Source organism: Arcicella sp. BE140 (assembly GCF_031456255.1).
Lineage (GTDB): Bacteria > Bacteroidota > Bacteroidia > Cytophagales > Spirosomataceae > Arcicella > Arcicella aquatica.
This window is the reverse complement of record NZ_JAVDUE010000006.1, coordinates 115,344-173,014: the sequence shown is the minus strand read 5'-3', so window position 1 is coordinate 173,014 and position 57,671 is coordinate 115,344. Positions and strand designations below refer to the sequence as shown.

Below are 57,671 nucleotides of genomic sequence, written 5' to 3'. Positions count from 1 at the left end.
CTAAAGAGACTTCGTCTCGGCTATTAATAATACCATCACCGTTTTGATCTTTGTATTTAATATCGCCTGGCTTTACTTGTCCATATGTTTGTGTTGGAGAGTTTGCTATATCGTTTTGATCTTGGAAAAATCCCAAACTTTGTAAGCCCCACGTAGCATCAAGCGGTTTTCCTTGACGGTTTTGGTAAGCATCTTCGTATAATTCAGCTCTTTTAGTAGCAGTAGTTTGGTAGTATGTACCATTCACGCCCAAAGTCCAATTTACTTCACCATATCTTTTATTCAAACTAGCACCGAAGTCAAAGCCAACACGTTTGTCTTCATTATAATTTACATAAGGAATAAATGAAGATACTGGAAAGCCAGTCGTGAAATAACTTGGGAATAAAACAGATGCTTGAATGATATTTCCCGAGATGGTATTAACAAAGAATGTTCCGTTTAATGTTAATAATCTTTTGAAAAACGAACCTTCGAATCCTACACTAAGTTCTTCTCTTTTAGGAAACTTCATGTTAGGGTTATCACCTCTTCTTGATTCAGTAGCTTGAATACCCGTACCATCTTTCCAACCATACCACGAACCAGCACCAGTGTAAACACCTTGATATAAATAGTAATTTGGAATATCAAGATCTGTATGTAAAATACTAGCAGAAGCTGTCAACTTCAAATCGTCTACGATATCTGAATTTTTAAGAAACTCTTCTTGACTTAATCTCCAGCCTAAAGTAAGTGACGGAGAAAATGCTTGACGATTACTTGGAGGAAGTTTTGCAGAATGAATATAAGCAGCACTAAAATCCATGTAGTATTTATGCTTGTAATTATAGCTTGCTAAAAAACCTAAATTCGCATTACTTGTCTTGTGGTAAATCGCAGATTCTGATTGTTGAAACCCATTAGCTAATAAAATAGCTGATAAATTATGGTCTTCGTTAAAAGTTCTATCATAATTTAACTGTCCTGAAAATGCAATCGTTTGACGATATCTATTTCCTGATACATTCTGAGTTCCAGATTTTGCATCTTGGCCATACACTGTAAGACTACTAATTAAGTCGGTTCCGCTATACTTATTCCAAGTAGGAGCATATGTAGCATAAGAATAATTATAAGCCAACGTATATTCAGTAGCATAATCAACAGCAAAACTAGATTTGAAACTCAAGCCTTTCAGCACATTTCTAAGGTCTGCTTTAATCCCTGTATTAAACTGAAATTGACGATTAGCAAATTGATTACTACCTCCAGAATAAATGGTAGCGATTGGATTCGTTTGGTCTAATTGAGTACCTCCAAGTAAATATTGTCCATCGATAATATTATTACTGTTTTTAATTAACACCTGTGAAGCTGCATCTTCTTGTTCAATCATACTAAGGGGAATAAGTGGTGCAAAACGATTTGGACGAACCGTTGTTGCACTACTCCAAAAGTTCGCATTGACACCACGACCAGTATAAAAAATAGCAGTAGCATCAGCATTCAGACTTATAAACTCATTCAAGTTTACATCGATATTTCCACGGAAATTAAGACGGTCTGAATTATTGTTGGTTTTTGCTTCTCCAAAGTTCAACAGTGAACCAGATGTTGCAAATCCTAAATTTGTATAGTATTTAACTCTTTCATTTCCACCTGAAATTTCGGCAGTGGCGTCATAACTACCATAACTACTTTTGAGGTACTCTGATGAGTAAAAATCTATATTCGGATAACGATATTTATTGATTCCTGAGGCATAGTTGTAAATATCAGATTCAGAATACAAATTCGTTAATCCATCATTTCTACGTGCTTCATTATATAAAGTCATATATTCCGCTGAACCTAAGTAACGTGGAAAAGCTTTAGGAACATTTACACCACTATTAATTCTGAGGTCAAATCTACTTTGACCTGCTACGCCTCTTTTTGTAATTACATTCACTACACCTTTAGCACCACGGCTACCGTATAGTGCAACAGCGTTAGCTCCTTTCAAAAATACGATTTGCTCTATCTCAGTCGGCATTACGTTCCCTGTCTCACGAGGAACCCCATCAATCATGAACAGATAACTTCCCATTCCCCAATTACTGTTTCCATTAAACCCTGGAACTAAAGATTCCATTCCATCTAGTGGGTAAGTGAAGTAATTCTTCTTAAGAAGCTCCTTTACATTCACAGAAGATACACCACCCAGCAAATCTTGTTTATCAACATTACGGAAAGGAAGACCTACTTGTTCTTGGTTGTCATCGGGTGCGATAACGATTTCACTGATTTGTTGATTAGCAGTGATGTATTTGGTTTTGAAACCTTTCGCAGCAATTGATAATACCTCATTTTTAGGAATTTCAATACTAAAAGTACCCAAAGCATCTGTGGTAACAGCTTTCCCGATTTCTTCGGAGCTACTTACAATAGCGCCAATAACGGGCTGTTTATTCGAGCCAACAACGGTGGCTTTAATTTTAATCGTCGAGGAATTCTGCGCCATTATCGTAGCTTTTGAAAAAGCCAGTAATGCACATAAAACCATAATTATTTTTATAAACTTCATTTCTTGTTCGTTTATCTATTGATTATCTCATTATATGATTTACCAGCCAGGATTTTGAGCAAATTCTAGATACAAATTCACGTCATTAACTTTTAATGGCAACCAATTATGCTTATCTGTGAACTTGCGCTCTAATATGACAGACTCTCTGATGTTCAACACTCTATTGTCTTTAGGGTCTTTCGCTGGATCCAATGTAGCTGCTCTATCAAATTCAATTGATTTTTTAAGCGTATAAGGATTTTTAGCAATCATCAACCAACGACGGAGGTCATTGAAGCGATGACCTTCAAAAGAAAGTTCTACAGCACGTTCACGTCTTAATTCTTCCATATACACATCCAGAGAACCTAAGAATTTGGCATCTACATGACCTACTCCTGCTCTATCTCTAATGACGTTGATAGCATCTACAGAAGTTTTAGAATAACTTCCTGCTTTACCCATAGCCGAGCCATAGCCCTGTGCAGCAGCTTCAGCGTACATCAGATAAATATCTGCCAAACGCATATATGGCAAGTGAATGTTAAGACTTTTATCATAACCATAGCCTTGGTCATACTTATTGGCTGTTCTTGGAACAAACTTAAAGAGTAAATATCCTGTGCGACTACCTGTTGAAATATCACGATAAGAACCTCCAGTATGTAAATTGGCATAACGGTTGTTCACTTCAGCAGCATTTGGAATACTCCCTGCTACCATTCTCACACCATCGAAAATAATATCATTGTAAAAACGTGGGTCTCTTCCTTTCCAAGGATATTCAGGATTATAACCAGACTCTGTGTCAGCTTTTGTAATATCCTTAATAGGCAATCCATTAGCCATTCCGTAGTTGTCAACATAATTGGCTGTTGGCAAAAATTTCACATCACCTTCACTGATAATCTGCGGGCTATATTGTTTACTCGTTCCCCAGTTTGAATTATTCGCACCATAGTATGGCCCTCTGAAAATAGCTTCAGTTCCACCCGGCATTTGCCAGTTCTGACCAGTCGTATAGAAGTTAGTATAATATTGTGCGAAAGGAAGTAAGCGGTAAGGAGCTTCTCCACTCTCACATAAATTAAGTAGTTCAGCAAATGCATCTGCTGCCTTTTTGCAATATTCAGCATTATAAGTAGTACCGCCGCCTGAGACCGAATTCATCAATGGACTACCAGCCCAAAGATAATTTTTCCCCAAATAGCCAAGTGCCATAATCTTGTTGATACGCAATGTGTTTTTACCCAATGTCCTCTTACCTGCCGTTGTGTTGTCCCAGTTAGTTGGTAATAAGTTGGCCGCTGCTCTGAAATCCGCAGCTGCTTTATCGGCACATTCGCTGTATTTAAGACGAGGTAAGGTTAGCTTCTGATCTCCAGGTAATACTTTGTCAATATATGGAAGTCCTCCAAAATACTGCATAAACATAAAGTGATACCAACCTCTAAAAAACAATAGCTGACCTTTAATTAAGTCTTTTTCTTCTTGTGTGGCATCAGTCAGTTTGTCTATATTTTCCAGACCTAAATTAGCCTTGCGGATACCATACCATCCAAGCCCCCAGAGTGATTTTGCAAAGCGGTCATCGTTGGTTGAATTACTGTTACGGTCCATCCATCCAGCTTGCCAGCCGTCAAAATTGCGTTGCCAGCCCCAAAAATCACCATTATCTATTTTTACACCAAAGTGAAAGTTTTGAGCTGTAGATTGGATTTCATCCTCTCCCCAGTTAAAAGAGTTGGTCCAGTAACCATTAGAAAAGTCTGGAATAGTATGATAGAGTTCTTCGGTAAATCCTTGAAAATTCACAAAGTTTTTAAAAGCATCTTTTTCAGACACAAGAGATTGAGGATCACGATCCAAAAAATCTGAGCATGAAGTAACTCCAAAAGTCATAGAACAAACTACAGCTACACACAAAAGTTTTATTCTCTTTTTCATGTTTTTATTAATTAATTAGAAAGTAATGTTTAAACCTAAATTATATCTCTTTACTGTTGGATAAGCTCCTTGTGAAGCCCAACCAGTTCCAGCAAAATTAGACTCCCTATCATCTGGCATTTTGCTCCAAGCAATAAGGTTATTACCATTTAGGTAGATTCGCAGACTACTAAGTCCTAATTTTCTACTAAGCTCAGGATTTACAGTGTATGCTATTTCAGCATTTTTTAATCTTACATAAGAGCCATCGTACATATACTGTGTGCCTCTATAGTCTCCGAAAGGTGTTGTTAACCAACGTGGAATAGGCGTTCCGCTAGTATTTGTTGGTGACCAGTATGCACCTTCTTGATAAACTGTATGGCTTTGTGAACTTAAACTTGTGAAAACCACTTGACGAGTAGCATTATTCACCGCATAGAACTGTACAAAAGCTGAAAATCCTTTCCAATCAAAGCCTAAAGTAGCGTTGTAGGTATTTTGTGGCCAGCCAGTATGTCCATAAGGAATTCTATCTTGCGTGTCAATAACTCCGTCTCCATTATAATCAACCAAGTAGTAGTTACCCAATAATTTTTGGTTGTCGTTTACATTGTGCATCGCACTTCCATACAACTGATCCCAACTATTATACATGCCTTTGCTTACGAATGAATAAGCTTGATCAATCTGCATACCTTCTGGTTTCTGATAATCTGGCAGTAATTCTGGCGTAGCACGTTCAATAATTTTGTTTTGCGTATGAGTCATGTTAAGGTCTGCCCACAAACGGAACTTCCCTACATTTTTATTAAAATGAAGTTCTAATTCATAACCGCTTGCTTTAACAGCACCTAAGTTTGCCACTGGCGGAGATGCCCCAAAATAACTTGGTACGTCTGATCTTCCTGATAATAAAATTTTACTTCTATTATCCTGAAAGAAGTCAGCCTTACCTTTCACAAAACCTCTGAAAAGTTCAAAGTCTAAACCCACATTGAATTTCTCTGATTGTTCCCACTGTACGGTTGGGTTACCAACTGTTGATTGAGAATACCAAGTATATGGGCTTTGTTCAGCTCCTTCACCACTTACACCCAATCTTGATGTTCCGCCGTAAGTCCATTGCTCAAGATACGGCCATCTTACCCCTAGGTTATCAAACCCTGTTTGTCCGTAAGACATACGTAATTTCATAGAATTGATAAATTTCACCGAATTCATGAATTTTTCGTTCGATATTACCCAGTTAGCACCCCCAGAAGAGAAAAAGGCAAAACGATAGTCTTTTGCAAATTGTTCAGAACCATTATAAGCACCATTGTACTCTACTGTGTATTTATTGTTGAATGTATAAGTAGTTCTAAACACCCAGTCTTCTCTATAAGAAGGAATTGTACTACCGCTAGCATACACGTTTCGGTTTGTTAAACCCATCAAAGTCACATTATGTAACCCTGCAAACGTTTTGTTGTAATTAAGCTGTAACTGGTAAAACAAACGACGCTGGCTAGCTCCGATAGTCCCCGCTGCTGGAGCCCACTTGATACCCTCTTGAAAGTCAAAACCTGTAATACCATCAACAGCCGATTGGTAAGTTTCAATACCAGTTTCAGGATTTACCCATTTACGTTGAGTACCATTATAAAGGTCATTAATACCACGATCTGATTCAACAAAAGTATTATCTAACGAGACAGTACCCGAAGCTCTCAAGCCCTTCACTAACATATCCAAATCTTGATCTAACGTAAAATCTGTCGTGATGCGGGCAGTAGTTTGATATTGTAAACCCCCAATTGCAAGACTTAATGCAGAGTTTTCTGCTTTAGCTTGGTTTGGATAGTAAAAGCCCCATGAACCATCAGAATATTGTGGTAAGAATAAATCTGGAGCAGCATTATACGCATCTATCCATGGGCCATACTGACTTCCTGTGAAACCCCATGGGCTTTTTCTAACGCCATAAGAACCCGAAAGGTTGGTTTTAAAAAGCGTAGTAGGCGTTAATTGAAAATCTAAATTACTACGAACATTCAGCCTATTGAAGCCAAAGCCTTGCTTGTACCCTCTTTTATTATCATAGATTTTAAATAAATCGGCTTCTTGTAAAAAATCTGCACTGGTAAAATATTTCACAAGATTTGTACCCCCGCTGATGTTCAAATTAGCATTATTAGATATCGCATAAGGTTTAAATAATGCTTCTTCCCAGTTAACATTTGGATAACGTTCTGCTTCCGCTAAATTTGCTGGATTACGATACTTATTAATAATTTGTTGAGGTAAGTAATCTCTCCACCCTTCTGGTCTTGTCGCAAGTTCATACTCAATTGCTTCATTTCTAATTCTTAAAGCATCATATGAATCATACTTTTCCGGTAATTTAGACGGAGCTTTTACAATGGTATTTACGACAGCTCTGATTGATGCTTTTCCCATTTTACCTCGTTTGGTAGTAATTAAAATTACACCATTGGCACCTCTAGAACCGAAAACGGCAGTCGCTGAAGCATCCTTAAGTACAGTAACTGTTTCAACAGAACTGATATCAACGCTGTTCATAGGACGCTCTACACCATCCACTAAAATGAGTGGGTCTGAGTTATTCCAAGAGCTACGACCACGAATGATAATCTGAGGATCTTCTGCACCTGGAAGACCAGTACTTGCATTCGTGATTAAGCCTGGTACATTTCCTGTTAACGCTGCACCAATACTTGAAACACCACCTGCACGCTCTAATTCTTTATTCGTTGTTTGGGTAACTGAAGCTACAACACCTTCTTTCTTTTGTTTTCCATAACCCACAACTACTACCTCATCTAATGCAGATTGAAATTCCTCTAACACTACATTAATACTTGTTTGGTTACCTACTAAAACCTCCTGTGTTTTATAGCCAACTGAGCTGAAAACCAAAGTTGTCTTTGGTGTGGCAGCAATGGAAAAAGTTCCATCTTTACTCGCGCTAACCCCACGGGTAGTACCCTTAACACTAACGGTTGCTCCAGGTATTCCTTCTCCTGAAGCGGACTTAATAGTCCCTTTTACTGTTTGAGCTTTTAATGAAAAGCTCGAAAAACCAATTAAAAGCGATATGCACCATACAACTAAGTACAGCTTTTTTCGCGTAATTGGAATAGATAAGTCAAATTGCTTCATACGACGATAAATATGATTCATTTAATAAATAATATAATATTTTCGTACAAAGTAAGAGAGTAGTATAAGAATACAGTAGCATAAATCTTTAAATATCTATACCAAATGTTCAGCATCGTAAGAAAGTGTTAATTTCACACGATAATTTTCTAAATAGTATACGTAGCAATAAGCTTTTGTCAAAAATATTTGGAAATTGTACCTCTAAAAGAAAAAATTTAAAAGAATTGAGAACTGTCTGGATAAACTAAAATTCATTATTTTAGGTGTTTTAGAGATAAAAATCGTGTGTTTTTAGTAGCCTAGAGGTCTCTTAAAGCTAATAATTGGCAACTTTTTAAACACTTTTTGATGTAAAAGTATTACTTAACAAAATCGCTACAAATTAATACTTTTGTGCTATAGTTTTGTAGAATAAATCCTCAAAATACTTTTAGTTGAACTAATGATTATTTTAAAGATGATATTTAATTTATAAAAAAATCATCTTCAGCATTAGCACCAAGTAATTAAAATCAACAGGTCATTAAAATATGTATTATACTCGTGATATTTTAGTACTATCTCGATTTCCTCTCTATAAACTTTTCATAATTTCTGCATTTTGATGACAGGCTTTACATAATAAAAGCCACCCAAAATATGAGTGGCTTTATGACAAAATAAAAACAGATACTATTTTTTACAAACTATTTTGAACCGAGTAATTCTTTTCTTTTGATGGCAATGCGTACTTTATCTACAATACTCTGAGCATTCAATCCGTATTTTTCCATCAATTGAGCAGGCGTTCCACTTTCACCAAAAGAATTATCTACACCAATCATTTCAATAGGTGCTATGTGGTTTCGGCTGAGTAATTGACACACCGCATCGCCTAATCCACCATTCAATTGATGCTCTTCGGCAGTGACAGCACACCCTGTTTTCTTTACAGAATTCAAAATTGCTTCTTCGTCCAATGGTTTAATCGTATGTATATTGATGATTTCTGCATCGATGCCTTCTTTCGCCAATATTTCTCCAGCCTGTATGGCTTCCCATACTAAATGGCCAGTAGCAAAAATGCTTACATCTTTCCCTTCATTCACCATCCAAGCCTTGCCTATTTCAAATTTTTGGTCGGGGTCTGTAAATACTGGAACGACGGGTCTGCCGAAACGAAGATAAACAGGACCTTCGTAGTCAGCGATTGCGATTGTTGCTGCTTTTGTTTGATTATAATCACATGGATTGATTACCGTCATCCCTGGCATAGCTCTCATCATAGCAATATCTTCCAAAATCTGGTGTGTTGCACCATCCTCTCCTAATGTTAATCCAGCGTGTGACACACAAATTTTCACATTACTGCCTGAGTAAGCAACGCTCTGTCTGATTTGATCATATACTCTTCCCGAACCAAAATTGGCAAAAGTAGTAGCATAAGGAATATAGCCTGCAATAGCCATCCCTGCCGATACGCCAATCATATTTGCTTCTGCAATACCACATTGAACAAATCTTTCAGGATTATCTTTAATGAATGCATCTAATTTTAAGGATGCCACTAAATCTGCGCAAAGTGCGACAACTTTTGGATTTGATTTGCCCAATTCTGCCATACCTGCTCCAAATCCAGAACGAGTATCTTTTTTTTCTGTGAAACTGTATTCTTTCATCTCTAAAATTATTTATTAGTAATCACCAATTGTTTCCTCTAACTGTAATAATGCTGTGTTCAACTGTTCATCATTAGGAGCAGCACCATGCCATTTATGCGTACCCATCATGTAGTCAACGCCATATCCCATTTCTGATTTCATTAGAATCATAATTGGCTTTCCTTGTCCTTTCAATTGTTTGGCTTGGGCTAATGCATCTAATGTTAATTGCATATCGTTCCCATTTTCTAACGTAATCGTGGCCCATCCGAAAGCTTCATATTTTGCTTTCAAATCTTTATTGCTCATTACTTTCTCTGTTGGCCCATCTATTTGCTGTTTATTCCAGTCAATGATAGCAATCAGGTTGTCGAGTTGATAATGTGCTGCAAACTGCGCTGCTTCCCATACTTGTCCTTCTTGCTGTTCGCCATCCCCCATCAATACATATATATTACGGTCATCTCCTCTCAGTCTCTTGGCTTTTGCTGCTCCAGCCGCTACTGACAAACCTTGTCCTAGTGAGCCAGAAGCAATACGAATACCCGGTAAATGTTCATGTGTAGCTGGGTGTCCTTGTAAACGAGAGTTTATTTTTCTGAAAGTAGCCAATTCTGCGGGAGCGAAATATCCACGGTGAGCCAAGACAGAATAGAATAATGGAGAAATATGTCCGTTAGATAAAAAGAATAAGTCTTCATTTTGTCCCGCACGAGAAAACTTCAAGTATCCGTCTGCTCCTTTTTCTTCATTAATTGTCATTTCATGAAAATAAAGTGCTACGACCAAATCAGTACATCCTAATGAACCACCAGGGTGCCCCGATTGACAAGCATGTACCATCCGTACAATATCACGGCGCACTTGCGAAGCTGTATTTTGTAATTGTTTTAATTCCATTTTATTTGTTATTACGTTTTCTTTTAGTCTTAGAAAAAACAGGTATTGTATATAACGGACTGGTATAAACGTGTGTGTTCATTTTATCATGCTGATGTTCAATACTGAAAGAATTCATATTTAAATTTTCTTTGCTGAAGTCTTAATTCTAATTACAGTAAGAGACATTGCCGGAGCAGCATAGTCAAAAACTTTATTTACAGTAACTGTTGAATACACAGGTGCAATGTTCTGTGGATGCTCTAACGTATTTTCGGCATTGGCATTTCCAGACAGCACAATTTGCGCTGCGCTACTCATATAGTTTTTGAATGTTGAAAGATTTACTTTCATACTTTTTGCTACATTGCTATTGTTGACGAATTTTAAAATAATATCACCCGTTTTGCTATCTTTTACACATGAAGCTGCAAGAGTAGTATCTTTAACATTTTGAGCAATAACATTATCATAATAATAATCTCCCTGATTGGTAGTAAACATCTTCTGAACATGATAATTGGGAGTAAGGCTGATTTTTGAGTTATCAAAAAATATCATATCTGTATTCCATTGAGTATGATTTTTCTTCGCCAACAAAGGAGCATACGATGCCATTCTTACGATATCCCCATTGCGTTCTAGCCCAGTCATATAAGCAGCTTCCGCAATAGCATTATACAATTTATTTCCCCATGAGGCATATTCACCTAAATAAACGCCAGATTTTTTTCTGTCATAAGTATCATAGCGATTCATATTTGAAAGAAACCACTTTGGGTCTTTATAATAATGTTCATCAATCATCGGAACATTGCTATTACTAGCAACTTGCCATCCCTTATCAAAATCTTCTCCGTCAGAAAATGGTCCAGAAGTACCAATAACAGTAATTTCTGGATGCTTCGCTCTTACAGCATCATAAATCATTTTAAAGCGAGCCTCAAATTCTGGCGTAATTTTATCTTCATTCCCTATTCCTACAAATTCAAGATTAAATGGTAGTGGATGACCAGCCGCCGCACGCTTTGCTCCCCACGTAGATGTTGCAGGGCCATTTGCCCATTCTATTAAATCTAGCACTTCTTGAATATACTCCTGCATTTCATCCATTGGCAAGGCTTTTTGTCCTGTCCCACCAATACGCCAAGTACCTCCTGAGTTCTGACAACTAACTGCTGCGGGCAATACAGGAAGTGGTTTTGCACCTATGTCTTCGCAAAACTGAAAATATTCATAATATCCCAAACCTGCCGTTTGATGATATCCCCAGATATTTTTTTGTTCTACACGTTGTTCTATTGGACCTACCGTATTTTTCCAACGATACATATTTCCTAGTCCATCGCCATGAGCAAGACACCCCCCTGGAAAACGAATGAAAGATGGTTTCATATCTGCCAATAATTGAGCTAAGTCTGCTCGTAGCCCATTCTGACGATTCAGGAAAGTCTTCTCAGGAAAAAGTGATACAACATCTAAGGCTATTTTTCCTTTTGTAGTAGCCAAAATAACTAATGAAGTACTGTCGTTACTCGCTGAAGCAGTAAGCGTAGCAGTATATTTATTCCAATCTTTAGTGTTAATATTTATTTTACTTTCGGCAACTACTTTCCCTTTTGGCGTTTGCAGACTAATTGTAATAGCAATGGGGTTTGATGAAAGCTGACGTGCAAACATTGAAAAAGAATATTTTTCACCTTGTTTTATTACGATATTTTCAAACCCATGATTTTTTACGCCAACACCTGCTTCTCCAACATGCTCAATATTCAATACCGCATAATGTGGATTGTTGGAATGCACAGGAGTACTGGTTTCAACATTAAGTGAGCCATACGAATACCCCGGAGTAGTGTATTCCCAGAAAGAAAGTGAGTGCCAATCTGTTCGGTCAGTTGGGCTGTATTCAAACGAGCGATTTTGTATCAATTCGGCATATAATCCTCCATCAGCAGCGTAGTTGATATCTTCAAAAAATAATCCGAATAAATAAGGACTGATTTTTTTTCCCGTTTCTGTCTTCTTTGTTTGTGATTGACCAAAACTAATTATTGCAGGAAAAATCAAGAAATACAACAAACATACTCGCATATATTTATACTTTTTACTTTGAGATATTTTCCTATTTTTTCCCATTTTTAACTGAAAGTTTATAATAACCAAAACAATATAAATCTATAACACACTAGAACAGTGTACGCAAAAAAATATTTTTAAAAATATGCCCTAATCACAAATGATTGTCGGGCTTTACTAGCAACTTCTTTTAAATGATATTTTAATAATAGTAAAAGCTTAATTTATAGTAAATAAATTTATAAACAAACAATATAACTAAAACAAGATAAGTATATAACACAGTAGAACACATAGCGCAAAAAAATATTTTCTACCAAAAAACAAAAATTAAACACATTTGAATTGTGTTAATTATACACAATTTCTATTACATATAACTAATATTAGCAAAGTTATCAATAAAATATAACTTGAACAACTTAAACTTTAATAAATTCAAGAAAAAATATAAGTAGGCCGTATCATTACTGTAAATGTCATATCTATATGTCTGATTATTAAGTAGTTCTTCCTAATAAATGAATTCTATCTATTGCTTTGACGTTCTCAAAAATATCAAAGTATATGCGATGGTCAGAATGTATTGATAGAAGACTATATTTTTGATTAAGGAGAAGACAGTTCTGAGAGAAGACAAGACGAGACGTGGTCTGACAAAAGCAAATCAAGCTATCGAAGAATCGATGATTTTGTTTCGCTTGATAAAGTTTTAATTGATTAATTAAAATTATACTTTTGTTCATAAGACAAATCCCTCTACTAAACTAGTGACTTGTTTAAGCAAAGGGATTTGTTATTTTGTTAGTTCCTTTATCAAAAAGGACTTATCATATAATTAACAGTACAAATCAAGGCTAATTTTTTAGCCTTGATTATTTGGAAGAGTATTCACGCATAAAACTAAGAAGAATCTCAAATTTTCTGACATTTCTCTTGGCTTGTAAAGGAAGTGGGTAGTATCTTTACTTTAATTTATAATCAGTCTAAATAAAGCGTCTGTAAAAATAGATAAAATGAAGAAAGTACAAGAATATGTCATAAGATTATTGCAAGTAGAAGTACTAATATCTAAATGCAAAGTTATGGTTACGCATAAAACGTATATTACATTGCGTTCATACTTGCAAAACTTGCCCCTCACTTTATCAACCTGAAATTACCCAATTAATTAAGACCAATATTTAGCATACACTAAACCTTTTGCTTTTCAAAAAATCTAAAGATTTAGTCAACAATTTAGTATCAATTATAACTACTTTAATTCAACATTATTCATTATGAAAAAATTATTTATTGTGGCAATAACTTTATTGACGTTTGCTGCAAAAGCTCAACAAAACACATTGTTAGAGCAATCGTTTTGGAGAAGTAAACCAACAGTGAGTACAGTAAAAGCAGAGGTGGAAAAAGGGAATAATCCTGCTCAACTCAATGGAGCAAGTTTTGACCCCGTGGTAATGGCTATTAATGCAAAAGTGCCCAATGAAACAATTCTATATCTTCTGTCTCAGCCTGGTAACGATATTACAAAGATAACGCATGATAGCCGTACCTATTTACACTGGGCAGCTTCTACTGGTAATGTGGAAATTATGGAGTATTTAATAGGGAAAGGTGCAAAAGCTGATATTGAAGATAGCCATGGAGCAACGCCTCTTAATTTTGCAGCTTCTGCTGGTCAGACGAATACACAAATTTTTGACTTATGTTTGAAAGCAGGTGCTAATTTAAAGAAAGATTTAACCAACGAGGGAGCGAATGCTTTATTATTAGTGGTTGCCAATGATAAAGACTTTACATTGACGAACTATTTCATCTCAAAAGGGCTAGATTTAAAAAGCACTGACGCTAATGGAAATAATGCTTTCAGTTATGCAGCCAGAAGTGGTAATATAGAAATCTTAAAGGCTCTTTTACAAAAAGGAGTCCCTGCTACAGATAATGCCATGATTATGGCGGCACAAGGTACACGTCAAGGCGCTAATACAATAGAGACATTTCAGTACTTAGAAAGCTTGAAGCTAAAACCAACAGCAACGAATAAAAATGGGGAAAATGCATTGCATTTTATTGTTAGAAAACCGAAGCAACACGATATTATTCAATATTTTTTGAGCAAAGGAACCGACGTTAACCAAGCAGATAGCGAAGGGAATACTGCATTTATGACTGCCGCACTTGGTAGCCGTGATACTACAGTATTAGCGTTGTTACTTCCAAAAGTAAAAAACATCAACCAAGGTAATCAAAAAGGTGTTACAGCATTGGCAATGGCTGTGCGTAGTAACTCTCCTGACGTAGTTCGTTATCTGATTAACCAAGGGGCTTCTATACAGGTTGCAGATAAGAATGGCGACAATTTGGCAGCTTACCTTATTTTATCATATAGTAGTGGCGAAGGAAGAGGTCCGAATGGCCCTAAACCAGAAGATTTTGAAACAAAACTAAAGCTATTACAAGCAAAGGGATTGAACGTATTAGCACCACAAAAAAATGGAAATACGCTTTATCACTTGGCCGTAGCTAAAAGCGACTTATCCCTTTTGAAACGTCTTCAACCTTTGGGTATTGATATCAACGCTAAAAATAGCGAAGGAATTACAGCGTTACATAAAGCGGCGATGATTGCCAAAGATGATAATATCCTAAAATATTTGGTGTCAATTGGAGCAGCAAAGGATGCTCAGACTAATTTTAAAGAAACAGCTTTTGACTTAGCGAGTGAAAATGAAACACTTTCTAAAGCTAAAATTTCCATTAATTTTCTTAAATAAACTATGCAATTATTTCGTAAAGCAACCTTACTCCTTGTGCTAATGTTTTTTGTTTCATTAGCAACATCGGCACAAAATACAGGTACCAGCAAGTACAAATGTATGATTCAGATGACAAACTATATGGGTGAAGGAGCCTATTTAGTTGTTTCGCTTGTAGATGCGAAAGATAATTATCAAAAAACATTGTATGTACTTGGTTCTGACAAAAAATGGTATCGAAATTTAAAAGAATGGCATAAAGCTTTTGCTAAAAAACCAACTAATATTAGTGCCATTACTGGAGCATCAGTAACGGGAGGTGATAGAAGTGTTGTGGTTTTAGAATTGGACAATGCCACTATTAATTCAAACTATAAATTGCGCTTCGAAACAGCGGTAGAAGATAAGCCTTATTATGTAAAAGACTTAGAAATCCCACTGACAACCGAAAGCCTTTCTGCTAAAAGCGAAGGTACTGGATATATCCGTTACGTACGCTTTAGCGCTAACCAATAGTAGATATTTATGATAATTTCTCTTTGGAGATACAGCCACTTAGTATTGGCTGTATCTTCTTTTCTATTTTTAACCTTAGCTGCTGTGACGGGTCTTATTTTGGCCTTTGAACCCGTAGTCAATCCTACTAATACCTATCGGGTTAATGATTTTTCACAGATTACGCTTGCTCAGACACTTCCAATTCTTAAAACAAACTATCCAGACCTTATTGAACTAACGGTCGAACCGAATAATGTAGTGAGCATAAATGGTAGCGATGCGGATGGCAAAAATATCCATGCTTATGTAAATCCATTAACGGGTAAACTGTTGGGTGATTACCGAGAAAAGAATGCTTTTTTTCAATGGACAACTACCTTACACCGCTCACTTTTTTTGCATGAAACGGGTCGTTTAATAATGGGTTTTACCGCATTTATCCTATTATTAATTACGCTTTCGGGGCTGATGTTATTAATTCAAAGGCAACGTGGTATCAAGCGAATATTTACGCGTATTATTCGCGAAGACTTTGCTCAATATTACCACGTAGTACTAAGCAGGTGGGCCATTATACCAATTATTATCATTGCTTTTACAGGCGCACATTTATCGCTGAACAGATTTGGGAGCAAAGAGGCTCCTAAAGTAAATCTTGATGTAAACATTGATGACATCAAAACACAACCAGTACAAAAGCCAGCAGATTTTACTTTATTTAAAAATATCAAGCTTTCAGCAGTAAAAAGTATTGAGTTTCCTTTTTCGGAAGATGTAGAAGAGTATTATGTCATCAAACTTAAAGACAGAGAACTCGCTGTCAATCAAATTACGGGGGATGTCCTCAGTCAAGTAGTATACCCTACCTCACAGCAACTTGCCGACTTAAGTTTATCCATACATACTGGTAATATCAATATTGTTTGGGCAATTATTTTAGCCTTGGCGTCTGCTAATATTCTCTTTTTTATTTATTCTGGATTTCGTATTACTTGGAAGCGAAGAGCAACTTCTATTAAAAATAAATATTCAGCCAAAGAAAGTAATTTTATCATCTTGGTTGGTTCTGAAAATGGTAGCACTTTCCGCTTTGCTCAAGCTATTTATAATGAACTGGATAGTCAAGGGAAAACAGTTTTTATGGGAAATATGAATCATTATGCTCTTTTCCCAAAAGCTGAACAACTACTTGTCATTACCTCTACCTACGGGCTAGGAGAAGCGCCGAGTAATGCTCTAAAATTCAAATCGTTGCTCGAACAATACCCTCAGAATCAGTCAGTACAATTTTCAGTAGTAGGTTTTGGTTCGCATGCTTATCCAGATTTTTGTAAGTTTGCTTTCGAAGTAAACCATTGGTTATTGCATCAGCAGTGGGCTAAGCCATTGGTTGATGTGCATACTATCAATGACAAATCAGAACAGGAGTTTAGTATTTGGGCTGAGGCTTGGTCACAACAAGCAGGTATTCCTCTTTCGCCTAAAATGGTAAAAGCAGAGCCAGCATCGCTAGAAGCTTTTGAAGTGATGGACACTACTTCTGAGAAGTCTGTTGATGACACATTTTTAATTCGTTTTGAAGCTAAAAGAAAATTGCGTGCCAAATCTGGCGACTTATTGGCAATATATCCTGCAAATGATCATCGGGAAAGACTTTATTCTGTTGGTATTTGTGAAAAGCAGATACAGCTAAGTGTGAGACTTCATCCTGAAGGACTAGGTTCTGGCTTTTTGCATAGACTAAAGGCGGGAGAAACTATTCAAGCACGTGTTATCCAAAATAAGCATTTCCATTTTCCTAAAAATGCAACTAGTGTAGTGATGATTTGTAATGGAACAGGTATTGCTCCTTTCTTAGGAATGATTAGCCAGAATAAGCGAAAGGTTCCTTGTTATCTTTACGGAGGTTTTAGACAGCAAATTTCTTTAGAAAAATATGCTCCTATTTTAGAGTCATCTTTAGAAAATAAAGGTCTCATCCAGTTTCATACGGCTTTCTCACGAGAAACGGCACTTAATAAACAATACATTGGCGAGTTGATTGCTAGAGATAGGGATTTCATCGCCCAAACATTGGCTTCAAAAGGAGTAATAATGTTGTGTGGGTCATTATCTATGCAAAAAGGTGTTATTGAAATTATTGATGAAATCTGTCAATCACAACTTGGTAATGATGTTAGCTTTTATCAGTCTAGAAGCCAGATACTGATGGACTGTTATTAAATAACTGGAAAGGAAATATGAAAAAAATATTGATATGTCTTCTTTTGTTAAGTTTTGGTAGCACAGCACAAGTGTTGCGAAAAAGGACGGTAAAATTGATGGGAGGTCGATTTGATATTACAATAGTGGCTAAAGATTCGTTATCGGCTGAGGAAAATATAGATGCCGTCATCGCTGAAATAACTCGGATAGAGAATCTTATTTCCGACTGGAAAAGCGATACTCAGATTTCGGAAGTAAACAGAAATGCAGGGATTGCAGCCGTAAAAGTTGACCCAGAAGTATTTCGATTGACAGAAAGAGCCATCCATTTTTCTGAAATAACCAATGGCGCTTTTGATATTAGCTTTGCAGCGATGGATAGAATCTGGAAGTTTGATGGCTCAATGACTCAAATGCCAACTCCTGAGGCCATTAAGAAATCTGTTGAAAAAGTTGGATACCGTAATATTATATTAGACTCCCAGAACTCTACTATTTTCCTAAAGCTAAAAGGCATGAAAATTGGCTTTGGAGCTTTGGGAGAAGGATATGCTGCCGACCGTTGTAGAGATATGATGCTAGCCAAAGGCATTAAGGCTGGTATAGTAAACGGCTCAGGCGATATGAGTACTTGGGGGAAGCAACCCAATGGAAAACCTTGGGGCGTAGGTATAACCAATCCAATTCATAAAGACACGATATTTGCTGTTATACCGCTCTACAAAAGTGCTGTGGTAACTTCTGGAAGTTATGAAAAATATGTTATTTTCAACGGCAAGCGATATGCTCATATTATCAATCCAGTGACGGGGTATCCAGCTACTGGATTATGCAGTGTAACCGTTTTGGGACCTAGTGCCGAAATGGCCAACGGTTTTAGTACATCTGTAATGGTGTTGGGTAAAGACCTTGGGCTTGCTCTTTTAAAAAAATATCCTGCCTATAAAGCGATACTTATCACAGATGAAGGCAAAATACACTCTACTACTAATATTGATATCAATAAGTATAAATTAGAATAGGTATGGATACTAAAGTAGTGAGTGAAACTTGTTAAAATAATCCACTGAATAAGCTTGTAAATAGCTTATTCAGTGGATTATTTATTGTTACCTAGCCAAAATAATCATTCCTAATCCTAAGAGATAAAAAAGTAACATTATATTGAGTAAAACATTCGTGCTTTTACTAGCATTTTTGAATTCCTTCCAAACATAAATCCCCCAAATAGCTGCAACAATAGTTGCTCCTTGACCAAGTCCATACGAAATAGCAGGTCCAGCTTTTCCACTAGCAATAATATTGAATGCCATACCTAAACACCAAATCGTTCCGCCCAAGACCCCAAAACTATGATTTTTGAAACTCCCTTGCCAATATGCCTTATAATTGAGTGAATCGCCCACAAACGGACGATAAATCAATATAGTGTTGAAGATAAAATTGCTTAATAATATTCCAATGGCAAAAAAGAAAATAGCCGTATAGGGACTCAATTTACCAACTTCTGGTACTTCAAAATCTGGAAACATGGCATTGGCTACGTATTTATAAAACAAGCCCATCAACAAACCACTTATTACAGACAGTGCCAATCCCTTCGTTGAAACCTTAGCACTTTCCGAAGAATTACGATACACTTTTGCATTCAGCAAAATTGCCAACGTGATAAGCCCTACTCCTATCGCCAAAAGAATTCCATTGCCTAGTGGATGGTCTAAATAATTAACAATTACCCCAATGACTAATGCTAAACCTATACCTACAGGAAACGCTACAGACATCCCTGCAATGTCCATCGCAGCGGTTAGTAAGATATTCGCAGCATTGAAAATAATGCCACCAATAATGGCAGAACCAATATTTTCATTAGAAGCTTGTTGGAAATCCCTCAAGAAATCCCTTCCTTTTTCACCATGACTACCAAGGGTAATTGCCAAAATAAAAGATGTTAGTAGAATCCCTAATACGTAATCCCAATAAAAAAGCTCGAAACGCCAGTTGTTTGCCGTGAGTTTTTGAGTATTGGCCCAAGACCCCCAGCAGAGCATCGTAATTAGACAGAAGAATACAGCCGTGGAGTAATTTTCAATGATAAACATGTCTTCTAATATTGAGTGGTTTATTGTTTGGGTTTGATAGGCTGACCAAATCTAAATACATTTTCATTAGCTGTACTATTGGGTTGGTCGCTATAAATTAAAATATCTGTTATTCTACAATCGTGTTCAGCAGAAGGGTTCAATAATTTTAAGGATACCGTATGTTTTCCTTTTGGGAGCTTGTACTTCCATGTCAATTCGTGTCTTCTGGTAGTAAATGAAGTGGGTAACTTTGCTGTTTCGAACAGTTTGCCGTCTATATATACTTCCATCTCAAAAACATAATTACTGGTTGATGCCCATTTTGCTGTTTCGCCTTTTACAACAAAGCCTGTTCCTTCAAAATCAAAGGAATATTCATCTTTCAAAGATTTGTACACATACTTTCTATCGATAGGATAAGTGTTGTCAAAACTTTTTTCAAAAGGTACTGCTACTGGTATTTGTATTGGAATCGTTACAGATTCTTTGAGAACCTTCCCTCCATTACGTTCTATATTTAAAAGAGCATGTTTGTAACCAACTTCATAAACCTTGTTCAAAGACGTAGAAGTATATTTAAAGTCGATGTCTTCCGCTTCTTTCAAGCCCATTTTCCAATAAGCTGGAATGGCATCATAGCCCAAGATTGTTCCTAAAATTCCTCCTGCCGAAGATGGGTTACAATCAGCGTCTTGACCACAACGGGTAGTGATTTCCATCGTTTTAGTAAAATCACCATTGCCATACAATAGTCCTACTACTACATAGGCTGAATTAATGGTAGCATCAATATTAAAAGGGGCAAAAACGCCATCTGGACAACCTACATCTTGCGACCATTTATTTTGAATTTCATACCAAGTTCTTTTCCAGTCGTTCGGATACATTTTATGCCATTTAATCACATCCGCAATGCATTTATAATAATTGCTTTCTTTAGGAACAGTTTTTAACGCTTCCTGAACCACATAACGAACATCTTTTGAGACAAAAGCCAAAGCGTAACAAGCACCTAAATAAACCCCACCATAATAGCCATCGCCATAATTCATGATGTGCCCGATTTTATCAGAAATCTTAGAGGCAGTATTGGGCATGGCAGGAGACATCAAGCCTGCGAAATCACATTCGATTTGATAGTCTATACAATCAGCATGTGGGTTATTTTCCCAATAGCCTGATTGTGGGGGCATGATTCCGTTCAAAATGTTACTTCGCCCTACTTGATTAGCGTGCCAAAGAGCGTAGCCCGCATTGGCATAAGCTTTGGCATGAGAATTTACTGGAGCATCGAGTCCTTCTTTTTCAAAAACTTCTACAAAGGTTAAATCCATGTATAAATCATCGTAGAGTCCGGGATTTTCTAACATCATTTTTTTGAGATAACCATCATACCAAGGCACAGGTTGATATTCGTTGATGATAGTCCCATTGTATTTGAATTCCATCGGTCCTCCGAAGGTTACGCCAATGGTCTGTCCAGCCCAACCACCCTTTATTTTATTTTTAAGGTCTTTCTGAGAGATGGTAATTGTTTTTGCCGTCTGAGCAATGCTACAGCATGCGGTTGAAAGTAAAGCAATTAATAATAGTATTTTTTTCATGTGTATCAATCTAGTTTTCAATAGTTTTACGTTTAAAGTAGTCATGGAAAAACTCACAACAATTATTAAATCACCATTCACTAACTCACAGCTAATTCCTTGCGATATGGAATAGAAGATTGTGCTCCCATCTTTTTTACCGAGGCTGCTGCTGCTTTGCAAGCAAATTGTACTGCTTCCTTCAACGACATTTTTTCAAATAATCCTACAGCCAAAGCACCATTAAAACAATCTCCGGCGGCAGTGGTGTCAACAGCTTCTACTTTTACTGAATCTACCATTCCCTCAAACTCATCAGATAAAATATAAGCTCCTTTTGAGCCACGGGTAATCACTACATGCTTCACCCCTTTTTCTCTGAGAATATTAGCGGCTTTTCGCAGTCCGTCTTCATTGACCACAGATATTCCTGTAAGGATTTCTGCCTCCGTTTCGTTAGGGGTGATTACTGTTAAATATTTTAAAATGTCTTCTTTGAGCGGAGTGGCTGGAGCAGGGTTTAGGATAATCGTCGCTTCAGTTTGATGCAATTTATTAACCACGTATTCCACCGTTTCGAGGGGTGTTTCTAATTGCATCAATATTAAATCATCCTTGTCAAATATGGCACTGGCTTTATCTATATTGGCGGGTGATAGAAAAGCATTTGCCCCAGGAGCAACCGTAATACAATTTTCTCCTTGTATATCTACATTAATTAAAGCAACCCCCGAAGGTTGTTCTGCATCAGTAAACACAAAATCTGTTTGAATACCTTCTTTTTCAAATTGCTGTAAAGCCATTTTACCAAAAACATCATTGCCAACTTTACAGATAAAAACCGTCGGACAGCCTAACCTAGCAGACGTAACGGCTTGATTTGCTCCTTTCCCTCCCGGGTTCATCAAAAATTTTCCACCCATGACCGTTTCACCGGGCAAGGGTAATTTTGGTGCTTTTATCACCATATCTGTATTTGAACTACCTATTATAATAATCTTACGCATTTGTATTCTTTTTTTTATACAAAAATACCTTTTATTAATTCAATTAAAAGTAGAATTTTTATCATTTTTAGTCATAGCTAAAATTAATATTCTTAATCTTTATTTGTATTTTTAGCGATTTAAATGGAATAATAATTCTATAATATAAATATGGCTAAATCTGAACTCTTACTTTTACATAAATTAATACAATCCTTATCAAAAGCAGAAAAGAGGTATTTCAGGTTAACGACGCAAATGCAAGAAGGGCCTAAAACTTTTATGCAACTTTATGATATTCTGGATAGTTGTTCAAATTTTGAGGAAGAAGCAACTCAAAGAGTAGCAAATGAACTCACATCAAAATCTATAGAACCCGCAAGAAAGTATTTGTATGCCAATATTTTAAAAAGTCTGAGATTATTTGAAGAAGAAAATTCGCTTGAAAGTCAACTTTTAAACATGATTCAGGAATGTAAAATCCTATTCAACAAGGGACATATTGATTTGTATAATAAGCGATTAGCCAAAGCCATTCAACTTTCAGCTAAACATGATAAACATCTTTTTTACTTACTACTCAGTAAATTAGAACTACAAAACTTGGTAAGTCTACAGTTTTCTGACATTAGTGAAACAGCGCTTATACGTAAGCAGGAACAATTCAAAGCCTTGTTAAAACAAGAAAATATCCATCACGAGCAAGCCATGCTTTATGAAATACTTTGGTTTAGGTATCTCAAAAATGGGATGGTCAGAAGTTCGGCGGATATTGAAAAGCTCAATGATTTACTGTTAGAAGAAAGTCAGATTTTACAGCAAGCAAGACAAAAAACATTTGAGTCAAAACGGTTGCACTTACAATTTCAGTCCACTTACTTTTTAGCAGTAGGCAATTCAAAAGGGAGTATCGCTATTTTTTATGAGTTGATAGATTTATTTGAGCAACATCAAACACTTTGGATAGACAACCCAATGTATTACATCTATTGCATTGAAGGTATTTTAACCGATTTAAGAGCCATGGAAAAATGGGAAGAGATGGCTTTTTTTATAGCGAAACTCCAAAACATTCCAGCCCTCAATGAAAGTTCCAGATACTATTTACAAGTACTTATTTTTTCATATCAAGTTAACCTTCATAACGATTTAGAACAAACCCATCAAGGACTAGCATGGGTAAACAATCAGCTAAGCGAAATTCAAAAAAGCATAGCACAAGTACCCGTCAAGCTTCAAATCAAAGCTTACTATGCTTTGGCTAGGCTTTACTATTTTACAAAAGATTATACCATAGCACTGCAATATGTCAACGAGATTCTAGCTGCTTTTCAAGAAGACCTCGGCACATCATTGTATGCTGAAATTAGGATATTGAATTTATTGATTCATCATCGTTTAGGTAATTTTGATTACTTAAGTTATGATTTGCTATCGCTAGAAAGAAAATTGAAAATCGAAAAGAAATACCATGCCCTTGAAAAAGTAATCATTCAAGTGTTCAGAAACGTATTTACATTAAATAATCGTTCTCAAAAACTATGGAATACGTTTAATGACCTTTCAAAAATGCCCTATCATCAACCCATTATCAAAAATCTGAAATTAGATAAATGGGTATATAGTCGATTGTTTGAGAAGCATAGAAACGAATAAATTATCCTCAATTAAGCATTATATCTCTCTTTCAACAAATTCATCATATATACATTTATTTCCCATTGGTTAGCTACAGGCATTTGTGTATAAGGCAGTGCGGGCATATAAGTAGCAGGGCCAAATTCGGTAGTGATAGTAAGCTGTGTTCCTTGTTGTCGATGCATTGCTACGACTTTGTCCCACCAAGCCAGATGTATATCTAAGGTTTCTTTCCATTCTGGGGCTCTTGGGTCGTTAACTTGTGGTCCTTCAGGGTGGCCTACTCTGCTATGAATGTGATTGGCATGGTCTATCGCTAGGGTTACAGCTTCTTGCTGATCATCCAATAATGACTCGTGGACGTTACACCAATGAGAAATATCTAAACAAATCCGCAAAGCTGGGAGTTGAGTTAGATATTCCTGCGTAATATGGGCTGCAAAAAGACTTTTACCTCGATGAGTTTCATGAATAATTGTAACCCCTGTTTCCTCAGAAATCCTACTGGCTAGTTCAAATAACTGTTTATTTTGTTCAAAAGTAAAGTAGTCTTTTCCAGTTTGACAGTTAATGAAAATAGGTTTAGCCGAAATAAGGTTTCTCAAATACTTTTCATAATTATGAGCATGTTCACCTAAATCTTTTTCATGAGATTGCCAATATTGACCGATAAGCTCAAGGTCAAAATCATGTAAGGCAGCCAGTATTTCAGCTTTTTCTTTTTCATCAAAAGGTAAAGCCATTTCTACACCGTCGTATCCTGCTCTCTTTACGTTGTGACAAAAAGTTTCAAAAGGAAGTACATTGCCCCAATGAGGAGCATAAAATTTAATATTCATGAATGATGGTTTACACGTTACTGCCATGCTAAATTAATTCAAAGCCCCTAATTCATCAGAAACATAATAACTCAAGAAACAAAAATCGTTTTATGTTATCTTCTTCTAGTTTAGTTTTTACCATTCTAATCTTTGTTTATCTTTTAATAGAACAGCTTTTAGTTTATTGTAGGATAACTGTTGAGGAGACGTTTTATCATTGATAGCAAGAACAGCTGCTGTTGCAGCTGATTGACCCAAAATCATAAAAACAGGCTCCATCCTGATTGAACCATAAGCAATATGACTACTTGATAAACAAACAGGCACTAATAGGTTGTTGCATTCTTGTTCTTTTGGTAAGATAGCACCATAAGCAATAGAGTAAGGCTTGTCGGGATGCACGCCTATATCACCTTCGTTTTGAACAAAGCCATCTTTTGTTACATAGCGTTGGGCATTATGAGCATCCAAAGCATAGGAACCCATTCCGATTGGCTTAGGCACTTGGGTTTTTCCTAAGGCATCTGCTTCTTTCATCACAAATTCGCCAATCATCCTTCTTGCCTCACGTATATAGAGCTGATGAGGCCAATTGCCATTATCTTTAAATTCATCCTTGGGTAAACCCCATTCTTGCATGCTATTCCGTACATCAATAGGGACACTTTCATCATTTTGCAAAAAATACATTAAGCCTTTTTGGTATAATTCATGTTCCTTAATTATTTGTTTGCGTCGCTCGTAAGTTGCTTCTGGATAATCATAATTTTTGCCGATGTAATCAGTACTAAAAGGTCCATGATTATTAGTATCCGTTTTGCGATTGGGAATCAGGTCAAATTTATCAAAGGTTTCACGCCAACCTGTAGCAAATACTCTTGCCAATAATTCATATCGTGCTGGGTTGTACCCCTCTGGTTTTGCAAAAGGTATTCTATTGGCTGGATTACTGCTCAAACACATCCTGAAACAATAAGCCTGAATCTTATTGTCACCAGAACCATATTCTGCTATTGGTTCAGAAGAAATTTCTGATAAAAGCCCACTATTTGGGTCATTTGCGATTTTATAGGGACTAATCTTTGTTTTAAAATGATGACCGTGCTGAAAAACCTCTGGTTGAACGCCATTCCATTTTTCACCGTAAACACTGTTGGCTTCGCGACCAATATGATACTTTACTCCTGCCAATGCCATCAGGTCGCCTTCATAAGTAGCATCAATAAACATTTTTGCCTGATAAACCTTTCCGCTTAGGGTTCGAAAAGATCGAATACCTCCAGATGTCTTTACTATACTTGTTGGTGAACGATTTAACCATTCATTCCGATAAACAACCAATTTGTTTTCTTTTACTAAATCTTCAAATATTTTCTCGGCTGCATGTGGCTCAAATATCCACATGGTTCGGTTAGCACCATCAATGGCGGGTGTTCCTTGCCCCTTATTGCCATATTCTTCTTTCTTTTGCCATTTCCAAGCACTATTATCCTGATAATGTTGATATAATCGTTGGTAAAATTCACGTGCTAAACCAGCTATTACTTCTTTGTTGCCTGTGTCGGTAAATCCTAAACCTCCAGACGACAAACCTCCTAAATGTATATCAGGCGACACAACGATAACCGATTTACCCATTTTCTTTACCTGTACCGCAGCAATTATGGCAGCAGAAGTGCCTCCATAAATAATTACATCGGCTTGTCTGATGCTGGGAGCTCCAGCAATAAGCGTCTTCGGAATAGACATGAGAAGAACCAATGATACAACAAAAAATATGTTTTTTTTCATAGCTTGAATCTGCTTAACATTTATTTTAATAATGTTGGTTTAGAGTAAATAAAGAAGATATGCTTTATTAAAAAGACTAAAAGATGGCAATGTATATTGAAGTTTGTATAAGTACATTCTTCAATAAAAGCCTTATAATAAAAACACACTATCTCTGAAATATTCAAAAATAGCGTATTATATTATATGGAATAATTACGATTAATGAAATCTTCTGTTTCAAGTTAGCTTGAAATAGCAGAAGAACTATCTGCTCTTGGGGTTGTTCCTTCTTGAAAACTTGATTTAATTATACTTTTATTTCCAAGCCCTTATTGTATTCCGTAGCCCAAAGTTTATTCACATCTTTATCGTTTAGAATATGGACTAGGCAACCTTCAACTACTTGCTTATTCTTTAATAAATTGTGACCATTCAGCAGCAAACAAGGAGAGCAGATAATACCGTTGGAGATTAAAGCCTCTAATAAAAGAGCAATGCAAAAAAAATTTATATTTTTGAAAAACGAGCTATAGGATTCCGTCTTTCTTTGGAAAATTTTGCTACATACCCACCACCCATAGAGGGATATGCAATCTATGCTATTTCGACGATTAGAATTGATTAAAATTAAAAAAGCAGTAAACTATATCCGTTTACTGCTTTAAAAACTAACTGTTATTTTTCGTAATTATTATTTGAATAGAAGGTTTTTTACATTTAATGCTTTACTATTGCCCGTTGGGAATTTCACAAACACATCGTGTTGTCCTGAAACCCCTTTTATTTTCTGGCTAATATATTTAAAGCTGTTGACACCCGTTGGAGAAAAAGGGATAGTCGCTATCAATTTTCCCGTTTTTAAATCATCCAACCAAATCTCTATTTTACCCGTCACACTTGCTGAAATCTGTACTTGTACTTCCTTGCTTTTTTTATCTCCTAATTCTACGCCAGATAGCATAAACCATCCCCCCAAGTTTGAATTATTCGTAACGACATCTTCTGTACCAACCTTTACTTTTTCAACGCCATAGTAATTACTATAACCCACCGCAGGAAGTTCAGTAAAACCATCTTTACACACAAAGAAATCAAAGTCAGCAGGTTTTTTTTCTGTAAATAACCCTACGCTCGTACCTACCCATGAATTATAATTTGGTTGGGTTTTATCAAGATTTCTCAAATTGATACTCTCACCTACCTGTTTCCAATCTTTGCCATCTCCACTACAATATCCCGTCAGATTGTGTAGATTTCGTACAACTTTAAGCCATACGATATTACCAAAGGTGTTTGGAATAGACTGTGTTTTCTTTTCAAAACTAAAAATGATTTTTTTACCATTTTCGAAACCACTATACAAACGCACTGTCACTTTTTGATTACCACTACTCAGATAAAGTCCTGCTTTGGTTAGAGAATCAGTCGCATTAAAATCTACTTTTGTAACGGCTGAATAATAGTGGTCTGTTTCCTTTTGAACAATACTAGTTCTGCTACTATCTGAAACAAGGCGTAACCAACCTTTTCTACTAGTAAGTGAATATTTATCTGCATATTTCTTGCTCAAAAAGTGCCAATCTAACGCAAGGGTTTCTTTCTCAAAATAATCAGTCGCAACACTTCGCCAATTGATTTCACCTTTGGGAAGATTAGGACTTTCGATAGGTAATGTAGTAGGAGCCATTCCCCAAGGGCGGTCTCCTTCCCAAATCACAGGGAAAAGCGATGTTTGACGACCCGTACCTGACCAATCATCACCATCATACTTTTCATAACTTTGTCCAATTGTCCACCAGCTTCCATCGGCCAATTGAATAGGTGCTGAAATATGGTTAGGACGACGGAACCCTACTTTTGGGTCGGTAATAGGTTTAAAAAACTCTCCTAATCGTTCCCATTTGGTTGAGTCACCTGTCAAAGCCGTACCCCTCATTACATATTGCCCTCCTGATACATCCCCTGCAGGGAAGTAATAATAATAGCCATTACGCTTACACATAACAGGACCTTCTGCCCAACTATATTGTAGTTTTGCATTTACCCAGTCCATATCAATCACTGATGATGTCAGTTGACCATCTTTGCCTAATTCTTGCAAACGATTGGTTTTTTGTCCGTTCTTGATAACCATGTAAGGTTTGCCATCATCATCTACAAAAATGGCATTGTCATATCCTAATGGTCCTGTTTTCGGATTTGACTTTACCTGTACTGGCGTAGACCAAGGTCCTGCCGGAGAATCTGCCTTGCTAAACCATTGTCCATTAGAAGAGAAATATATCCAATATGAGCCATAAAAATACGTAATAGCACCCTGCCAAATTCCTGCAGACGGATTATCTGAGACAAAGCTACCTATCGTTGGTGGTACTACACGGCTAATAACTTTCCAATGCACCATATCTTTTGAATGATAAATTGGTAAGTAAGGAGTAAAATGGAAACTTGAGCCACAATGATAAAAATCATCCCCTACTTTTAGCATCGTTGGGTCTGGATGGTCGCCAGGTAAAACAGGATTTACGTATGTTTTTACTTCGTTGAAAAAATCTTGTGCAATTACAGATACTGAGCTAGTAAAGCATAATAAGCCTATTAATAAGATGTACTGATTTATTTTATATTTCATACAAAGTTTTCTTTAGTGAATAATCAAGAGGATATTAATTAAAATTGATTCAAAAAGCTATTTAATCGTCAATGTACCTTTATCAGGAAGGTAGCCAATGGTAGGGTCAACTCTGAACCAATCAATACCTATATACCCTCCCAGTAATTGAGTAGCATGGTTATTTATTTCCCGTCAATAACGTAAGGTTGAACCTCATTTTTAAAGTATTTCCTAAATGTGTAAACCTTTTGTTATCAGTACTATATCCAAAATTAGCTAATCCTGTTCCAAAATCTGGCTGGGTCATTAGGTAAATGGCAGATATTTTTAATTGAATAGAATCAATCGTTATTCCATTGTTAACCATCATTAATAGGTATCACCAACACGTATAATGTCAATATCTGGGAAGTATGATGCAATTAGGGGATTGGTATAGGTGTCATCACCATTATCCCCTTGCATTTTTTTGCAAAACTTCCACTTGCTAATACTATACAGAATATAGCTAACAAATAGATTTTATATTTTTCATCTTCTCATTTAGGATAACACTTGCCAACCTTATCGGTTTACCTATTTTACTTACCCTTTGTACTGATCACTGAGTAAAAAGCAGGCTTAGGTTGATAGTTACGGTCAAACAATAATGGATAGTTTGTTCTACCACGTACAGGCCATCCATTCAGCCAACTTTGTCCATCATGTACTCCCCAAAAAGTTACTCTCGAAATCTTGTCTTTATGCTTCAAAAACAGGTTAAAAAGAGCTTCGTAATCCATCGCTAATTGAGTTTGAAGGCTGTCGGGCAATCCATTGGCATAAGGATTCAATGATGGAGAATTTTGCATGCGTTGGTTCACGTCAGCTCCTTGAAAATCACGTTTTAATACCTCAATGTCCAGTTCTGTAAAAGCTACTTTGATGCCCAATGCAGCATATTGCACAATACTTTCTTCAATCTGTTTCAGCGGGATTTTGCCCAAATGCCAATGCCCTTGTATCCCTACACCATCAATTTTTACACCTGCCGCTTGAATTTTTTTAATCAACGCAATACATCCTGCTCTTTTAGCAGGTTGTTCGTTATTATAATCGTTGTAGTAAAGTTCTGACTTTGGTGAGGCAAGCTGTGCTAGTCTAAAAGCTTCAGTAACAAAGTTTTCGCCCAATTTATTCAAAAAAATAGACCTGCGCATTGTTCCATCTTCGTTGAGTGCTTCATTGACAACATCCCATGTTTTTACTTTTCCATCATATCTTTTGGCAACTGTTGTAATATGATTTTCAAAGAAAGTTTTCACAGAATCAGCATCTTTTATCTGGCGAACAAAATTTGGCAGTTGACTATGCCAAATTAACGCATGTGCATTCACTTCAAGATTCAAGTTTTTGCAGTAGGTTATTAACTTATCGGCAGGTTCAAAGTTGTATACATCCCATTTTGGATGAATAATCTGAGCCTTCATAATATTTTCAGGTGTAGCCGTATTAAACTGTTGAGCAATTAAACTTGTCGCCTGAGGGTCTTTATCGTCTATTTGATAAATACTTAAGGCTGTGCCAATCACAAAATCTTTTTTAAATACCTTTTTCAATGAAGGGATTTCTTTCACAGATTTCGTATGCTTTATCGGAGGTTTTGCCGATACCTCTACCATGCCACATAGTAAAAGTGCTAATAATGTTTTTTTATTTATCATTGGATAATTTTAGTTTTTTATATTTTATTGAACTATCTAGTAATCAAACAAATAATACATATTTTGCTATTTATAAGCAGTAATCGTTTGTATAGTTCCATCTGGATTATAATGCAATTCTGTCACTTTTACATTTCGTAAATGCGTTTTTCCAGAAAGCTGAATATCATGATAAAACAAGTACCATTTTCCTTTGACCTCAACAATTGAGTGGTGGCTTGTCCAACCGTCAACAGGATTTAATATTATACCTTTGTAAGTAAAAGGGCCATAAGGAGTATCGCCAACGGCATAACAAAGGTTATGGGTATCCCCTGTTGAATACGAGAAGTAATATTTGCCTTTATATTTGTGCATCCATGAAGCTTCAAAGAAGCGTTTGTCATTATTATCTTCTAAGAACAATTTGCCATTCTCATCCAAAATTTTGATTTCTTTTACTTCACCGTCAAATTGTTTCATATCTGCGGTTAGCTTTGCTATTCTTGGCAAACGAGCCACTTCGCCTTTCTTTGGATTATCTGTTACTCCTAAGTACGTATTTTTGTCATAACGCTGTAGTTGACCACCCCAAATACCCCCAAAATACATATAAAAACTACCGTCATTATCTTTAAAAACGCAAGGATCTATGCTGTAACTACCTTTGATGGGTTCTTTTTCTGCCTTAAATGGGCCTACCGGACTTTTACTAGTTGCTACGCCCATTCGGAATATATCTTTTTTATCTTTCACGGGAAAATACAAATAATACGTACCGTTTTTGAAGGCTGCATCAGGTGCCCAAAGCTGACGACCCGCCCAAGGAATATCTTTAATAGACAATCCCACACCATTATCTGTCACTTTCCCTCCAATTTTATCCATCGATAAAATGTGAAAGTCTTTCATATCAAAATGCCCTCCTTCATCGTCTTGAGCAACGCCAGATTCAATGTCATGTGAAGGATAAACATAGATTTTTCCATTGAAAACATGCGCAGAAGGGTCTGCCGTATAGATTTCCTTTATTAATGGCTGTGAAATCGGTTGTTTTTTTGATTCTTGTGCTACTACTGATAATGTGATCATTGTCATTGAAACAATCATCAAAAAAATAGACTTGTTTTTCATTGCTTAAAATTAGTTTTGGTCATTTCTGCGACCTACTTGTTTAATATTTACTACAAAAATTGATTATCATCATAAACAAATACATCCCGCTATATGAAGATTAATAGTTTTGCATGATGCCTAAATCATAGGGAATTATTCCATAGTCAGCATAATTGCCATTTACTACGCCCTGAAATATTACTTGACAATGATTTATATCTTCTATTTCACACATTTCATCTATCCCCGAACGCAAAATTTCTCCATGCGATACTTGGTCTGTCCAATGCTCATTCGTTTCAATTAAATTAGCGTAATCAGCCCACTTTTCATTAAGTTTTGTCCAAGTGCCATCAAGACTTGATGCTTGCCATATTTCAAAGTAGCGTCTTATATCTTCTACCATCATATAGTATTTGCCATCCGCTTTATTTTTATATACATGGGGTGCTTCAAAAGTATCTGTAGCAACTACCACTGGCTCAGACCATTTATAGGGAAAATCAGCAACAAGCGTACTCCGTTTTTTAATCGTAAAAGAGCCATCCTGAGCTGAATAAAAACAATGTATTTTTGTGCCATCTGAGATACACCAAAAATCAATTCCATCGGTAAAACCCATGGCTTTACCCGCTGACCATCCTTGAGGACTATTGATATCTGCATTGGTTGAAAAAGTTGCTCCTAAACCGCTTTGGTAGATTAAATACCAAGTTTTTTTTGATTTAAGTTGAAAAACCTGTGGCGCACAAAAATATGACCCTCCATTTAATGAAGCCATATAATTTCTATCGGCTTTTTTCAAGTCTGTTAGCTCTTTACCAGCAATATAACCCATGCGCCATTTAGTAGCGTCTCTTCCAGTATAGAACACATGCCATTTTCCATCAACATTCACAATGGTTGGATCTTTTACCGAAACGTCGTCAAAAGTTCCAGCAATTCCTTCTAAGAAAATCCTATCTCCAGTTCTCCAAATAGGATTTGATTTCATCGTATAAGGAGGGCTTATTATCGTAGGCGTTACTTCTGTTTTTTTGCAACATATAAGTGCCGAAAAAACGAATAACCATCGAACTATTTTGAGACTGCATTTATTCACTACGCTTATCATTTAAGATTGATTATATTATTATTTTGGATATTTAAGTTGATAACCGAAGTCAATAGATTGTCTCCAAATTTCAGACATCGCAAAGTAAAATAATAAGTGAAAAAACATGTAGCACAAATTAATATATCTGTATTCCAAATGTTCAAAGGAAAATATAAAACGATAAATTCAATTCATTTTAATATAAAAATGAGTTTTTAAAAACGATAAGTGATGAATTAATCACAAGTAAGCGATAAAGTAATGAACTTTATCGCTTGAGTAACTGCAAGAATTATTTAATTATTTAGTAAGGCTCTTTAACTACTAAAATGCTTATTTTTGAGACTGAATATTGTGTGTTAGTGATAATATTTTTCTACTATAAATTGTCTCCCTATCAAACTATTTTTAGCTCATATCATTTGAAAATTTCCAATAATATGGGCTAAAAATAACGAGACTTTACTATCAGTTTTTTTATATATTTTCCAAAGATTAAAAAGATAACGTTACGAACCATTATCAATATACGTTACATATCTTATTTAATGGTCTGGGTATAATTTTACATATTAAATATCGTTATGCTAATTATTTATCACCACTGTCGTAATACTACTTGGTGCCACGTTTAGTTCCACAATACTGCTTGTAACAGTCAAATTTTGCTTAGTTAAATTTTCTTTTTCAGTAGTAGTATAAGCAATAGCAGTAGTAGCAGCTAGTCCATTTAGCTGAACATTTTTAACAGAATTACTTTCTGGGTTTAGTATTACCACAACCGTCTGCGTCCCTTTCTTATAAGCTGTTATTTTTAAATAAGTATTCGTGCTGAAATCTGTACCTATGCGAACAAATCCTGGGCGGACAAATTTTGAATAATGCGAGAAACCATATCCACGTTTAAGCACTTCTCCATTGATAGTACCCTCTTCCCCATCGCCAATAAATGAATAGTAGCGTTGCAAATACCACCAAATGTAGGCATTCCAATTATTAGTCATTGCATCATGGACGGAAACAAGCATTTTTATACTTTCAGCCCATTTGGCAGTTTCTGAATAAGTATTCCATTTAGCAGCCCCAGTATTTCCAGTATCCAGATTCAATAAAAATTCAGTCATCCAGATTTCTTTTTTCTTTTGCTCTGCCAAAGGGAACTTCGCTAAACCACCACCATAAATATGACCCGCCACGATGTCAAATTTTTGAGAAGCCTCTTCATTCGATAGCAAGGCATTAGTCATGTTCTGGTTAAAATTCAAAGATTCTGGCGCAGCAAGTTTTGCTCCAATAATTTCGCCCGGAGCCTTCAAGAAATTAATCATGTCGTCGGCAGTCCAATCACAAGATTCATAAGAAGCTTTCCAATCAGGCTCATTTTGAATAGAAACCACATCTACGGGTGCGCCGTTTTGAGTCATAAAAACGATAAATTCATTGATATAATCTTTAAATGCTTTGTAGTTTTCAGGCAATAAATGGCCCCCTATATCGCTTTTATTACTCTTGAGTGCTGCAGGAGGCGACCAAGGACAAGCCAATACTTTTGCTCCATATTTTTTTGCCTCTTTTACAGCTTCTACAATAATAGGCCATTCATTTTTATTAGAAGACAATCTTACCCTGAAAATGCTAAGCCCCAATTGGTTTTCATCTACCCCAAATGCTTTTGTTGCTTCCGTAGGTTTCAACGATTGTGTCCCCCACATTCTGTTTGCTGCACCAAACCCTGTGATTGTCTGATAGGTTGTCTGGGGGTTTATATTAATATTAAAAGATGTGGGCTTAACCACAACAGGATTAGTATCAACTGCTTTTTCACAAGCTGAACAGATAACTATTAACGTGAAGAAATAGAAAAAAGATTTGAACAAATTTTGCATAGTTATGGTAGGTTTTGTTTTATAAATGACAATAAAGGCTCTCACCAAGCCATCTGAAACGGCTCGATAATTCTTAAACTCCTAAGAAAAATATAACCACTATTCATAAAAAATGGTGGTTATGTTTGTGGGATATTATTTAGTAAGTCGTTCGTATTTCAACAGTTTACTTGCCCAAGGAATGAAAAACTGAAAGTTAGGGGCATCCGTATGACCGCCATTGTGTTGTCTCCAAGCTAATTCGCCGTCGAGTAAGCCAGAAAGTACGGGAGGCATATTTTCAGTATTGTAATCATTACTTACCCCTAAATCCTTTGCACCCAACAGTTTAAATACTGTTCCTGCCGCTATGGTAGCTTTATAACTCCCAACTTGGTCAAGCCATTTAGCATCTCCCTTTTCTGGTATGCCATAACTCACAAAAGTAGGGCGTGGTGCACAAAGTGCCAGAAGTTCGTGTGAGTCTACGGGAATATCACAGCCTGTTTTACTCCCAAAAGAAGATTCAGCCGTAGCATACTTGAGGTAATTGCCAGCTAACCAATGATATCCTCCTGAACTAGCCAAACTTTCTACTGCTTCACCAAAAACTCGTCTTTGTAGGGTAGTTCCACCCTTTCCCGATGAGCCAATTAATCCTAAGGCAAAACGTTGGTCAAAAGCCATTGCCACTAGCGCCGCTTTTCCATACCTAGAAACGCCTTCGATTCCTACTTGCTTGGCATTGACCAAAGGTTCTGTCTCGAGGTAGTCTAGTGCTTTGGATGCACCCCAACCCCACGCTCTTAAAGCGCCCCAATCGTCTGGCTTTCTTGGTTGTCCTTTATTTACTAAACCAATAATTCCGCGCGTTAGTCCTGCACCATTATCAGCCTGTATACTACCTGTTTCTAGCGTACAATATCCCCAACCAGCCGCTAACAATTGCTCGGTAGGTGGAGAATCACCCGTGACTGGCGGTGCAAAAAAGCTAGGTGCGGGTAGTCTGGTGATAGGCGAATAAGCAGGGTACTTATCAAAAATCTGCTTTAAATCTGGATTAGCCTTTATCATCATTTCCTTAAAAGCCAGATTTATTTTCTCCATATCGCTTGGGATTGGCTGAGCTGGTGCTGGTAAAGTAGGGAAACCAAACATGATAAGTACTGGCACTGGACCTTTTACATTAGTCGGTAATACTACTACCATATTGATATTTACATCAATCAAAGGATAGTCAGTATTATCTACATGACCAATCAGGTGTTTAGCCACTACGGGAACACGCCCTACAAATTCGTTATCGGTAACTTTTACTGTCCAAGTTACTTTAGGTATATTCTTAGGGATTCGCCCATACATTGCTTTTTCAAAGTCCTCAGTGATTTCTGGGCGACGTTGATTCCACCACGCTGTAGGAGTAGTTATTTTTTTGCCATTTTTGGCAGTAAGAATATCTGGTAACAAAGGGCAAGGATTGGCCAATTGTTCATCATAGTTGGCATGATTAGGGTCGGCTTCATTAGCACTGGGTCCTGGTCTTAGTTTTTTAATACCCAATTGCTGCATCATATTGGCTTGGTCTTGCTGTGCAGTAAATATAGTAAGGGGCGGGTATTTGTTACTATCAATGACAGTCTGTTGCGATAAGCCTAAATAGCTTAGGCTCATAGCTCCAATAAATATTAAGTATATTTTCATAGTATAGGAATTTTTAAACGCAATGATTATTTATCGGTTCTAAATGGTGATGCAGGAAGCCCCTCTTTATTATATAAATTAGGATTCACAGGATTATCAGCCCATGCATATCGTACATATAATGGCTTTGTTACTTCATCACTCCATACTATTACTTTATCTCCTTCAATTGTTGTTTTTGCCCAAACGAATTTTTTATCTTCTCCCGCAATAGCAAAATCTCCCAGTTGTTCGCCATCATTGGTTGTTAAGCCTGTTCCTACATTCGTAAAGCTGATAACAATTTTATTTCCGTCTATTACAGAAGACTCAAACAAAGGTCCAGAGCTAACCAAGTTTTCGTGATAAGCTAATTTCATGGCTGTGAGCGATAATCGTTCACCGACATCTTTTTTATTATCTGGATGAATATCGTTCCATTCACCAAGGTCAATAGCAACGGTCATCGCTGTATTAGGAACTGATAATGCTTTTAGCTGAGACTCCCTTAACAAAGCCCAACTACTTTCTGTAGGCAGATAGCTATATTCCATGAAATTAGGTAGTTGCACATACAAAAATGGTAGCGAATCTTGCATCCATTTAGTACGCCAATCGTGAATTAAGGCAGGCAATAATTTTTCATAGGCTTGTGGCTGCCCCGCATTGCTTTCTCCTTGATACCAACAAAATCCTTTAATCGCATAATTGATCGTTGGCGCGACCATGGCATTAAACAAAGCTGTTGGTTGATTTTGAGCATTGATTCCACCGCCCCAATTACCCCCAGTAATGGGTTTATAGACTAACCCCACCTTATATTGCCAGCTACCTTTAAGGTCAACAGTATCTGACCCTGAAAAAATACAATATGGCTTATCAGGCACAAATCCGCCTTTGCCTGTCGTATTTGTTACACGGACTACAAAAAGATTTTTGCCTGATTTTAATACATCTTTACCGACTTTATACCTACGTTGTGGATATAGATAGGAAGTACTACCTATCCTCTTACCATTAATATACAGTTCGTCGGCATCTACTATTCTGCCTAAAAATACTTGTGCCTGCTTGCCTGTCATAGTAGCAGGAATATTTATTTCTCTTCTATACCACACTACGCCATTAAGGTCTTTTAATCCTTGGTCTTCCCAATATCCGGGAATATTGATATTCCGCCAATGCTTAGGCATATAAGCAGGCTCATACCATTTTGAGGCCCCCGATAAACCTTCGTCTACTACTTGTACCGGTTTATTAGTACTAGTAGGAGGTTTTCGATTCAAACTATTAACATAGGAAGTATCCTTATTTTTCTCAATAATCCCCTTGATTGCCCCAAAATCTTTGAAGCCTTCTTCACTCATCCATGCCTCTATAGGTGTACCGCCTACACTGGCATTGATGATACCCACTGGCACTTTATATTTTTCATGTAGTTTCTTAGCAAAAAAATAGGCTACCGCGGAAAAAGGTCTTACATCTTCACCAACCGCCGCTTTCCACTGACCATCGGGAAGGTCATTTTGAGCACCTTGAAGATTAGTGAGAGTAGGTATCCAAAACTGTCTGATTTGTGGATAGTTAGCTTCAGCAATTTCTTTTGCATAGGTTACATCATGGATATTCAACTGATGAACCATATTACTTTGTCCGCTACAAAACCACACATCTCCAATAAGAATATCTTGTATGTTGATTTGTGTCTGTCCTACAATATCCATCGTAAATGGCCCACCAGCCTCCATAGCAGGTAAAACAATTTGCCAATTTCCCTTAGTATCAGTCGTAGTTTTATATTGTTTATTTTTAAACTTCACGGTGATTTTCTCGTTAGGAGATGCCCATCCCCATATTTTCAGGTTGGTATTTCGTTGAAGAATCATTCCGTTGCTAATTAATTTCGGCAATCGGAGTTGTGCCTGAGTAGCTAAGCTTATCACAGCCATTAAACAAAAGAGCATTGTTTTTTTCATAATAAAATCTTGATGCTAGTATCTAGTACAAAAGGGTCTCAATCTTTTATATCCGATAATCTGTAGGTTATTTTTTAGTGTTATTATTTAATGTTTCTTCGGGGCCAAGGTAACTTTGTGCTATACCTCCAAAATCAGCTACTAACTTTTGTAATACCACCCCTGGCGTTACTAACCAAAATTTCAAAGTATGCTTTCCTGCATTAGCGATATTATGCTTAGTGGTTTTAATAATAATATTTTCTGATACCCATTTATTCCATACGCCCTTATCACTTGTTTTATCTTCTTTGTTTAAACTAATGATTTGAGGAGCCTCGTCATCTACAGAAATTGCGTATTGCAAACCATTCTCTTCTCCATTAAAATTTAGACTAGGTGAAAAATAGGCATTTATCGCAAAGTCTCCCTTGCTATAAGTATAGATTTCGTATTCCAAATGAGGGGCATTGCCTTCTGGCTTTTGCTCCTTCCCAACCACTGGGAAAGCAGTAATAGCCGACCCCGTTCTGCCGTGGTCAGGAAGCACCGTCCATTTTATGCCATTTGTATTGATTGCTTTTGAATAATGATTTGCATCAATCGATACACCTTTTTGTTCGTCTTGGTAAAAAATATTTCCTTTCAGTCCGATAGGAATCTGGGCTTTTTTCACTGTTTTAACCCCCAAGTCCTTTTGTTCTGCCACTGAATCTGCTAATACATACTTAACTGTTGGTATTTTCTGTTTTACTGGTTGTTGCCAGTAAGTGTATCCAATGTGAGTCTGGCTCATCATATGGTTCCATTTGCCGTTATTCAATTGGTGGTATGCCAGCGTAATTAATGAATCATTCGCATACAGTTGTTTTACTTTATCGGCATAAGTATTCGCTACGTTCCATTTATTATTAGCTGCTCTTTTGTTCAATGCCACATGATAATACATTTCATTGAGATTGGCACAGGCTTTTATAGGATGCAATACTAGTTGAAAATAAGCATCATGGTATTCAGAAGGCAATTGTTTATTGATGTCTTCCGCTTTTTTTAGCAAATCATTATATTCAGTTACCACCTTTTTCCACTCATTATTATTAAGACTATACGTATCAGCGTCAAGTAATTCTGGTTTTCTTCTGCCATTATACTTGGCATATTGATTCATTAAATAGGCAATTTCTTGCGCTTGTTTTTTTCCAAATTGCGCCTCAGCCCATGTTTCACTATACTTTTGTAAGTCGTTCGCCTTCATCTTTTCGGGATTCCAAGCATATGCTAAAAAGAACGAAATCGGAAATTCCATTGGTTTGATATCCCCTACATTTACAATCCATATATCCTTTACCTGATGTTCCCAAGCTAAGTGCATCTGTTCCCAAATACGTGGAAGCGGGTTAGTATTCAACCATTTATAATTTCGAGGCCCACCTACGTAATCAAAATGATAATAGATGCCATAGCCTCCTTTTCTAGCTTTATCTTCTAATTTTGGTAGTCTACGTATATTCCCCCAATTGTCATCACAAAGTAAAAGAGTCACGTCATCTGGGACACTCATACCTTTTTCATAATACTCTTGAACTTCTTTGTATAATGCCCACAGTTGTGGCGTTTCACTAGCGGGCTTGCCAGTTTCTTCGCTAATGATATTCCTTTGGTCTTTTACTATTCGTTCCAGCAAGGCTGTAGCAGTTTCACGAGACATAGGCTCATCGCCATCACCTCTCATACCAATACTTACTATTTTCTCATTATATGCCCTTTTTATCCCTTCTCGCCAAAACTGCTGTAGCTTATCTTTGTTGGTTTCATAGTTCCAAGCACCCTTTCCAACTCTTCGCCATTCATCATGCGCACGCATCAACGGTTCGTGGTGTGAAGTACCTATGACTATTCCATACTGATCAGCTATTTTTATATTCAGCGAATCATCAGCATAAAAAGCATTGCCCCACATCGCTGGCCATAGATAGTTTGCTTTTGAACGAAGTAACAATTCAAATACTTTTTCATAAAATGTATGATTAAAGCCTCCAAACTTTTCTTTAGTCCAGCCAGATAAAGCAGGAGCTTCGTCATTAATAAAAATCCCTCTATATTTTACCTTTGGAGCATCAACAATCCTGATACTTTGTTTAAGATAAACATCCTTTTGTTTTTTGACAGGCACATCTGCCCACCAATACCAAGGTGAAACACCTATTTGTTTAGATAGTTCGAATACACCATAAGCTGCTCCACGACGGTCGTTGCCTGCAATAACAAGAACATTAGATACACCTGATTTTTGATTATTGACCGACTGTATCAGCGACGCTTCCCATTGGTTTTTAATTGCATTAACATCTATTTTCTTCTGTAAAATCAGTTCATTAATAAATGATGATTGCTGTATCGTACCGATTACAATGACATTTTTCGGCATTTTATCAACCGTATTAATAATAGGTATTTTTTTGCCTATTACTAATGCTATGTCTTGTTGCAAAAGTTCTGCTGATTTTTTTACAAGCGCAACTTCAGCATTATCAACATAGATGGCTGCTGTAGAGAGAGCAAAAGAAGATTTATCAACAGTAATACTTTGAGATAGCCCTGATATGGAAACAAGGAAAAATAAGGCAATGAATAGTTTTATTTTCATTTATCTTTTTGAAATAATTAAATAGAGATTAATAGTTATATGTTCAGATAATTATGGCACTTTCATGATTACTTGTGCAAGAGAATACCCTATCGGACGAGGTGTCTCACTGCTTACAATTAACTTATCAGAAAATTGCTTATCGAAGGCTGTATAAAATATAAGCCCACAGGGTGATTAAACGGTGTGGTTGCTTTTGACTGATAAGCAAAGAAATACGATACGGATATGTTACACCGCATCTGCCTTTTCCGATACTAATAATATCATTTTCTGGATGCTTATAGGCAGCAAAATTGTATCCTTCAAATCTCTCTAATCACCTTGACACAACAGAAAGAGGGCAATTGTCAAAATTGTCGCTTGTTATCCAACAAATTAAATTGCCAAATTAGGTTTATCTATAGCAAAGATACAAATAAAAAATTTCGTGCAACCGATTGCATGAAATTTTAAAGAATAAATTGTTATTATTGAAGTTATACTTAGTATTATATAACCTTAAATAGTAGTATCATATTTAAAAAAGGAAAAATAAGCTCACGATTACTTATTATAAATATGGAATCGGTTCAAATTAAATATTGACAGCTATATAAACGTTAGGATTGTGTTTATTAGAGATTCCCGGAAATTGGGAAACTGGTATTGAGCGAAGTTTAATGAATGCTTGAAAATAATAGGAGCATTTAAAAAACACTCCTATTCATGATAATTTATAGCTTTGTTGGATAATTTAATACCCAAAAATGAATCAATCATTTATAAGAGAGAATTTGGAATTCAAAGATTGAACATTTTTATCATAGACTGATAAAATGTATTCTGTAACCTAATCAATGTCTACTATTTTGTATTTACATCTATTCCTCTCCCATCGAATTCTACATAATCAATGCATCTGCTTATTTGTTTAACTAACAAAATAAATAAATCTGTTTTTTTACAAAATATTAAATACTCATAATATTCTGACTTACAGACCATTATCTATTTATTTCAATATTTTATAAAAAATATCCCTTTTCCGAAGGTTACAAAAGGTTTATTGCACTTTCTATACATTTAAAATAACTATTTGTAGTCTAATTATAAATATACACAGTGGGTTATTGTTTTAAAAAATTGCTTAATCGTTTAAACAGTAAATAATGTTTGTATTAAATAGCTAACCATGTTGAACATGAAAAAAGAAAAATAATACCTTGAAAAACAAGCGACTAGTTCGCTGAATAATTTATTATTCCCTCTTATCAGTATTGAAAAACATCCTAAAAAAGGATGCAGGGAAGCTTTTTGCCAAAAAATTAAACAAAAAAGTATGAAGAACATGTTACAAATTAACAAACCATTTTTAACGGCTATTAGAGCGGGTTTTTATCAAATTCCTCTGGCTGTTATTCTTTTAATAACCAACAATGTATATGCCTTAGACGCTAGCAAAAAGTCTGATGTTGCTAAAGTTGTTGCATTATTTGCAGACCATACTGTTACGGGACGAGTAGTGGATTCAGAAAAAGGTGAAGGCTTGCCGGGGGTAAGTATCACTATCAAAGGGAGTGCTAAAGGAGGAACCACAGATGCAAAAGGTAATTTCAGCATTGTGGTACCAAACGACAATGACGTACTAGTGTTTTCTTTTATTGGCTATGCTCGCCAAGAAGTAGCCGTTAATAAACGTACAGTTATTAACGTTAGCTTACTTTCTGACATTCAGGCATTAGATGAAGTCGTTGTGGTGGGTTACGGAACTACTAAGAAAGCAACTTTAACAGGGGCTGTTTCGATGGTAGATGATAAGGCTTTTAAAGATAGGCCTGTACAAAATGCCGCTTTGGCCTTGCAAGGAGAAGTACCGGGATTGGTGATTTCTAGAACGTCTACTCGTCCAGGAAACGAAGGATTAAGTATTAGATTAAGAGGTGAATCATCAGTTACTGGCGTTGACCCTTTAATCATTATTGATGGTGTGCCTGTAATCGGTACTTGGGAATTTAACCAAATCAACCCTAATGATATTGAATCTGTTACAGCGTTGAAAGATGCCTCAGCAGCTATCTATGGTGCAAGGTCAGCGGGTGGTGTAATCTTAGTGAAGACCAAAAGAGGGAAAAGTGGCAAGATGAAAATCAATTATAATACTAATTATAAACTCAATACCATTGGTATGGCTGTGCCTTGGGCTGATATGTCTCAATGGGCTACTATGTACTTAAATGCATCTACGCAAGATAAAGTTGATGCGAATGGCAATCCAGTTGAGTGGTTTCCACAGTGGACGAAAGAAAACCTTTTGAAAATGCAAACCGATCAAGTCGTTGACTATGTCAACCCAACAAATGGTGAGATTGTGAGGTATGCTAATAATAACTGGTTGAACGAATTGTATGGTTCTGCTTATTCATCTCAGCATAATTTAAGTTTGAGTGGTTCTTCAGATAAAACTTCTTATATGTTGTCTTTGGGATATGCAAATAACAAATCATTATTAAAAACGGCCTATGATGGAGAAAAGAAATACAATTTGAGATTCAATTACGATTATTTTATTTCTGACAAAATAAAATTAGAGACAGGTGTTTCATTTGATAGCAGGATTGTAGAAAGTCCAAGAAATGGGATTGGTAATGGTTTTTTTGATGCTCCTATCTTCCCAACCTATAATAAAAATGGAGATTATTATGATATTTATGGTTACAGAAACCCAATCGCTTTTACAAAAAGCGGTGGAACGGTTTCCAATAACGATGCCATTGCCCGCTTGAATACTACTTTAACAGCAGAAATTGTAAAAGGATTAAATTTAATAGGAAGTGCTGCGCTTGTAAAAAGAAATACAGAGAAGACAGAGTACAATCAAACGTTTAGATTTTATAACTGGATAGGCGATAAAATAATGTCAACGCAATATCCCAAGCCTGGTATTACTGAAACAATTGGTACTACTTTGTATCAAAATTATGGCGCTTTTTTAGATTATAAACATACTTTTGGGAAAGACCATAATTTCGGTATCATGGTGGGTAATACGGCAGAGTTAACTGAAAATAAGACCATTGTAGCAGGAAGAGATAACTTACAATTTCCCGGATTGTATGATTTGAACACCGCTTATTCCTCAGACCCAACTACTGGCTTAAATGTTCAAAGTAATTCAGGGGGTTCAAACCACGTCGGTTTGGTTTCTTATATTAGCCGTGCTAATTATAACTATAAGCAAAAATATTTATTAGAAGTATTGGGGCGTAGAGATGGCTCGTCACGTTTTCACCCCGATTTCAGATGGGCTAATTTCTATGGAATTTCTGGGGGTTGGGTACTTACTCAAGAGAAGTTTATGGAAAAAATCAAAGGGATTAGTATTTTAAAAATCAGAGGAAGCTATGGAGAAACTGGTGGACAAGCCAATATTGGTAACTATGATTATATCTCTGCAGTAACTACAACGGGAACAGCTTTATTCGGACAAACGCCTTCGCTTCAAGGTACTGCCAGTGCTGCCAGCTCTATTAGTTTGACAAGAACTTGGGAAAGAATGGTGAATAAAAACATCGGGATTGATATTGCTTTATTACAAAATAAATTAACAGCAACTTTTGATGTATTTGAGAAAAGAAATATTGGTATGTTAATCGATATTACTTATCCGCAGATATATGGTGCGACAGCGCCAAAATCTAATAGTGGAGAGTTGAAAACATCAGGATGGGAATTCTCAATGAATTGGAAAGCAAGTGCTGGTGAAGTTAAATACAACATTGGTTTTCAATTAAGTGATAATCAAACAAACCTGATATCGATGCAAGGAAAAGATACTTGGGGAGCTGGCAAAATAGCACTTCGTCAAGGGTATCCTCTTAACGCTTTGTTTGTCTATAAAACAGCAGGATATTTCACAAACAATGATGATGTAAATGCCTATTATGCCAAATACGGTGGTTTTGATAACTTATCAGCCATGACTGGTGCAACGACTAGATTGCGTCCTGGAGATTTAAAAATCGTTGATTTAGATGGGAATAATAAAATAAGTGCCACTGGTGATGGTAAACCGGGCAGTGGTGATGTGTATTATTATGGTGATGCTAACCCTCACTATACGTTTGGGCTCAATTTAGGATTACAGTGGAGAGGTCTTGATTTCTCTGCATTTATTCAAGGAGTAGGTCAGCAAAATATTCTTAGATCTGGAAATGCTAGAGCACCATTTTTCAGAAACTACCTGAACGTAAACACCACTTACATTGGCAAAACTTGGACGCCAGAAAATCCAAATGCTGAATTTCCTAGAATATCATTTGATGCCACAAGAAATAACTGGAACTGGCAAACCAATGATGTAAATATTCAAAATTTGCAGTATGCTCGTTTAAAAGCCTTGGTGATAGGATATACTTTACCAAAACAGGTATCAAATAAAATAAAATCGGATAGAATAAGAGTCTATTTCTCAGGAAACGATTTGTTTGAAATTACATCAGTAAAAGATGGTTTTGACCCAGAAAGAGGAGAAAGTTCAGATAGCAGTTATCCATTTGCTAGAACGTGGTCATTAGGTCTAGATATTTCTTTTTAACAACAACGCAATTACAAAATTATGAAATCAAGATATTTTTTAGTTCAGCTATTCGCTTTAGTTAGTTTAATGCTGACATCATGCGAAGATAAGTTTTTAAATCTTGCCCCGTTGGATCAAGCAACAGAGTCTATTTATTTCACCAAAGCTACTGATTTTAAGGCCGCTGCCAATGGTTTTTATAATCAAATGATTGGCTTTCGCCCTACCAATAGTAGCAATATTTATGATTTCATGGATGTTGGCTCAGACTTGTCGGCATCTACTTCCCTATTAGGACAAGGTGCGAATGCTATTCCGACAACAGATATTTATTGGAAGAATTCTTATTCTTATATTCGTTCTAATTGCTATCTAATCCAAAAAGGAGCGGAATATAAGGGCAATCAAGCTGAAATCAAGCAGTACATTTCAGCAGCTTATTTTTTTAGGGCTTGGCAATATTTTTTCTTATTGAAAAGATATGGTGGCGTTCCTATCGTTACAAAAGTATTGGATTTGAATGATGATATTTTGTATGGTGCCAGAAATACACGGTATGAAGTAGTAGCTCAGATTTTAAGTGATTTAGACATGGCCATTGCGGGTCTTCCTACTGAGGCTAATATTGCCGTAATTGATAAAGGACAAGTTAGTCAACAAGCGGCTAAATCGCTTAAAGCTAGGGTATTATTACACGAAGCTACTTGGGAAAAATATGTAGGCGAAAGTACCGATTTAGTGACGGGACAAAAGCCAGCGGATAAAACAACGGCTTACCTTACTGAAGCGGCAGACTTAGCATATCAGGTAATGACGGATAATACTTATCAGTTATTCAATGGTTTAGATAGCTTAAGCTATTATTACTTGTTTATTCTGGAAGATGGATTATCAAATCCTAAAGGATTGACCAAGGCTAGCAATAAAGAATTTATTCTAAAAAGCTCTTATGACTATACGTTGCTACAAGGAAATGCAAACTTATCCCATACTTTAGGTGGATTAATTGCTCCTAACCGCAAAATGATGGATATGTATTTGTGTAAAGATGGATTACCATACACAGTATCCCCACTAGCAAAAGGTTATTACGGCATAGCGGATGAATTTGTAAATAGAGATGCAAGACTGAACAATTTTGTACCAAAGCCTGGGCAAAAATATTGGGGACGTGGCACAAGTACAGGAGCTGATTATACTAAGGCAAATTATACTACCCTGAATAATTGGCCAACAGTTATCACTCCGTTTTATCCAAACTTGACTCTTAGTGCGTCAGATGCAGGTTATGGGAACAGAAAGTTTATCACAGAACATCCTAACAGACAGGATTATCAAGAATCTTATGATTACCCTCAAATTCGTTTGGCTGAATTGTATTTGATTTATGCGGAAGCGAAATGTGAGTTAGGCGGTGGTAAAATCTCAGATGCGGATTTGAATATTTCCATCAATAAAATTAGAGCCAGAGCTTATGTGGCACCATTAACCAATGCCTTGATTGCTCCTTATCCAAGTTTGAACATGCTAGGCGAAATCAGAAGAGAGAGAGCCTTAGAATTATATGCAGAAAATTTCCGTTTTGATGATTTGAGACGTTGGGGAATAGCAGAAGCTGAATTGAATAAACCTATTTTAGGCAGAGTGGTATCATATAATGGCAAGCCTACAGAAATAACAACTTTCGTCAGTCCTGTTACTAAACTTCCTATTTATAAGGCAAGTGTTTATACTTTCGGCGTAGATGCCTCTGGAGCATTAATCATTGATCCACTTTCTAATAGAAAATTCACGAAAAAACATTATTTGTTACCGATTCCTACTGACCAATTGCTTTTGAATTCAAATTTAAAGCAAAATCCAGGGTGGTAATTGTTTCACTCTTTAAATGCTTGAAATATGGGACGATGCTGATTCGTCCTATATTTCAAACCTAACAACTTCTAGCCATTCTTATTATTCCATTTACGCTACTACTTCCTTGATTCAGGTAGTATTACCTCGTTATGAGCAATTACTACCAAAAATAAAGGCTGAAAGATTAATGGGATTAAACGATAATACTAAAATTAACCTTTAACAAAACAGTACTATGAAAAAGTATTACTCAAATTTTATATTTGGATTGTTGTTACTGATTTTTGTGACTCAGCATCAACTTAAAGCCCAAAAGACATTTGTACATCCCGGTATTCCATTTACCCAGTACGATTTGAATCAACTGAAAGCCAACATTACCCAAGAGCCTTGGCTGACAGGTTATAATGCCTTGAAGAATGATTATCGTTCTCAACTTTCATTCGCTATGCGGGGGCCATTTGCAAATGTTACGAGGTCTCCAGATTTAAACAATAGTGCATGGAAAATAGACATGGTGGCTATCCATAACCTTACGTTTATGTATGTTTTTACGGGGGATGCAGCTTATGCTGCCAAAGCCACTCAGATACTAGACGCTTGGGCTGTTACCAATACTACGTGGGGTGGTGGCGAAAATATGCTCGATATTGGCGATTATGCCCCGTATTTTATCACAGCAGCAGATATTTTAAAGAGTACTTATTCGGGTTGGACGGCCGACAATACGGCACACGTAAATAATTATTTTGCGAATGTACTCTATCCAGCTTCGTGGGTTCCTAATCCGCTTAGGGATTGTAATAAAGGGGCTATCCAACTGCAAATTGCATTGGGTATTGCAGCATTTTTGGATGACGAAGTAAAGTGGAATCAAGCGATTGAATCGTATCGTATGGAAGCAGGTGCTGGCTTACGCAACAGTATTCCTTCTGGTCAGGTTGGCGATACGGGTAGAGACGACCACTGGTTTGGACAGGCTTGGGCATTGGCTTGGGATGGTGAAGTGGCTTTTAAACAAGGCAATGATATGTTTGCAGAAATGAATAATCGTTTGTTAGCGATTGGCGAGTTATATAATCATTATGCCATTGACCCTACTGGACTAACATTCACGCCTTATGGTGGTTATTCTGTTTATTGGACTTCAGGCTGGGGAATTGCTACAGGGTCTCGTAAACAGCACCCATTCAATAATATCATCCAAGGTGCTTATTCCCTTCGTAAAGGCATTCCTACTCCTTATACAGACCAGATGAGAGCGCTAGTCGGCGAAGGGGCTTGGTCATTCTTATACTTGAAGTCATCGGATAATTCAACAGCTACTCCAATGACACCGATTGTTTATCCTTCTGAAAGTGCTGTTCCTTCAAGTTATTTTAGTAATACTGATATTGGTGTGACTGGCATCAAAGGAAGTGTTAATCACAATGCAGGAACATGGACAGTGAAAGGAGCAGGAACAGCACCCGCAAATTCAAGTAATTTCACCTTCAAACCTGTGAAAGGAGACGTTGCCATCGTTGCTAAAATTGAGAATAATTCTGTAGCGAACGCTGTATCAGGCTTAATGATTCGTGAATCACTATCAACTACCTCTAATTACGTATCCATCAACTTTAATCCCCCAGGAACTATCAATGTAAGTGGTGTAGGAGCAACTGCCGCCAACAGTGGTTATACTCATTACAGTACTAGTTCATCATGGTGGCTCAAATTAGAGCGTGTTGGAAACAGAGTGTTTGCCTATCACTCACACGATGGTGTAACATGGACAAACATTGCTTTGTTTATCATTCCACTGCCTACGGATACTTATATTGGTTTCTATACTGCCTCAAAAAATACTTCTGCTTTAAACACAGCAACTTTTACTAATGTAGCAGTCAACAATACTTTTGCTGTTGGGTCTCCTGAAATTAATAGTACTACTTCGGCAGTAGCAACGGTGGGAACAGCCTTTAATTTTAATGTGACTGCTGTAGGAACACCTACCACTTTTGCGGCAACAGGCTTACCTACGGGGCTAAGCATCAATGCAACAACTGGTGCAATTATTGGAACACCAACAACTGTTGGTAAAAGTGTAGTACTTTTAGAAGCGACTAATGCGAGTGGAACAGGAAAGGCTGCATTAGTGATTGATGTGATTAGCAATCAAGCACCTATTGCCATTAATAGCTTGGCCGTCAATTCTGCTAACTCTTCTATCAAACTTACATGGACGGCAACCGATAATGCCACGAGTTATTCGGTAAAACGTTCTTTAACGTCGGGCGGACCTTATACTACTATTCAAGCAAATATTACGGGAACTTCATTTACAGACCCCTCACCTGCTTATGAAGTTAATAATTATTATGTGGTAACGGCTTTGGTTGGGGAAAACGAAAGTGCCGTATCTAATGAAGTTTTTGGTTCAGTTCCTCCTGCTGTACCAACGAATGTGGTGGCGACAAACCAAAATGGGCAAGTAAATTTAACATGGGATAGTGCTGACGGAGCATCAACGTATAAAGTAAAGCGTGCGACTATCAGTGGTGGGCCTTATACAGAAATTGCTTCTGTTGCTACCAATACCTATACCGATAATAATGTTACGAACGGCACGGCGTATTACTACGTTATCACTTCAAAAGGCACTAATTTAGAAAGTGGTATTTCATCAGAAGTATTCGGGAATCCAGGTACCAATAGCTTAACTTGGAACGAAACGCCAACGAGTAATACATTCAACGTTTCTGCTAACTGGTTAGAAAATGTTGTTCCAATAAATCCAGCGATTTTAACTTTTAAAGATACAGAAACCAATACTCTGAGCAATGATTTAACAGGATTGGTGGCTTCAAGAATACTCTTTGCTAATGATGCTGTGAATTATACCATTGCTGGAAATGGCATCACGTTAAAGAGTGATTTGGTGAATAATTCTTCACAGAGTCAGGTATTGACAATGCCTATTAATGTAGACGGACAATTAAACGTGAACGCCAAAAATAATAGTATTGAACTTAGTGGCGTAGTGAGCGGTACAGGTAGCTTGCTAAAAACAGGAAGTTCGGCACTTGTGATGTCAGGTGCAAATACTTATACTGGTAATACTATCATTCGTGGAACTAAAGGGTATGCTTGGGGTTCTACTGACGGTATTCAAGTGCTAGGCATCGGTACTGGCACTTCGGGTTCTCCTATTAATGGACCTTTGGGTACTGGCAAAATCATCTTAGAAGGGGGAGCTTTATACACAGGTACAAATGTAAATCCTGCTACTTTATACAACGACATTGAAGTAACAGCTGGAAACACTGGATACTTTTATGAACGTCAAGGACATTTGAATTTGTACGGGCGACTTTTGGGAAGTGGTACATTCATCAATGATGGTTCTGATAATTATGCAACCATCAGCCTTTACGGAAATAACAGCAGTTTTACAGGAACATTCATTACTAAATTACGCAGTGGAAATCATCGTATGGCATTTATGGTGCCAGAATCTGGAAGCGCTAATGCTGCATGGTTATTGGATGCCGTCGGAGTAGATTGTCACAGAATTATGTATAGTTCAGGAGCACTTGAATTTGGCTCATTGTCGGGTAGAGGTGGTATTCGTTGTAATGTTGCTGGAACTCCTATTATCAGAATTGGCGCTTTGAATACAAATACTAACTTTAGCGGTACAATAGCCAATGCGGCAGGAACATTATCGGTTGAAAAAGTAGGTACTGGTACTTTGACCTTCTCTGGAAATAGTACTTTTGGAGGAACAACCACCATATTAAACGGAACGTTTTTATTGAATAACAGCAATACAACAGGTACATACAGTAGTCAAATTATTGCTAAAAGTGGTTCATTCGGTGGAACTGGCAAAAGTACAGCCGTTGTAACAATTGGTACGAATGATGGAACTGGAGCTTTATTAGTACCAGGAACAGACGGAACAATTGGTACTTTTACAACAAGTGCACTCCTTGCGTTAAACAGTGATGCAACGTATAAGGTTGACATCAATAACGTAGCCGTCTCTTCCGATAAAGTTATTGTCGGGAATGCACAACTAAATCAGGCTAAATTGGTGATAAACAATGTTGTTACAGGAACAATACCTTTAGGTTCAATATTCACTATTTTGGATAATACGGGTACTAGTGCCATCATAGGAACCTTCAAAGATTTACCAGAAATGGCCTTGGTAAATGTTGGTGGCTATAATTTCCGTATTACTTATAAAGGAGGGACAGGGAATGATATTCAATTATTGGATAATCGTGCTACTTATACCAATAGTACTATTACTGGGGTATATTATATCAAAATAGCTGGGTCAGATTCTTTGCTGACAAAAAACACATCAAGCAATAGCCTGACTTTTGGAACACTAAACTCTGATAAAAATTTGCAACGTTGGAGAGTTACCAAAGAAACAAACGGCAGATATAAGATTTCATCATTCGGCGATGCTCCTAGTGGATATAATAACCATATCGATGAGAATGCGCAATTCGGAACGGAAGTTTATGATTCCACGCTACATACGATGAACATCTACCGCAATGGTATTAGATACGCCATTCAGAAAACTGGGAATGGAGGATACTGGTATGTCGACAGAGATACCGTTCGAGCACAACAAGGAAATGCCTATAGTAATGTCCCTTATTCTTTTCCATTTGAATTAGTATTGGATATTTATTATCCTCTTGATGCCAAACTTGATGAAGCTAAAGCAATTAGAGATGCTGCTCAAACCTCTACAACGCAAGAGGTAGGAAAGTATCCTGTAGATGCCAAGCAGACTTTTAGTAATGTCATTGCTACTACGTTAGCTCGCTATAACACTTTGGTAACGGCCGACCAAGTAAATGCTGAAATACTCATTTTAACAAATGCTATAAATGAGTTTAAAAAGACGATTTATTATAGCACAAATCTGTTAGCGAATGGTAATTATTTTATCAAGATTCCTAATACTGAATCTTACTGGACTAAAAACACTACAAATGTTCCCGTTTTTGAAGCATTGAATACTGATAGGACAAACCAAATTTGGAATATTACGAAGCAGTCTAATGGTCGATACAAAATAACGCATGAGAGTGCACCAAATAGTACCTATCTAAACTATATCAATGAAGGCGCTCAGTTTGGGAAAAACGTATATGATGCTACTTGGAATACGATGAGTGTGTATTTTAATGGTACTACTTACGCCATTCAAAAAGCACAAAAAGCTGGCTATGGATATTGGTATATCAATGAGGCCAATATACTGTCGACATCGTCTACGACGTCATCCCCTCCTACCTCATTCCCTATTTTGCTAATTCCTGTGGCTAGTTTGCAAGTTATTACTTTTAACCCTTTGCAAACTAAAACAGTTGGTGATGTTGATTTTGATGGTGGAGCAACAGTAAATTCGGGTTTACCTGTAGCTTATACAAGCAGCAATCTATCTGTAGCAACAATTGTAAATGGCAAAATCCATATTGTTGGCGCTGGAACAACAAATATCACAGCCACACAAGTTGGAAATGCAACATACACCGCAGCAACACCTGTGACACAGACGTTAACAGTGTTGAAAAGAAGCCAAAGTATTACCTTCAATGCTTTAGCAAATAAATATGTTGGTGATGAAGACTTTGAAACTGGAGCTATTACTAGTTCAAATTTGACGGTTGTTTATACCAGTTCAAATCCAACAGTAGCTACAATTGTAAGCGGTAAAATCCATATTATCGGTGCTGGCACGACTACGATTACGGCTTCACAAGCTGGCAATGCAACATATTTGTCTGCAACGCCTGTGACTCAGAGTTTGATAGTTTTAAAGAAATCCCAAAGCATCACTTTCGCTAACATTCCTAATAAGATTCTAGGTGATGCTGATTTTGAAGGTGGAGCGGTGGCTAGTTCTAATTTGGGCATTTCTTATACAAGTTCAAATCCTGCTGTCGCCACTATCGTTAACGGTAAAATTCATTTAGTAGGTACAGGAACAAGTACGATTACTGCTTCACAAAATGGTAATCAGATTTATAACCCTGCTATCGATGTTACTCAGACTTTAACAGTTATCGCGACTCTGAAAGTAAAATACCAAGATGGGGATAATAATCTGACGAATAATCAAATTAAACCTAACTTGATTGTTTACAATGAGGGTACTAGCACTATTCCTTACAATGAACTGACGCTTCGCTACTGGGTGACTCCTGAAAACTATGCTGGTATAAATACTTGGATTGATTATGCACAACTTGGGAATGGCAATGTAAAAATGAAGTACGTCGCTTTGTCTAGCCCAAGAAACGGTGCTTTCGGATACATAGAATATAGTTTTGAAGCTAGTGCTGGAAACCTAGTTGCTGGGGGTAACTCTGGACAAATACAATCAAGATTCGCAAATAGTAATTGGAGCAATCTTGCTGAAGGTGATGATTATTCTTACACTAATTCAAGCGTTTATGCTTATAACGAACATATTACGATGTATCGCAATGGCGTGTTGGTTTGGGGTGTTGAACCTGTTACTGTGCCATCTAGCGTTAATTTAAAGGTATATACTGAAACGAAAGCTAGTGCTACGACGAACACGATTAGTACTTATCTGAAAATTAACAACGAAGGAAATGTACCCGTAGCCTATGGAGATGTAAAAGTAAGGTATTGGTTTACAAAGGAAGGCACTGCTAACCTGAATTATTACTTAGACTATGCGGCCTTAGGAAATGCTAATATTGAATCTGGATTTGTAACATTGAACCCTGTTCAAACAGGTGCGAATACTTATTTGCAGTTGGGTGTAAAAGCAAGTTTAGGCACTTTCTATCCATCAAGCAGTACTGGTAATATTCAGTATAGAATAGGCAAGACGGACTGGTCGAATTTTAATCAAGCAGATGACTATTCATTCAATATCAACACAACAATGACGCTGAATGATAAAGTGACAGTGTATTACCAAGGTCAATTGATTTATGGTACAGAACCATCAGTAATTGCTAACGGTAGAATTTCGGCAGACAAAGAGGAATCGTCATCTGGTTTAGAGGCTATTATGTTAGGGAATCCTATTGCAGGTGATAGAGGTGAAGTATTAATCAAAGGAACAAAAGGTTTGCCGCTTACCATTTCTTTGACAAATATTAATGGACTTCAAGTATTGAGCCATTCAATAGAACAACCTAGTGATACAGAGCAATTTGTATTTCCAGTAAACAATCTTAGCAGTGGGGTATATCTTTTGAAAGTTGTCAATGAATTTCAAGCTGTTGTTATTAAAGTAATTAAATAGCACCTAATCAATAAATAGATTAATAAAAGGTCTTTGACCTGTTGAAAATCAGGCTGATATTTTTCAGCCTGATTACTCATTTATAAACATTATTGATGCTTGTTAAAAAACCTTTTTAATCGTTATTATTAATGCAAAATCATGAACATACTACGAATATTATTTTTATCGGTACTACTATTTATCCAACACAATCTTTATTCACAAGAATTAATCACTTATTCTGTTCCCAAGGAATTATATTATGTTGCTCATAATGATGACTTTACAGTAAGAGTGCGAAGTATTGGCGGACAATGGCAAGATTTATATGAGTATAAAGTAAAGGTTGATATGGACAATGTGCAGGAAGCCTCGATGGTCAATTTTGATTTTTCTAAAGCTGTAGAAGTAGCCGTTACAAAAAACAATGGAGATATTCATGCTGTTAAGATTCGCCCATTATCGTATGGTATAAAATCTACTGTAAAGGACAATACGATTTTCTTTACGCTGAATAAGCCTCGTAATCTCTCCATTGAAGTAAATGGCGATAGATTGCATAATCTACATGTTTTTGCCAATGCTATTCTTCAAAATATTCCAAATGCTACCGATAAAAACGTAATGTATTTTGGTAAAGGAACACATTTACCGACCGATTCGACTAAAAAAGCCTTTATTATTCCTAGTAATACCATTGTTTATATTGATGGCGGGGCTGTATTGAAAGGTAAATTAGTATGCAATAAAGTAGAAAATGTAAAAATATTTGGAAGAGGAATTATTGATAATCCACAACGTGGCATAGAGATTATGCACGCTAAAAACATTGAAGTGGACGGAATAATTATCAGAAATCCAGACCATTACACCGTATATGGTGGCGAAAGTCAAGGAATTACTATCAAAAATATCAAATCGTTTAGCTGTAAAGGTTGGAGTGATGGTATTGACTTGATGAGTTGTTCGGATGTTGTGGTTGATGGCGTATTTCTGCGTACTTCAGATGATTGTATCGCCATTTATGCCCATCGTTGGAATTTTTATGGCAATTCTAAAAATGTGATGGTCAAAAATTCTACGCTTTGGGCAGACATAGCACATCCAACCAATGTTGGTTTACATGGCAACACCGAAAAAGGATGGGTAGGTGATACCTTGGAAAATATTACCTTTAAAAACATTGATATTTTAGAGCATGACGAGGACGACCGAAATTATCAGGGTTGTTTATCCATCAATGCAAGCGACAATAATTTAGTCCGTAATTTATTATATGATGATATACGCATTGAAAAATTTCAAGAAGGACAAGTATTCAACCTGCGCGTTTATTTTAATGAAAAATACAGTGGGGCGCCTGGCAGAGGAATCCAACATGTGCGTTTTAAAAATATTAGTTACCAAGGTACTTTGGATAATACTAGCCTAATACAAGGCTTTGATGATACTAGAAAAGTAGAAGGTATCATTTTTGACAATGTAAGTATCAATGGAAAAATAATATCCAATGCTAAGGAAGGCAATATAGCAATTGATAAACATGTGCTTAATGTAAAATTTACAAAAAGCGCTAATAAGTAGGTAATAAATAGGTAAGTTCAATATGTTTATCATCACTGAACCTACCTATTTATTGATTTTACCAACCCGGGTTTTGCTTCAACGAAGGATTTAATATAATTTGATTTAAAGGAATAGGTGACAAATAGCTTTTCTTAGTAAATTTTCGATTACTGACAGGGTCCATGATAATTGCCCCTGTTTGTGGGTCTGTGCCAAAAGTAATATAGGCCGAAGGAATAAAAAGAGGCTGACCATTATTGACAAAGGTTTCATATTCATTCCCCATTACCCTGACCCCCATCACTGTTTGATTCAGTTCTTGTTCTGCAATATTCCAGCGTTTTAAATCATCAAAACGAGTATTTTCTCCATACAATTCCAACGTTCGCTCTCTTCTGATTTCTCCTAACATCGTTAGTTTTGGATGTGTATTTATCAATTCATTGGTGAGATGCGCTACTCCTGCCCTATCTCTGATTTTATTAATAGAAATATCTAAATTAGCATCTGAAATAAAACCGTCTTTTTCATACAGTGCTTCGGCATACATTAAATATACTTCTGCCAATCTGATTTGCGGATAATCATAAGACTCTTGATTATCTTCTCTGAAACGATGTTCAGATAAGAATTTTCTATTCAAGTATCCGCTATTAACGTTTGTATAAAGCTGTGGATAAAAGGGCACTATTGTTGGTGGGAAGTCTTGTCCATATATTGCTCCCCCTCCCCAAGTGCTTAATCCATAGCCCCAATATTTTTTCCCAGGCCTAAAAACAAAATTTGTTAATCTATTATCTCTATTTTCAAACTCGTCACTCATTTTTTGATACCCTTTAAATACCGAAGATTCAGAAGGGGGAAGTCCATCCTTACACAGATACATATCCATCATCTTTCTATTAGGAGCTAATAATGAGCTTAGGGTATGGGTAAGGTTATTCAATGACTTGTAGAATACAAAATCGTAATTACTTTTTAAGATAAACTCTTTGTTAGAAGCTTTCGTAAAACCGAGCGGATTAGAAAGACCATCATCTAAATTAAACAAATAAAAATAGCTTTCATCGCCCAGTTTATTCCACAGCTCATATCCGCCCTGTTCGATTACTATTTTGGTTAGGCTAATAACTTCGTTTAAATACTTCAGCGTATTATTTTCTTTTTTTTGGCCTTTCTCAAAA

Annotated in this window: 31 protein-coding genes (2 of these 31 cut by a window edge); 10 read left to right on the top strand and 21 right to left on the bottom strand. The window is 36.6% G+C overall.

The features are described 5' to 3' along the window. From J2Y60_RS11270 to J2Y60_RS11245, 6 genes are all read right to left on the bottom strand, one after another. On the bottom strand, positions 1–2,548 hold the 5' portion of the coding sequence (locus tag J2Y60_RS11270) for a SusC/RagA family TonB-linked outer membrane protein (protein WP_309917729.1). 479 nt of this gene lie to the left of the window's left edge; only the first 2,548 of its 3,027 coding nucleotides appear in the window; it begins with the start codon at positions 2,546–2,548; its stop codon lies beyond the left edge, outside the window. 39 nt (positions 2,549–2,587) lie between these two features. Further along, a complete protein-coding gene (locus J2Y60_RS11265) occupies positions 2,588–4,477 on the bottom strand; it encodes a RagB/SusD family nutrient uptake outer membrane protein (protein ID WP_309917731.1) in 1,890 nt (629 codons plus the stop codon). 15 nt (positions 4,478–4,492) lie between these two features. Beyond that, on the bottom strand, positions 4,493–7,642 hold the full coding sequence (locus J2Y60_RS11260) for a TonB-dependent receptor (protein ID WP_309917734.1): 3,150 nt from the start codon (positions 7,640–7,642) through the stop codon (positions 4,493–4,495). A gap of 668 nt (positions 7,643–8,310) precedes the next feature. Continuing rightward, positions 8,311–9,282 (bottom strand): transketolase family protein, encoded by a 972-nt coding sequence (locus tag J2Y60_RS11255; RefSeq protein WP_309917735.1) that lies wholly within the window; start codon positions 9,280–9,282, stop codon positions 8,311–8,313. A 15-nt stretch (positions 9,283–9,297) separates the two neighbouring features. After that, complete coding sequence (locus tag J2Y60_RS11250; protein ID WP_309917738.1) at positions 9,298–10,164, bottom strand: transketolase; 867 nt, start codon at positions 10,162–10,164, stop codon at positions 9,298–9,300. 120 nt (positions 10,165–10,284) lie between these two features. Beyond that, positions 10,285–12,282 carry an alpha-L-arabinofuranosidase C-terminal domain-containing protein gene (locus J2Y60_RS11245; protein WP_309917742.1) on the bottom strand — a complete coding sequence of 666 codons (1,998 nt, stop codon included), beginning with the start codon at positions 12,280–12,282 and terminating at the stop codon, positions 10,285–10,287. 1,220 nt (positions 12,283–13,502) lie between these two features. Between J2Y60_RS11245 and J2Y60_RS11240 the strand changes: the two genes are divergently transcribed. From J2Y60_RS11240 to J2Y60_RS11225, 4 genes are read left to right on the top strand one after another with little or no spacing between them, the layout of a single operon-like run. Continuing rightward, the gene (locus J2Y60_RS11240) at positions 13,503–14,999 is read left to right on the top strand and encodes an ankyrin repeat domain-containing protein (protein ID WP_309917745.1); all 1,497 of its coding nucleotides are present in this window, start codon (positions 13,503–13,505) and stop codon (positions 14,997–14,999) included. Between the two features lie 3 nt (positions 15,000–15,002). After that, the gene (locus J2Y60_RS11235) at positions 15,003–15,497 is read left to right on the top strand and encodes a DUF2271 domain-containing protein (protein ID WP_309917749.1); all 495 of its coding nucleotides are present in this window, start codon (positions 15,003–15,005) and stop codon (positions 15,495–15,497) included. Positions 15,498–15,506: 9 nt separating this feature from the next. Next, positions 15,507–17,702: a PepSY domain-containing protein gene (locus J2Y60_RS11230; protein WP_309917752.1), complete on the top strand. Its 2,196-nt coding sequence runs from the start codon at positions 15,507–15,509 to the stop codon at positions 17,700–17,702. Between the two features lie 17 nt (positions 17,703–17,719). Further along, on the top strand, positions 17,720–18,706 hold the full coding sequence (locus J2Y60_RS11225) for an FAD:protein FMN transferase (RefSeq protein WP_309917755.1): 987 nt from the start codon (positions 17,720–17,722) through the stop codon (positions 18,704–18,706). Between the two features lie 87 nt (positions 18,707–18,793). On the opposite strand, the gene J2Y60_RS11220 is transcribed toward J2Y60_RS11225, so the two are convergent. The 3 genes from J2Y60_RS11220 to rbsK all read right to left on the bottom strand — a co-directional run bounded on the left by J2Y60_RS11220 (position 18,794) and on the right by rbsK (position 22,358). Further along, positions 18,794–19,786: a GRP family sugar transporter gene (locus tag J2Y60_RS11220; RefSeq protein WP_309917756.1), complete on the bottom strand. Its 993-nt coding sequence runs from the start codon at positions 19,784–19,786 to the stop codon at positions 18,794–18,796. Positions 19,787–19,806: 20 nt separating this feature from the next. After that, a complete protein-coding gene (locus J2Y60_RS11215; protein ID WP_309917759.1) occupies positions 19,807–21,372 on the bottom strand; it encodes an ADP-ribosylglycohydrolase family protein in 1,566 nt (521 codons plus the stop codon). An 80-nt stretch (positions 21,373–21,452) separates the two neighbouring features. Further along, complete coding sequence (gene rbsK, locus J2Y60_RS11210; protein ID WP_309917762.1) at positions 21,453–22,358, bottom strand: ribokinase; 906 nt, start codon at positions 22,356–22,358, stop codon at positions 21,453–21,455. Positions 22,359–22,508: 150 nt separating this feature from the next. Between rbsK and J2Y60_RS11205 the strand changes: the two genes are divergently transcribed. Then, complete coding sequence (locus J2Y60_RS11205; RefSeq protein ID WP_309917765.1) at positions 22,509–23,993, top strand: hypothetical protein; 1,485 nt, start codon at positions 22,509–22,511, stop codon at positions 23,991–23,993. A gap of 11 nt (positions 23,994–24,004) precedes the next feature. On the opposite strand, the gene J2Y60_RS11200 is transcribed toward J2Y60_RS11205, so the two are convergent. The 11 genes from J2Y60_RS11200 to J2Y60_RS11150 all read right to left on the bottom strand — a co-directional run bounded on the left by J2Y60_RS11200 (position 24,005) and on the right by J2Y60_RS11150 (position 41,224). Beyond that, positions 24,005–24,814 carry a TIM barrel protein gene (locus J2Y60_RS11200; RefSeq protein WP_309917768.1) on the bottom strand — a complete coding sequence of 270 codons (810 nt, stop codon included), beginning with the start codon at positions 24,812–24,814 and terminating at the stop codon, positions 24,005–24,007. 117 nt (positions 24,815–24,931) lie between these two features. Further along, the gene (locus tag J2Y60_RS11195) at positions 24,932–26,545 is read right to left on the bottom strand and encodes an FAD-dependent oxidoreductase (RefSeq protein ID WP_309918063.1); all 1,614 of its coding nucleotides are present in this window, start codon (positions 26,543–26,545) and stop codon (positions 24,932–24,934) included. 715 nt (positions 26,546–27,260) lie between these two features. Beyond that, positions 27,261–29,201: a family 43 glycosylhydrolase gene (locus tag J2Y60_RS11190; RefSeq protein WP_309917772.1), complete on the bottom strand. Its 1,941-nt coding sequence runs from the start codon at positions 29,199–29,201 to the stop codon at positions 27,261–27,263. Between the two features lie 160 nt (positions 29,202–29,361). Continuing rightward, positions 29,362–29,553 carry a hypothetical protein gene (locus J2Y60_RS11185; protein WP_309917774.1) on the bottom strand — a complete coding sequence of 64 codons (192 nt, stop codon included), beginning with the start codon at positions 29,551–29,553 and terminating at the stop codon, positions 29,362–29,364. A gap of 211 nt (positions 29,554–29,764) precedes the next feature. Beyond that, positions 29,765–30,844 carry an endo-1,4-beta-xylanase gene (locus tag J2Y60_RS11180; RefSeq protein ID WP_409014224.1) on the bottom strand — a complete coding sequence of 360 codons (1,080 nt, stop codon included), beginning with the start codon at positions 30,842–30,844 and terminating at the stop codon, positions 29,765–29,767. A gap of 108 nt (positions 30,845–30,952) precedes the next feature. Next, positions 30,953–31,963, bottom strand: a complete 1,011-nt coding sequence (locus tag J2Y60_RS11175) for a glycoside hydrolase family 43 protein (protein WP_309959099.1) — start codon at positions 31,961–31,963, stop codon at positions 30,953–30,955. A 136-nt stretch (positions 31,964–32,099) separates the two neighbouring features. Continuing rightward, positions 32,100–32,975 (bottom strand): non-reducing end alpha-L-arabinofuranosidase family hydrolase, encoded by an 876-nt coding sequence (locus tag J2Y60_RS11170; RefSeq protein WP_309917780.1) that lies wholly within the window; start codon positions 32,973–32,975, stop codon positions 32,100–32,102. A gap of 689 nt (positions 32,976–33,664) precedes the next feature. Continuing rightward, positions 33,665–34,963, bottom strand: coding sequence for a hypothetical protein (locus J2Y60_RS11165; protein ID WP_309917783.1), 1,299 nt, complete (start codon positions 34,961–34,963; stop codon positions 33,665–33,667). A gap of 135 nt (positions 34,964–35,098) precedes the next feature. Next, positions 35,099–36,643, bottom strand: a complete 1,545-nt coding sequence (locus J2Y60_RS11160; RefSeq protein WP_309917786.1) for an acetylxylan esterase — start codon at positions 36,641–36,643, stop codon at positions 35,099–35,101. Positions 36,644–36,669: 26 nt separating this feature from the next. Further along, entirely contained in the window at positions 36,670–38,598 is a 1,929-nt protein-coding gene (locus J2Y60_RS11155; protein ID WP_309917789.1) for a sialate O-acetylesterase, read from the bottom strand. Between the two features lie 67 nt (positions 38,599–38,665). Beyond that, on the bottom strand, positions 38,666–41,224 hold the full coding sequence (locus J2Y60_RS11150; RefSeq protein ID WP_309917792.1) for a glycosyl hydrolase 115 family protein: 2,559 nt from the start codon (positions 41,222–41,224) through the stop codon (positions 38,666–38,668). Between the two features lie 1,330 nt (positions 41,225–42,554). Between J2Y60_RS11150 and J2Y60_RS11145 the strand changes: the two genes are divergently transcribed. The 5 genes from J2Y60_RS11145 to J2Y60_RS11125 all read left to right on the top strand — a co-directional run bounded on the left by J2Y60_RS11145 (position 42,555) and on the right by J2Y60_RS11125 (position 56,505). After that, the gene (locus J2Y60_RS11145) at positions 42,555–45,800 is read left to right on the top strand and encodes a TonB-dependent receptor (protein WP_309917795.1); all 3,246 of its coding nucleotides are present in this window, start codon (positions 42,555–42,557) and stop codon (positions 45,798–45,800) included. Positions 45,801–45,821: 21 nt separating this feature from the next. Then, a complete protein-coding gene (locus J2Y60_RS11140; protein ID WP_309917798.1) occupies positions 45,822–47,654 on the top strand; it encodes a RagB/SusD family nutrient uptake outer membrane protein in 1,833 nt (610 codons plus the stop codon). 16 nt (positions 47,655–47,670) lie between these two features. Continuing rightward, positions 47,671–47,862 carry a hypothetical protein gene (locus J2Y60_RS11135; RefSeq protein ID WP_309917801.1) on the top strand — a complete coding sequence of 64 codons (192 nt, stop codon included), beginning with the start codon at positions 47,671–47,673 and terminating at the stop codon, positions 47,860–47,862. A 12-nt stretch (positions 47,863–47,874) separates the two neighbouring features. Continuing rightward, a complete protein-coding gene (locus J2Y60_RS11130) occupies positions 47,875–54,939 on the top strand; it encodes a cellulose binding domain-containing protein (protein WP_309917803.1) in 7,065 nt (2,354 codons plus the stop codon). A 141-nt stretch (positions 54,940–55,080) separates the two neighbouring features. After that, positions 55,081–56,505 carry a glycosyl hydrolase family 28 protein gene (locus tag J2Y60_RS11125; RefSeq protein ID WP_309917806.1) on the top strand — a complete coding sequence of 475 codons (1,425 nt, stop codon included), beginning with the start codon at positions 55,081–55,083 and terminating at the stop codon, positions 56,503–56,505. A gap of 58 nt (positions 56,506–56,563) precedes the next feature. On the opposite strand, the gene J2Y60_RS11120 is transcribed toward J2Y60_RS11125, so the two are convergent. Further along, positions 56,564–57,671, bottom strand: the 3' portion of a protein-coding gene (locus tag J2Y60_RS11120; protein ID WP_309917809.1) for a RagB/SusD family nutrient uptake outer membrane protein. Its footprint extends 692 nt past the window's final position; the window shows 1,108 of its 1,800 coding nt (coding positions 693–1,800); its start codon lies beyond the right edge, outside the window; the stop codon is at positions 56,564–56,566.

Bases quoted from the DNA above. Each gene is read 5' to 3' on its own strand.
- J2Y60_RS11145 (WP_309917795.1), top strand. From the start codon at position 42,555: ATGTTACAAATTAACAAACCATTTTTAACGGCTATTAGAGCGGGTTTT.
- J2Y60_RS11185 (WP_309917774.1), bottom strand. From the start codon at position 29,553: ATGATGGTTAACAATGGAATAACGATTGATTCTATTCAATTAAAAATA.
- J2Y60_RS11230 (WP_309917752.1), top strand. From the start codon at position 15,507: ATGATAATTTCTCTTTGGAGATACAGCCACTTAGTATTGGCTGTATCT.
- J2Y60_RS11265 (WP_309917731.1), bottom strand. From the start codon at position 4,477: ATGAAAAAGAGAATAAAACTTTTGTGTGTAGCTGTAGTTTGTTCTATG.
- J2Y60_RS11250 (WP_309917738.1), bottom strand. From the start codon at position 10,164: ATGGAATTAAAACAATTACAAAATACAGCTTCGCAAGTGCGCCGTGAT.
- J2Y60_RS11130 (WP_309917803.1), top strand. From the start codon at position 47,875: ATGAAAAAGTATTACTCAAATTTTATATTTGGATTGTTGTTACTGATT.
- rbsK (WP_309917762.1), bottom strand. From the start codon at position 22,358: ATGCGTAAGATTATTATAATAGGTAGTTCAAATACAGATATGGTGATA.
- J2Y60_RS11170 (WP_309917780.1), bottom strand. From the start codon at position 32,975: ATGAAATCAAATCCTATTTGGAGAACTGGAGATAGGATTTTCTTAGAA.
- J2Y60_RS11220 (WP_309917756.1), bottom strand. From the start codon at position 19,786: ATGTTTATCATTGAAAATTACTCCACGGCTGTATTCTTCTGTCTAATT.
- J2Y60_RS11155 (WP_309917789.1), bottom strand. From the start codon at position 38,598: ATGAAAAAAACAATGCTCTTTTGTTTAATGGCTGTGATAAGCTTAGCT.
- J2Y60_RS11205 (WP_309917765.1), top strand. From the start codon at position 22,509: ATGGCTAAATCTGAACTCTTACTTTTACATAAATTAATACAATCCTTA.
- J2Y60_RS11165 (WP_309917783.1), bottom strand. From the start codon at position 34,963: ATGCAAAATTTGTTCAAATCTTTTTTCTATTTCTTCACGTTAATAGTT.
- J2Y60_RS11180 (WP_409014224.1), bottom strand. From the start codon at position 30,844: ATGGTAGAGGTATCGGCAAAACCTCCGATAAAGCATACGAAATCTGTG.
- J2Y60_RS11140 (WP_309917798.1), top strand. From the start codon at position 45,822: ATGAAATCAAGATATTTTTTAGTTCAGCTATTCGCTTTAGTTAGTTTA.
- J2Y60_RS11135 (WP_309917801.1), top strand. From the start codon at position 47,671: ATGCTTGAAATATGGGACGATGCTGATTCGTCCTATATTTCAAACCTA.
- J2Y60_RS11200 (WP_309917768.1), bottom strand. From the start codon at position 24,814: ATGAATATTAAATTTTATGCTCCTCATTGGGGCAATGTACTTCCTTTT.
- J2Y60_RS11245 (WP_309917742.1), bottom strand. From the start codon at position 12,282: ATGGGAAAAAATAGGAAAATATCTCAAAGTAAAAAGTATAAATATATG.
- J2Y60_RS11175 (WP_309959099.1), bottom strand. From the start codon at position 31,963: ATGACAATGATCACATTATCAGTAGTAGCACAAGAATCAAAAAAACAA.
- J2Y60_RS11225 (WP_309917755.1), top strand. From the start codon at position 17,720: ATGAAAAAAATATTGATATGTCTTCTTTTGTTAAGTTTTGGTAGCACA.
- J2Y60_RS11195 (WP_309918063.1), bottom strand. From the start codon at position 26,545: ATGTCTATTCCGAAGACGCTTATTGCTGGAGCTCCCAGCATCAGACAA.
- J2Y60_RS11190 (WP_309917772.1), bottom strand. From the start codon at position 29,201: ATGAAATATAAAATAAATCAGTACATCTTATTAATAGGCTTATTATGC.
- J2Y60_RS11215 (WP_309917759.1), bottom strand. From the start codon at position 21,372: ATGAAAAAAATACTATTATTAATTGCTTTACTTTCAACCGCATGCTGT.
- J2Y60_RS11235 (WP_309917749.1), top strand. From the start codon at position 15,003: ATGCAATTATTTCGTAAAGCAACCTTACTCCTTGTGCTAATGTTTTTT.
- J2Y60_RS11255 (WP_309917735.1), bottom strand. From the start codon at position 9,282: ATGAAAGAATACAGTTTCACAGAAAAAAAAGATACTCGTTCTGGATTT.
- J2Y60_RS11150 (WP_309917792.1), bottom strand. From the start codon at position 41,224: ATGAAAATAAAACTATTCATTGCCTTATTTTTCCTTGTTTCCATATCA.
- J2Y60_RS11125 (WP_309917806.1), top strand. From the start codon at position 55,081: ATGAACATACTACGAATATTATTTTTATCGGTACTACTATTTATCCAA.
- J2Y60_RS11240 (WP_309917745.1), top strand. From the start codon at position 13,503: ATGAAAAAATTATTTATTGTGGCAATAACTTTATTGACGTTTGCTGCA.
- J2Y60_RS11160 (WP_309917786.1), bottom strand. From the start codon at position 36,643: ATGAAAATATACTTAATATTTATTGGAGCTATGAGCCTAAGCTATTTA.
- J2Y60_RS11260 (WP_309917734.1), bottom strand. From the start codon at position 7,642: ATGAATCATATTTATCGTCGTATGAAGCAATTTGACTTATCTATTCCA.